The sequence below is a fragment of the Brachybacterium sp. SW0106-09 genome (genome assembly GCF_001293905.1).
Classification (GTDB): domain Bacteria; phylum Actinomycetota; class Actinomycetes; order Actinomycetales; family Dermabacteraceae; genus Brachybacterium; species Brachybacterium conglomeratum.
Genome location: NZ_BCAK01000006.1, coordinates 56,546 through 112,839, shown reverse-complemented (window position 1 = coordinate 112,839; position 56,294 = coordinate 56,546). Strand labels below are relative to the sequence as shown.

50 protein-coding genes and 1 pseudogene (2 of these 51 running past the window's edge) are annotated in these 56,294 nt (G+C 72.8%); 36 read left to right on the top strand and 15 right to left on the bottom strand.

The genetic code is table 11. From position 1 onward, the window contains the following. Positions 1–567, bottom strand: partial view of an NADPH-dependent 2,4-dienoyl-CoA reductase gene (locus Y09_RS04665; RefSeq protein WP_053916476.1) — the beginning only. Its footprint begins 1,491 nt before the window's first position; only the first 567 of its 2,058 coding nucleotides appear in the window; its start codon is at positions 565–567; the stop codon falls past the left edge of the window. 71 nt (positions 568–638) lie between these two features. Here Y09_RS04665 and Y09_RS04660 point away from each other — a divergent pair, with 71 nt between their 5' ends. Next, positions 639–1,259, top strand: a complete 621-nt coding sequence (locus Y09_RS04660; protein WP_053916475.1) for an isochorismatase family protein — start codon at positions 639–641, stop codon at positions 1,257–1,259. Here the strand turns inward: Y09_RS04660 and Y09_RS04655 are convergent. Continuing rightward, complete coding sequence (locus Y09_RS04655; protein WP_053916474.1) at positions 1,210–2,889, bottom strand: HNH endonuclease signature motif containing protein; 1,680 nt, start codon at positions 2,887–2,889, stop codon at positions 1,210–1,212. The two genes, Y09_RS04660 and Y09_RS04655, sit on opposite strands and share 50 nt — an antisense overlap. Positions 2,890–3,427: 538 nt before the next feature. Here Y09_RS04655 and Y09_RS04650 point away from each other — a divergent pair. From Y09_RS04650 to Y09_RS04630, 5 genes are all read left to right on the top strand, one after another. Continuing rightward, complete coding sequence (locus tag Y09_RS04650; RefSeq protein WP_053916473.1) at positions 3,428–4,600, top strand: ATP-binding protein; 1,173 nt, start codon at positions 3,428–3,430, stop codon at positions 4,598–4,600. A gap of 228 nt (positions 4,601–4,828) precedes the next feature. After that, positions 4,829–5,869 (top strand): GNAT family N-acetyltransferase, encoded by a 1,041-nt coding sequence (locus Y09_RS04645; protein ID WP_053916472.1) that lies wholly within the window; start codon positions 4,829–4,831, stop codon positions 5,867–5,869. 93 nt (positions 5,870–5,962) lie between these two features. After that, positions 5,963–7,183, top strand: a complete 1,221-nt coding sequence (locus Y09_RS04640; RefSeq protein WP_053916471.1) for a YncE family protein — start codon at positions 5,963–5,965, stop codon at positions 7,181–7,183. Continuing rightward, complete coding sequence (locus Y09_RS04635) at positions 7,180–7,632, top strand: SRPBCC family protein (protein WP_053916470.1); 453 nt, start codon at positions 7,180–7,182, stop codon at positions 7,630–7,632. The genes Y09_RS04640 and Y09_RS04635 overlap by 4 nt, the downstream gene beginning before the upstream one ends. A 44-nt stretch (positions 7,633–7,676) precedes the next feature. Continuing rightward, positions 7,677–8,150, top strand: coding sequence for a DUF1992 domain-containing protein (locus Y09_RS04630; RefSeq protein WP_053916469.1), 474 nt, complete (start codon positions 7,677–7,679; stop codon positions 8,148–8,150). Positions 8,151–8,154: 4 nt separating this feature from the next. Here the strand turns inward: Y09_RS04630 and Y09_RS17775 are convergent, their stop codons facing one another. Next, positions 8,155–8,544: an RIO1 family regulatory kinase/ATPase gene (locus tag Y09_RS17775; RefSeq protein ID WP_234695633.1), complete on the bottom strand. Its 390-nt coding sequence runs from the start codon at positions 8,542–8,544 to the stop codon at positions 8,155–8,157. Positions 8,545–9,235: 691 nt separating this feature from the next. Here Y09_RS17775 and Y09_RS04620 point away from each other — a divergent pair. From Y09_RS04620 to Y09_RS04605, 4 genes are read left to right on the top strand one after another with little or no spacing between them, the layout of a single operon-like run. Then, positions 9,236–11,446, top strand: a complete 2,211-nt coding sequence (locus Y09_RS04620) for a hypothetical protein (RefSeq protein WP_148639521.1) — start codon at positions 9,236–9,238, stop codon at positions 11,444–11,446. Positions 11,447–11,505: 59 nt separating this feature from the next. Further along, entirely contained in the window at positions 11,506–12,237 is a 732-nt protein-coding gene (locus Y09_RS04615) for a VOC family protein (RefSeq protein WP_053916467.1), read from the top strand. Next, positions 12,234–12,605 (top strand): MauE/DoxX family redox-associated membrane protein, encoded by a 372-nt coding sequence (locus Y09_RS04610; protein ID WP_053916466.1) that lies wholly within the window; start codon positions 12,234–12,236, stop codon positions 12,603–12,605. Before Y09_RS04615 ends, Y09_RS04610 begins: the two co-directional genes overlap by 4 nt. A 48-nt stretch (positions 12,606–12,653) precedes the next feature. Continuing rightward, on the top strand, positions 12,654–13,097 hold the full coding sequence (locus Y09_RS04605; RefSeq protein WP_082358634.1) for a carbohydrate ABC transporter permease: 444 nt from the start codon (positions 12,654–12,656) through the stop codon (positions 13,095–13,097). A 28-nt stretch (positions 13,098–13,125) separates the two neighbouring features. On the opposite strand, the gene Y09_RS04600 is transcribed toward Y09_RS04605, so the two are convergent. Then, positions 13,126–14,625, bottom strand: coding sequence for an amidohydrolase (locus tag Y09_RS04600; protein WP_053916517.1), 1,500 nt, complete (start codon positions 14,623–14,625; stop codon positions 13,126–13,128). Between the two features lie 97 nt (positions 14,626–14,722). Here Y09_RS04600 and Y09_RS04595 point away from each other — a divergent pair, with 97 nt between their 5' ends. From Y09_RS04595 to Y09_RS04570, 6 genes are all read left to right on the top strand, one after another. Further along, positions 14,723–15,646 carry an ABC transporter ATP-binding protein gene (locus Y09_RS04595; RefSeq protein WP_053916465.1) on the top strand — a complete coding sequence of 308 codons (924 nt, stop codon included), beginning with the start codon at positions 14,723–14,725 and terminating at the stop codon, positions 15,644–15,646. Positions 15,647–15,693: 47 nt separating this feature from the next. Then, entirely contained in the window at positions 15,694–16,500 is an 807-nt protein-coding gene (locus tag Y09_RS04590) for an ABC transporter permease (protein ID WP_053916464.1), read from the top strand. Between the two features lie 23 nt (positions 16,501–16,523). Then, the gene (locus Y09_RS04585; RefSeq protein WP_234695628.1) at positions 16,524–17,684 is read left to right on the top strand and encodes a sensor histidine kinase; all 1,161 of its coding nucleotides are present in this window, start codon (positions 16,524–16,526) and stop codon (positions 17,682–17,684) included. After that, positions 17,681–18,304: a response regulator transcription factor gene (locus tag Y09_RS04580; protein WP_053916462.1), complete on the top strand. Its 624-nt coding sequence runs from the start codon at positions 17,681–17,683 to the stop codon at positions 18,302–18,304. The genes Y09_RS04585 and Y09_RS04580 overlap by 4 nt, the downstream gene beginning before the upstream one ends. Positions 18,305–18,337: 33 nt before the next feature. Beyond that, positions 18,338–19,276, top strand: a complete 939-nt coding sequence (locus Y09_RS04575) for a Na+-dependent transporter (RefSeq protein ID WP_053916461.1) — start codon at positions 18,338–18,340, stop codon at positions 19,274–19,276. A gap of 96 nt (positions 19,277–19,372) precedes the next feature. After that, a complete protein-coding gene (locus Y09_RS04570) occupies positions 19,373–21,187 on the top strand; it encodes an ABC transporter ATP-binding protein (RefSeq protein ID WP_053916460.1) in 1,815 nt (604 codons plus the stop codon). On the opposite strand, the gene Y09_RS04565 is transcribed toward Y09_RS04570, so the two are convergent. Continuing rightward, positions 21,177–22,103 carry an arsenic resistance protein gene (locus Y09_RS04565; protein ID WP_053916459.1) on the bottom strand — a complete coding sequence of 309 codons (927 nt, stop codon included), beginning with the start codon at positions 22,101–22,103 and terminating at the stop codon, positions 21,177–21,179. The genes Y09_RS04570 and Y09_RS04565 overlap by 11 nt on opposite strands. A gap of 92 nt (positions 22,104–22,195) precedes the next feature. Between Y09_RS04565 and Y09_RS04560 the strand changes: the two genes are divergently transcribed. From Y09_RS04560 to Y09_RS04540, 5 genes are read left to right on the top strand one after another with little or no spacing between them, the layout of a single operon-like run. Further along, positions 22,196–23,416 carry an SPFH domain-containing protein gene (locus tag Y09_RS04560; protein WP_053916458.1) on the top strand — a complete coding sequence of 407 codons (1,221 nt, stop codon included), beginning with the start codon at positions 22,196–22,198 and terminating at the stop codon, positions 23,414–23,416. 31 nt (positions 23,417–23,447) lie between these two features. Continuing rightward, complete coding sequence (locus tag Y09_RS04555) at positions 23,448–24,800, top strand: TFIIB-type zinc ribbon-containing protein (protein ID WP_234695627.1); 1,353 nt, start codon at positions 23,448–23,450, stop codon at positions 24,798–24,800. Between the two features lie 42 nt (positions 24,801–24,842). Beyond that, positions 24,843–25,163 (top strand): hypothetical protein, encoded by a 321-nt coding sequence (locus tag Y09_RS04550; RefSeq protein ID WP_053916457.1) that lies wholly within the window; start codon positions 24,843–24,845, stop codon positions 25,161–25,163. 1 nt (position 25,164) lies between these two features. Continuing rightward, positions 25,165–26,826, top strand: coding sequence for an FAD-binding dehydrogenase (locus Y09_RS04545; protein ID WP_053916456.1), 1,662 nt, complete (start codon positions 25,165–25,167; stop codon positions 26,824–26,826). Next, the gene (locus Y09_RS04540) at positions 26,823–27,452 is read left to right on the top strand and encodes an AAA family ATPase (protein ID WP_053916455.1); all 630 of its coding nucleotides are present in this window, start codon (positions 26,823–26,825) and stop codon (positions 27,450–27,452) included. The genes Y09_RS04545 and Y09_RS04540 overlap by 4 nt, the downstream gene beginning before the upstream one ends. Here Y09_RS04540 and Y09_RS04535 read toward each other — a convergent pair. After that, the gene (locus Y09_RS04535) at positions 27,437–28,318 is read right to left on the bottom strand and encodes an NAD(P)-dependent oxidoreductase (RefSeq protein WP_053916454.1); all 882 of its coding nucleotides are present in this window, start codon (positions 28,316–28,318) and stop codon (positions 27,437–27,439) included. The two genes, Y09_RS04540 and Y09_RS04535, sit on opposite strands and share 16 nt — an antisense overlap. Before the next feature lie 71 nt (positions 28,319–28,389). On the opposite strand from Y09_RS04535, the gene Y09_RS04530 reads away from it, so the two are divergent. Both Y09_RS04530 and Y09_RS04525 read left to right on the top strand, forming a co-directional pair. Next, positions 28,390–29,610: an endonuclease/exonuclease/phosphatase family protein gene (locus Y09_RS04530; RefSeq protein ID WP_053916453.1), complete on the top strand. Its 1,221-nt coding sequence runs from the start codon at positions 28,390–28,392 to the stop codon at positions 29,608–29,610. After that, a complete protein-coding gene (locus Y09_RS04525; protein WP_053916452.1) occupies positions 29,607–30,467 on the top strand; it encodes a sulfurtransferase in 861 nt (286 codons plus the stop codon). The genes Y09_RS04530 and Y09_RS04525 overlap by 4 nt, the downstream gene beginning before the upstream one ends. A 12-nt stretch (positions 30,468–30,479) precedes the next feature. On the opposite strand, the gene Y09_RS04520 is transcribed toward Y09_RS04525, so the two are convergent. After that, positions 30,480–32,273 carry an alpha/beta-hydrolase family protein gene (locus tag Y09_RS04520; protein ID WP_053916451.1) on the bottom strand — a complete coding sequence of 598 codons (1,794 nt, stop codon included), beginning with the start codon at positions 32,271–32,273 and terminating at the stop codon, positions 30,480–30,482. Between the two features lie 61 nt (positions 32,274–32,334). Here Y09_RS04520 and Y09_RS04515 point away from each other — a divergent pair, with 61 nt between their 5' ends. Further along, entirely contained in the window at positions 32,335–33,276 is a 942-nt protein-coding gene (locus Y09_RS04515) for a phosphoglycerate dehydrogenase (protein ID WP_053916450.1), read from the top strand. Between the two features lie 17 nt (positions 33,277–33,293). Here the strand turns inward: Y09_RS04515 and mtnN are convergent, their stop codons facing one another. After that, positions 33,294–34,019 (bottom strand): 5'-methylthioadenosine/S-adenosylhomocysteine nucleosidase, encoded by a 726-nt coding sequence (mtnN, locus tag Y09_RS04510; protein WP_053916449.1) that lies wholly within the window; start codon positions 34,017–34,019, stop codon positions 33,294–33,296. Between the two features lie 124 nt (positions 34,020–34,143). Between mtnN and Y09_RS04505 the strand changes: the two genes are divergently transcribed. Next, on the top strand, positions 34,144–35,079 hold the full coding sequence (locus Y09_RS04505; RefSeq protein ID WP_053916448.1) for an alpha/beta hydrolase fold domain-containing protein: 936 nt from the start codon (positions 34,144–34,146) through the stop codon (positions 35,077–35,079). A 9-nt stretch (positions 35,080–35,088) separates the two neighbouring features. Here Y09_RS04505 and Y09_RS04500 read toward each other — a convergent pair whose 3' ends face one another. Both Y09_RS04500 and argS read right to left on the bottom strand, forming a co-directional pair. Continuing rightward, on the bottom strand, positions 35,089–35,796 hold the full coding sequence (locus Y09_RS04500) for a lysoplasmalogenase family protein (RefSeq protein ID WP_053916447.1): 708 nt from the start codon (positions 35,794–35,796) through the stop codon (positions 35,089–35,091). Positions 35,797–35,929: 133 nt separating this feature from the next. Beyond that, a complete protein-coding gene (gene argS, locus Y09_RS04495; RefSeq protein ID WP_053916446.1) occupies positions 35,930–37,687 on the bottom strand; it encodes an arginine--tRNA ligase in 1,758 nt (585 codons plus the stop codon). A gap of 81 nt (positions 37,688–37,768) precedes the next feature. Here argS and Y09_RS04490 point away from each other — a divergent pair, with 81 nt between their 5' ends. The 9 genes and pseudogenes from Y09_RS04490 to Y09_RS04450 all read left to right on the top strand — a co-directional run bounded on the left by Y09_RS04490 (position 37,769) and on the right by Y09_RS04450 (position 47,187). After that, positions 37,769–38,188 (top strand): YccF domain-containing protein, encoded by a 420-nt coding sequence (locus tag Y09_RS04490; protein WP_010549994.1) that lies wholly within the window; start codon positions 37,769–37,771, stop codon positions 38,186–38,188. Between the two features lie 2 nt (positions 38,189–38,190). Next, on the top strand, positions 38,191–38,688 hold the full coding sequence (locus Y09_RS04485) for a flavin reductase family protein (RefSeq protein ID WP_010549995.1): 498 nt from the start codon (positions 38,191–38,193) through the stop codon (positions 38,686–38,688). Further along, positions 38,685–39,620 (top strand): alpha/beta hydrolase, encoded by a 936-nt coding sequence (locus Y09_RS04480; protein ID WP_053916445.1) that lies wholly within the window; start codon positions 38,685–38,687, stop codon positions 39,618–39,620. Before Y09_RS04485 ends, Y09_RS04480 begins: the two co-directional genes overlap by 4 nt. Continuing rightward, entirely contained in the window at positions 39,617–41,068 is a 1,452-nt protein-coding gene (locus Y09_RS04475; protein ID WP_053916444.1) for a hypothetical protein, read from the top strand. The genes Y09_RS04480 and Y09_RS04475 overlap by 4 nt, the downstream gene beginning before the upstream one ends. Then, positions 41,065–41,730, top strand: coding sequence for a DUF6320 domain-containing protein (locus tag Y09_RS04470; protein WP_053916443.1), 666 nt, complete (start codon positions 41,065–41,067; stop codon positions 41,728–41,730). The genes Y09_RS04475 and Y09_RS04470 overlap by 4 nt, the downstream gene beginning before the upstream one ends. A 113-nt stretch (positions 41,731–41,843) precedes the next feature. After that, positions 41,844–43,541, top strand: coding sequence for a hypothetical protein (locus tag Y09_RS04465; RefSeq protein WP_053916442.1), 1,698 nt, complete (start codon positions 41,844–41,846; stop codon positions 43,539–43,541). Positions 43,542–43,581: 40 nt separating this feature from the next. After that, positions 43,582–44,895, top strand: coding sequence for a uracil-xanthine permease family protein (locus Y09_RS04460; protein WP_053916441.1), 1,314 nt, complete (start codon positions 43,582–43,584; stop codon positions 44,893–44,895). 15 nt (positions 44,896–44,910) lie between these two features. Next, positions 44,911–45,078, top strand: a pseudogene (locus Y09_RS04455) (iron chelate uptake ABC transporter family permease subunit); the annotation flags it as partial. Between the two features lie 195 nt (positions 45,079–45,273). Then, positions 45,274–47,187, top strand: a complete 1,914-nt coding sequence (locus tag Y09_RS04450) for a BCCT family transporter (RefSeq protein ID WP_053916440.1) — start codon at positions 45,274–45,276, stop codon at positions 47,185–47,187. Positions 47,188–47,224: 37 nt separating this feature from the next. Here the strand turns inward: Y09_RS04450 and Y09_RS04445 are convergent, their stop codons facing one another. The 4 genes from Y09_RS04445 to Y09_RS04430 all read right to left on the bottom strand — a co-directional run bounded on the left by Y09_RS04445 (position 47,225) and on the right by Y09_RS04430 (position 52,447). Further along, positions 47,225–48,253, bottom strand: coding sequence for an ornithine cyclodeaminase (locus Y09_RS04445; protein ID WP_053916439.1), 1,029 nt, complete (start codon positions 48,251–48,253; stop codon positions 47,225–47,227). 124 nt (positions 48,254–48,377) lie between these two features. Then, entirely contained in the window at positions 48,378–49,400 is a 1,023-nt protein-coding gene (gene adhP / locus Y09_RS04440; RefSeq protein ID WP_053916438.1) for an alcohol dehydrogenase AdhP, read from the bottom strand. A gap of 166 nt (positions 49,401–49,566) precedes the next feature. Next, positions 49,567–51,090, bottom strand: a complete 1,524-nt coding sequence (gene adh, locus Y09_RS04435; protein WP_053916437.1) for an aldehyde dehydrogenase — start codon at positions 51,088–51,090, stop codon at positions 49,567–49,569. 94 nt (positions 51,091–51,184) lie between these two features. After that, positions 51,185–52,447, bottom strand: coding sequence for a helix-turn-helix domain-containing protein (locus Y09_RS04430; RefSeq protein ID WP_053916436.1), 1,263 nt, complete (start codon positions 52,445–52,447; stop codon positions 51,185–51,187). 237 nt (positions 52,448–52,684) lie between these two features. Here Y09_RS04430 and Y09_RS04425 point away from each other — a divergent pair, with 237 nt between their 5' ends. Beyond that, the gene (locus Y09_RS04425) at positions 52,685–54,301 is read left to right on the top strand and encodes an NAD-dependent epimerase/dehydratase family protein (protein ID WP_053916435.1); all 1,617 of its coding nucleotides are present in this window, start codon (positions 52,685–52,687) and stop codon (positions 54,299–54,301) included. Positions 54,302–54,519: 218 nt separating this feature from the next. After that, complete coding sequence (locus Y09_RS17450) at positions 54,520–54,672, top strand: hypothetical protein (RefSeq protein ID WP_159419635.1); 153 nt, start codon at positions 54,520–54,522, stop codon at positions 54,670–54,672. Positions 54,673–54,682: 10 nt separating this feature from the next. Here the strand turns inward: Y09_RS17450 and pulA are convergent, their stop codons facing one another. After that, positions 54,683–56,294 carry the 3' end of a pullulanase-type alpha-1,6-glucosidase gene (pulA, locus tag Y09_RS04420; protein ID WP_053916434.1) on the bottom strand. 4,277 nt of this gene lie beyond the right edge of the window, so 1,612 of the gene's 5,889 nt are visible here — the last part of the coding sequence; the start codon falls outside the window, past its right edge; the stop codon is at positions 54,683–54,685.

Below are 56,294 nucleotides of genomic sequence, written 5' to 3'. Positions count from 1 at the left end.
GCGATGGTTCGTGCCCGGGGCGAGGAACTGGTTGAGCAGGTAGCCCTCGCTGCCCATGATCTCGACGCCGTCATAGCCGGCGTCGACGGCGCGACGGGCCGCCTCGGCGAAGTGGTCGATGGTGCGCTGCACCCCGCCGCGGGTCAGACGTCGGCTGCGGAACGGGGACAGCGGCGACTTCCCGCCGCTCGGCGAGGCGGCCAGGGGGTGGAACGAGTAGCGGCCGGCGTGGAGGAGCTGCAGGACGATCCGTCCGTCGGCCTCGTGGACCTCGCGGGTGATCAGCTCGTGGGCGCGCAGGGTGCGGGCATCGGCCTGGGAACCGCGCGGGGTGAGGCGGCCGCTGCGGTCGGGGGAGAAGCCGCCGGTGACGATCAGCCCCACGCCACCGCGGGCGCGCTCGCCGAGATAGGCGGCGAGCTTCTTCGCGTCCGACGGGTCGTCCTCGAGTCCCGTGTGCATCGACCCCATGACGATCCGGTTGCGGACCTCGAAGGGGCCGAGGTCGAGCGGGGAGAGCAGGGATCGGTACCGCGACGCTGCGGCGGAGTGCTGGGGAGAAGACATGCCCGCGATTCTGCCAGCTCGCCTGCGTACGCTGGAACGGACCGGTCCCACACTGCTGCGAGGAGCCCCCGATGACGACGCGCCTGCTGATCATCGTCGATGTCCAGAACGACTTCTGCGAGGGCGGTGCGCTCGGCGTCGACGGCGGCGGCGCGGTCGCGGAGCGGATCGCCGAGGTCGTGCGCGAGCACGGCGGGGACTACGACCGGATCCTCGCCAGCCAGGACTGGCACCGCGGGGACACCGACAACGGCGGGCACTTCGCGGTGCCGCCGGCCGCGCCGGACTTCGTGGACACCTGGCCCGTGCACTGCGTCGCGGACACGGAGGGCGCGGCGCTGCATCCGGCGATCGCAGCGGTGGAGGACCGGGTGGAGGTCGTGCACAAGGGGCACGGCGTCCCGTCGTACAGCGTGCTCGAGGGGATCGTGATCGGCACGGGCGAGTCGGTGCAGGCGCTGGTCCCCGGCTGCGAGATCGACGTGGTGGGCCTCGCCTACGACTTCTGCGTGCGCGCCACGGCCCTCGGCTCGCGCGAGGCCGGCGCATCGGTGCGGGTGCTGCGGGAGATGACGGCCGCTGTGCATCCCTCGGGCGTCGCGGAGCTCGAGGACGAGCTGGCCGCGGCGGGTGTCGAGGTGGTCAGAACGGCGGATCGCCGAGATCCGGCGGCGGGTTGCCGGGAGGGATGATCTTCCGGCCGGCGGCCTTCGCGAGAGCGGCCCGTCGGTCCTCGGCGACGCGTTCCGCGCGGGGCCGGGCCTGCTCCTCGGCGTGGAGGCTGCGGGCCTCGGCGGCGAGGCGCTCGTGCTCGGCGGCGGCATGCTCGAGGAGCCTGACCGTGTGCGGGGTGAGCAGGTCGGTGGCCTCCTCGGTGGTGGTGCGCAGGTCCTCGCCCAGGGTCCAGTGCGTGGTGAGCGGCCGGGCGGGCGCGCTGTCGTCGACCGGCTCGCGGGTCGGATCGATCAGGCCGGCGGTCTTCATCTGGTGGTGCTGCCAGCACAGCCGGTGCAGGTTCGCCAGGGAGGTGGGCCCGCCGCGCTCCGGGCGCTCGTGGTCGTACTCGAGGATGTGGTCGTCCTCCGCGTCGGTCGCGGTGGGGCGGGTGCATCCCGGCGCTGCGCAGACGGGGTGGCGCAATCGCAGCTGCATGCGTTGCTGCGCGTCGGGCCGGTAGGTGTCGATGCGGACGGGGAGGGGGGTCCCGCAGACCGGGTCCGTGAGGATCCGATACCAGACCGACGACCTCGCCGCGAGGTCCCGGGCGAGCTCGGCGGGGATCGGGGTGGTCCCCTCGAGCATGGCCGGTGCGTCGTCCCGTCCGAGCAGCGTCATCACCGGCACCGTCACCAGGAGCTTGTACGGCGAGGCCGTCTCCTGCACCGGGGCGGTGTCCAGCACGGTGTGGGCGAGGATCGCGTAGCGCAGGGTGCGCAGCGAGAGCGGTGCGCCGCGCTCGGCGAGGTTCTCGTCGATGTCGAAGGGGAGCGGCCCCTCGGTCCCGTCCGAGAGGGCGGCGCGCTGGGCTCGCTGCACGTCGCGGGCGGCGACGTCGAGCCGGTGGGCGAGCCCCTTGATCTCGAGGATCGGGCCGGTGACCAGCAGCGAGGCGGTGCCGGTGGTGGAGTCGACGTCGACGATCTCCACATCGCGGCCCTGCGAGGGCGGGGTCGGCAGGGCGCCGGCGGTCGCGAGCTCGATGGCGAGTCGGAGGCGCCGGGAGAAGGTGTCGAGGGAGACGGACGGCAGCTCGATCGTCGACATGTGGGCGTCGACCTGGGCGGCCTGCTCGTCGGTCAGTCGCCGCACCCGCCGCAGGAGCATCTGATGCATCGCCTCGGTGAGATCGCCGCGGCGCAGGTACTCGAAGGTGAGCGGCATGATCTCGACCGCCCGGTGCGCATCGAGCACCTGGCTCCAGGCCTGGTTGTAGGTGCAGCGAAGTCCGGCCGCGACCTTCAGCGCCGTCATGTCCGCGTCCTCGGGACGGCCCTGCACCTCCGGGTCCTCGCGGAAGAAGGTCTCCAGCAGTCGCAGATGGTGGGCGTACAGCCGGGCACGGGTCAGCGCGGTGCGGTGCAGCGCCATCACCCGCCCGGACTCGACAGTCCCCTCGCCGACCTCCTCGAGAATCCGCTCCGTGGTCAGCGGCCGACGGGCGCGGGCACGCCATGCGGGCAGCTCCGGGACCGTCGCGGGTGGGAGGAGGGCGCCGGACGATGGCGACGAGGCCGAGGCAGGGTGGACAGGGGCGGGATAGGACGCAGCGGACTGCTCGGACTGCTGTGCCGCGCTGTCGCCGGGCTGATCGAACTCGCCCATCGTGCCCCCTCCTTCCTCGGCCCGGGAGAATGCCGGATCGCTCCATCGTGTAACACCTCCAGAATATTCGCGAAGGTGCCACAGGGGAAGAGTTGGAGCGCAATCGGGATGAATCTGTGGATAACCTAGTTGTGTGGAGGGGAGGTCGGGGTGGCAGGGGTGGGTGTGTGGATGGGCGGGCTCGACTGTCGGGCCTGTGTGGTAGGGCGTGTCTGCTGGTGGTGCGGGTGCTCGGGTGCGCGTGGATCGGTGGGTGGGGCTGATGGGCTGGCGCACGGGCGGGCTGGTGGTGGCCTGGCGGGGGTGCGGTGGAAATGGATCGCAGGGCGTTGCCTTGAATGCTATTCGGGAATAGATGGAGTGACTATTGCGGAATGGCCATCCCTGTGAATGCGGGGAGCGGTCCGTCGGTCAGTCGTCGTACAGTTGTCGGCTCCCGTCGGCCGCCTCGTCGAGCCGGGCGCTGCCGAGCGGGTCCGCACTGCCTCGTCCCCGCGCCGCCCTGTACATACACCGACACACACGGCACGATGGCTCCATGACGAATCCCTTCACCCCGGGCTTCGGCCTGACGCCGATCATCCTCGCGGGCCGCGACATCGCGATCGACGAGTTCGCCGCGGCGCTCGCCGGCACCGTGCCCGAGGCGCGGGCGATCCTCATCTCCGGCCAGCGCGGCGCCGGCAAGACCGTGCTGCTCACCGAGTTCCGCGAGCTCGCCCTGGAGGCGGGCTGGATCGACCTCAGGATGCACACCTCCTCGACCTCGCTGCTCGAGGAGCTGCGCGGCCAGGCCATCTCCCGGCTGCGCGAGATCGATCCCGAGGCGGAGACCTCCCGCCTCACCTCCGCGCGCGTCATGAACGTCTCCGCCCAGCGCGACATCGTCCACCGCTACGAGGGGGAGGGGGAGCCGCTCACCGTCGTGCTCGACCGCCTCGCCGCGCTTGCCGAGGCCGAGGGCGGCGGGCTGCTGATCACCCTCGACGAGCTGCAGTCCGCCGACCGCGACCAGCTCCACGCCCTGACCCAGCACGTGCAGGACCTCATCGGCTCCGGGCATGCCGTCGCCTTCCTCGCCGCCGGGGTGCGCACCGGGGTCGATGCGCTACTGGACCATGAGCGCACCACCTTCCTGCGCCGCGCGCACCGCCTCGAGGTGGGCAGCGTCGACGTCGGCACCGCCGCCGAGGCGATCCGGATGACCGTCGCCGACACCGCGAAGTCGATCACCCCGGAGGCCGCGGTGCTCGCCGGAGAGATCTCCCGCGGCTACCCCTACCTGATCCAGCTCATCGGCTCCAAGGCCTGGCAGAACAGCGGCGACGCCGACGTGATCGAGGTCGAGGACGTCCGCGGGGCGCGGGACACCGTCGTCGCGGCGATGATCAAGAACGTCCACGGCCCGGCGCTGCGCGGCCTCAGCGCCCGCAAGCGCGAGTACCTGCTGGCGATGCTCGAGGTCGAGGGCCCGTCGGCCGTCGGAGACATCGCCCGACGCATGGGCATCGACCCGCGCAACCAGTCCACCTACCGCGAACGCCTCATCGAGGACGACCTGATCCGTCCTGCCGGGCGCGGCTTCGTCGAGTACTCGCTGCCCTATCTCGACGAGGCGCTGCGCCACGAGGAGCGCGAGGGGGTGGGCTCGGACATCGAACCCGATCGCGGGGTGCGGCGCTCGCACCGGGCCCGGACGAACGCTCGGTGACGGACACCATGAGCACGATTCCCAGCACGTCCCGGCGCCCCGCGCGCGGCCAGCTCCCCGATGCTCAGCAGGCTCTCGTCCATGCGTTCCTCCGTCGTGCCTCGCCCGGTCTCGGGCACCGGGTCCGTCCCGGCGCGGACCACGCTGGGCCCTGCCCCGAGGGAAGGGCCAAGCAGGCTCGAGGATATTCCGTCGACCGATGGTCCCGCGCCGTGGTGGACTGCGCGCATGCAGCTGACGATCCGTCCCCTGGACGCCTCCTCCGACCTGGAGCTCGAGCAGTACCGCGCCCTCGAGCAGGCGCTCGACGACCATGTCTACGGCGGTCATCAGGAGGAGAGCCTCGCGCAGCTGCGCGCCGGCCTCGAGGACACCCTGTACTGGACGGTGCGGCGCTGGATCGCCCTCGCCGAGACGCTCGAGGGCGGGGAGATGCTCGTCGGCCGCGCGATGACCTTCACACCGCAGAAGGAGAACCTCGAGTCGATCTCCGTCGGCGTCGCCGTGCATCCCGCGCACCGGGGTCAGGGCATCGCGACCGCGCTGGTCGAGGAGGCGCTGCTGCCCGCGATCGAGCAGTCCGGCCGCACGCTCGTCGAGGCGTACGGCGAGATCGAGACGGGCGTCGACCCTGAGGATCCCGCCCATCCCGTGCACCGGATCGCCGCCCGGCTCGGCGTGACCCGCAAGAACCTCGCCGTGTGCCGGGCGCTGCCGCTCCCGCTGGACCCCGCCCGGCTCGACGCGCTCGAGGCCGAGTCGGCCCAGAAGCGCGGCGAGTACCGGATCGAGCAGTGGGTCGGGGAGATCCCCGAGGAGCACCTGAGCGCCTACGGCCGCCTGCTCACCCAGCTCGAGATCGACGAGCCCGACGAGGAGGTCGAGCATGAGCCCGCCGAGTACACCCCCGAGCGGATCCGCGTGAGCGAGCGGCGGATGCGCGGGGCGGGCACGATCCGGATCGTCGCGGTGGCTGTCGCGCCGGACGGCGAGTTCGTCGGCAACTCCGAGGTGCACGTGCACGAGGCGCCCGGCAGCACCCTCGGCTATCAGGAGAACACCCTGGTCATGCCCGAGCATCGCGGGCACCGGCTGGGCCTCGGGCTCAAGGTCGCCACCCACCGCCAGCTCGCCGAGCGCGCCCCGCAGCTGCGCTCGCTGGTCACCTGGAACTCGCACGTGAACCCGTGGATGATCCAGGTCAACGAGAAGCTCGGGTATGAGCTGCTCTTCCACGAGGTCGTGATGCAGGGCAGGCGGACGGGCTGAGCGACACGCCTGCCGAGCGCGCCTGACCCCATCACCCTGCTCCGCCCCGTAGGTTCATGCCTGAGGAATCGGGCAGAGCGGTCAGGGGGAGCCATGGAGGCGAAGCATCGCAGGAAGCCGCCGAGCCGCGGCCGCAGCTCGCACCAGTTCACCGTGGCGATGGCGATCCTCTCGCTCGTGCTCGCCGGCGGTGCCGTCACGGGGCTCGGCACCTCGATGCTGCGTCCCGATGACGCCGCCTCTCCCGCCGAGGCGGCCGTGCACGATCCGATCGGCGACCCCTCGAACACGACCCGGCTCGTGCACCGCGACCGGATCACCGGGGACATCTCCCCGAAGTCCGTGGTCGCGAGCCCGGCCGGGGACGTCATCGCGAACAACATGATGTACAACCACACCTCGACGCTGTACGACGCGAGCAGCCTCGAGCTCGCCGCGACCGTCCCCGACACCGTGGACCTCGCCGAGTTCGGGTTCCCGGACAGGGCCGGGGAGACGACGGGCGCGCCGGTCGAGGCGGTGTTCTCGCCCGACGGGAGGTTCGCCTACGTCTCCCAGTACTCGCTCAAGGGACCCGGGGCGGGGGAGACCGCGACCGACGACTGCGCCGCCGGCGACGCGATCGGGAACAGCGCCGTCTACCGCCTCGACCTCGAGACGAAGGAATGGGACCAGGTCATCGAGGTGGGGCGGGTCCCGAAGTTCATCTCCCTCTCGTCCGACGGCTCCGTCGCGCTGGTCTCGAACTGGTGCGACTCGAGCGTCTCCGTCGTCGACCTCGACAAGGGCGAGGAGATCCGGCAGATCCCCGTCGACTCCGCGCCGCGCGGCTCCGTGGTGCTGCCCGACAACCGCACCGCCTATGTCACCGCGATGTACGCCGACGAGCTGTATCGCGTGGACCTCGAGACCGGCGAGAGCGAGCTCGTGCTCGAGACCGGCCGCAAGCCCCGCCACCTGGTGCTCTCCCCGGACGCGTCCCGCATGTACCTCACCGAGTCCGGGGACGATCGGCTGCTCGAGCTCGACACCGCCACCGGCGAGGTGCTGCGCGAGGTCGTCACCGGCCGGGAGCCGCGCACCATGGCGATCTCGCCCGACGGGCTCGCCCTGTACGTCGTGAACTACTACGCGAACACGGTGACGAAGTTCGATGCCGAGACGCTCGAGGAGATCCAGACCGTCGAGGTGGGCCAGAACCCGATCGGCATCACCTACGAGCCCACCTACGGCCGGGTGTGGGTCGCGAACTATGCCGGGTCGATCGACGTCTTCGACGACACCGCCCCGCGTGATGGCACGATGGAGCCATGAACGCCCACGCCGTCGTGACGGCCTCCCGCGAGATCGCCGCCCCCGCCGCCGCCCTCTTCGACCTCATCGCCGACCCGGCCGAGCAGCCGCGCTGGGACGGCAACGACAACCTCGCAGGCGCCGAGGCCGGCCAGCGGGTCCGCGCCGTCGGCGACGTGTTCGTCATGACCAACCGCAACGGCGGAGTGCGCGACAACCACGTCGTCGCCTTCGTCGAGGGTCGCGAGATCGCCTGGCGCCCCGCGCCCCACGGGGAGCGGCCGGCGGGCCACCAGTGGGGCTGGGTCCTCGAGCCGCTCGAGGACGGACGCACCCTGGTCACCCACGTCTACGACTTCTCCGACCTGCCCGCCTCGCAGGAGGCGCGTCTCGCGAAGGCGCGGCAGATGACGCCGGAGAAGCTCATGGCCTCGATCGACCGCCTCGCGGAGCTCGCCGAGGGCGCGTGAGCACGCCGTCGGAGCCGCCCGTCGACCCGAGGAGCCTCGGGCCGATGATGGACCCGGACGTGGCCCGCATCGAGTCGGCGATCGAGGCGGCCGCGCGGCGCGGCGACTTCGACGACCTGCCCGGCGCCGGGAAGCCCCTGGACCTGCCGGACACCCATGACCCCGACTGGTGGGTGAACCAGCGCATCGCCAGCGGAGACATCGACTCCGAGGCGCTGCTGCCCGTCGTGGTGCTGCTGCGCAAGGAGTACGAGCGCCGCGACGAGACCCTCGCCGCGCTGCCTGACGAGAAGGCCGTGCGAGAGTACGCCGCGGACTTCACCGAGCGCGTCCACGAGGACCGGCGCGCGAACCCCTTCCAGCGCATGCTGGCCCCCGCCTGGGACGGGGACGGCGCGGTCGCGCGCTGGCAGGAGGTGCGGGCAGCGGGTCCCGCCGTGCCGTCGGCCCCCTCCCCGCCGGATGCCGCGCCGCCGGCCCGGCGCCGGCGGTGGTGGCCCTTCGGCCGACGGGGGTGAGCTGTCAGCGCCACCCGCGCCAGGCCGCGGCGACCCACTCCTCGGGATCGGCGGCCGACGGCGGGGCGCCCTGCACGGCCAGCCAGGTGCACATGGTGCGGCAGTCGCGGCGCAGGAACTCGGTGCCGTGCGGGTTCGCGATCAGGTCGATGGTCTGCGGGACGTCGATGATCACCGGATCCGGCTCCGCCAGGCGCGAGTCGGCGAGCACGTTGTAGGGCGAGAGGTCTCCGTGGACGAGCCCGAGGGCGGCAAGGTCGATCACCGCCTCCCGCATCAGGCGGGCCCAGCGCTCGGCGGTCGCGGGATCGGGGTAGGTCTCCTGGAGACGGGGCGCGGCGACCTTCGGCGTAGGCGCTCGAGCGGTGGAAGGTGACCTGGTCGGGGTCGCGATAGCGCTTGGCGACCAGCAGCGCCGCCTCGCCGGGGGCGCCGGTGAGCTGCTCCTCGGGCAGGGCCCGATCGATCAGGAAGGCGTCGGCCTCCTTGCCGGTCTTGAGGATGCCGAGCTCGGTGTCGATCGCTCCGTCGTGCTGCACCACCCAGTCGGGGAAGGGCTGCGGGCCACGGTCGAGGGTGTGGGCGGTCTCGGGCCAGGTGGACCAGCGCTGGTCCGTATCGAGCTCGGCGAGGGAGAGGGAGTACATCGAGCGTGCGAAGAAGTCGTCCGGGTCGAAGGACGTGGTCATGTCAGGGGCTCCTGAGGGAGGGCGCCCGCTCTCAGCGGTGCGCGGGGGAGGGGAGGACGGCAGGGGTCAGCACGGTGACGCTCATCTGGTCCTCCTTCCCTCAGGGCCGGCCCGGGACGGGCGGCGACGGGGTGAGCCTATGCGGGGTGCGGGGCCGATGCCAGGGATTTTTCGGCCGACGACGACCGGGCTGTGACCTGCGGAGTGTGGATAACTCGAGGGGGTGCGTCGGCGATGTGGTCGGGTGTGCGCATGACTGCTGCGTGCCCCGTGCTCCGTCCGTCCCGTCGTTCGCTGCTGCTGTCCGGAGCGCTGCTCGGCACGCTCGGGCTGGCGGGGTGCGACGGGGTGTCGCTGCCGTGGAGCCCGCCCCGTGCCACGGTGACGCTGACACCGATGACCACCGCCGCGGAGCTGCAGCCCGAAATGCCTGTGTACCGCAATGACTGGGGGATCTCTCCCGGCTCGGAACGACCCATGGCGATGCTCGTGCATCGGGAGAGAGCGCTCGAGGCCGATCTGTGGGCGGTCACGTTCGAGGAGCCGGAGGGCCTCGCCGTTCCGATCGATCCGCTCACCACCGGCCTCGTCGTCGACGGGCACGGGGAGACGGTGCGGGTCTTTGCGAGCCGCGTCGTGGATGGCGCGCGGCGCACGGTCATGCACACATCGACGGACCTGGTGGAATGGGCGAGCGTGGACGTGGACGGGGGGATCAGCGCCGCCCTCGTCGCAGCGGGGGACGGACTCGTCGCGACCTCGCAGCGGGACGGCGAGCTGCAGGTCTGGGACGTCTCGGACGGTGGGGTGGCGACTGCCCTCAACCCGGTCCCGGTGGCCGACGGTGAGAAATGGTCCGTGCAGGCGGTCGGTCGTGCAGACGATGCGGTCCTCGTGGCCATCGATCGGAAGGGGACCTCGGAGGAAGCGGCCGTCGTCGTCTCCTCGTCCGACGGCGGTGCGACGTGGAGCGACCCGAGGTCGCTGCCCGGCGACGCGGACCAGAAGTCGGTGCATGCGATCTTCGCGCAGGACGGCGCGTTCGTGCTCGTCGGGTCGTGGCGCACGGCGGTCGACTGGGACGAGCACACCCGCACCTCTCGTGCGGCGGCGTGGACGGGTGCCGGTGCGGAGGGGCTGCATGCCGAAGAGGTTCCCTTGCCGCGGTGGGGGCTGGAGAACTTCCATCAGCACGACGGCCGTGGCGAACTCGACCCCGACACCCCCATCGACTTCACCGACCTCTCGGCAGGTCGCCCGGTGCGCTCGCCGGACGGATCGGAGATCAGCGTCCCGACCTGGTGGGGTGATGACATGCGGATGCTCCGCCGCGACGCCGACGGCACCTGGTCGGCTGGAGAGCCGAAGGAGTACGTCCCGGCCTATGTCCTCGAGGCGGTCGGGGATGCGACCGGGACGATCTTCCGGGAGAACGGCCGGGTGTACGTCCAGGAGGCGGGAAGCAGTGAGGAGGCAGGGCTGCGGGTCGATCCGGCGCGGGGACTCTCGGTCGCTTCGGCGGCGACCGGCACGGGGCTCGCCGGACGGATCACCTGGACCACCTCCACCATCGACCGAGGCGCTGAGCAGATCAACTGGCGGTCTCCGACCTACGGCACGGCCTTCGGAGCTGGCGAGGGCGACCAGCTCGTACGACGGAACGAGTCCCTGCTCGGGACCGCCAAGCCCCGGTCCGTGCACATCCATCGGCTCGACGGGGATCTGACGCTGTGCACGGGGGTCGTACCGGTGGGCGATCCCCTGGCTGAACCCGGGTTCGCCGTCGAGGCGAGCACCGATCACAGCACGTGGCAGAGCGTGACGGGACTCCCTCGGTCCGAGAACGACGTGGCGGTGGGCGAGGCGAGCACGGTCGACGGCGTGCACTACCTGCCGGTCGCTGAGTGGATCTTCCCTGAAGACGGGGGTCCCTCGGTGCTGACCCCGAGGCTGTACAGCTCGACCGACGGGATCGCCTGGGAGACCGTGCCGCCTCCCGTGCCGGACCATCCGGAGCCGGAGAAGGCCGCGCTCGGCGCCCATGTCGATGTGATGACCTCCATCGATGGTGTCCTGATCGGCCTGGGGTCCGTGATCGATGCCCTGGACGAGTGGAGCCCGGTGACCTTCGTGCAGGACGGGGAGATCTGGCGGACCGTGCCGCTCGACGGCGCCGTGCGCGGCGACTCGATCGCAGGGGTCGGCGAGGACGGGGTCCATGGCTCCGTGGCGGGACGTACGGGGCGCTGGAGCCTGACTGCGGACGGCACCCTCACGGAGACCTACCGCGCCGACGACCGCGGCAGGCGCGGCCCGGCGCTGGACCTGGGGGAGGGGGCGCTGCTCGCGGGAGGGTGGATCGACGTGCCCGCCGGCACCGAGGGGGATGATGGCGAGGTGGGGATCGGGGCCTGCCTGTGGGCGAGCCTCGACGGGGGCGAGAGCTGGCAGGCGACGATGCTGCCGGGGCAGGAGGGGCGCTTCCCTGATGTCCACGTGCGCGCGGATGGGGACGACGTGCTGGTCATCCTCGACGATCCCGACGTGCCGCACGGGTACTGGATCCGGGACGCACGGGCCGACGTCCTCGGCGAGGAGGGCGAGTGAGGGGCGACGCGACCTGACCGTCCTTCCCGCTTGAGCCGGGGCGGCCATAGGGTGGCGGGATGTTCCTCGAGAACCTCGGCATCGACGCCCTGGACCCGCAGCGCCTGGGCCGCTTCTGGGAGACGGCCCTCGGCACCACCACCCTCACCGATGCGCCCGACATCTTCGAGACCAGGCTGAGCATCGACGGCGACGCCTACCTCGACCTGTGCTTCGCCCACGTCCCGGCACGCAACGACGCCCCGCAGCGATTGCATCTCGACCTCCGCGGCGGCGCCGATCAGGAGGAGATCGCGCAGCGGCTGCGGGAGCTCGGCGCGAGCGACCTCGACATCGGGCAGGGCGAGGTGCCCTGGATCGTGCTCGCCGACCTCGAGGGCGGGGCGTTCTGCGTGATGGAGGAGCGTGAGGCCTACGTGGGTACAGGGCCGATCGCCGCCCTGCCGCTGGACTCCGCCGACCCTGCCCGCGATGCGGAGTTCTGGGCCTGGCTGAGCGGCTGGACGCCCGCGCCGGGCGTCGCGCCGCGCACCCTGCGCCACCCCTCGGGACGAGGACCCCTGCTCGAGCTGTGCCCGGAGCCGGCACCGAAGCAGCCCGGGTCCAAGAACCCGATCCACCTCGACGTGCGGCTCGAGCCGGAGGACGATCCGGACGCCGTCGCGGCCGGGATCGCCGCACGGGGCGGCGAGGAGTTCTTCCCGAACTGGGGCGAGCTGCCCTGGCGAGTGTTCCGCGACCCTTCCGGGAACGAGTTCTGCTTGCTGCCGGCCGTGGGAGCGGGCGCATGAGCCGCGGCCGCCGCACTGCCGGATTCCTCGGCGCCCTGCTCACCGGTGCGGGGACGCTGCACATGCTCCGACCCGAGCCCTTCGACACCATCGTCCCGCCCGCGCTGCCGGGACCCGCACGCGGATACACCTACGCCTCGGGCGTCGCCGAGCTCGCCGTGGCGGGGCTGCTGGCCGTGCCCCGGACCAGGCGCCTGGGAGGCGCTGCGGCGGCGGCGCTGTTCATCGCGGTGTTCCCTGCGAACGTGCAGATGGCGTACGACTGGCGCCGTGCCCGACCGCGGAAGCGTGCGATCGCCGTCGGCCGGCTCCCGCTGCAGGGCGTGCTCATCGCGCAGGCGCTGCACGTCGCACGGCACGGACCGTGAATGGGTTAACGTGGCCGTTCGTGTGATCGGACGGACAAAGGAGTTCACGTGACGTCCAGACGAACCTTCCTCGGACTGGCCGGGGCGGTAGGGGCGTCGGCCCTCGCCGGGTGCTCGTCGGAGCCCGAGATCGACGCCGCCCTCGGCCCGCCGGCGAGCTCCCTCGAGGAGGCGGCGCGGCTCGATGGCGCGAGCCCCTGGCAGACCTTCTGGCGGATCATGTTCCCGCTGTCCGGCCCGGCGCTGAGCGCGGTCGCGATCCTCACGGCGCTCGCCTCCTGGAACGATCTGATGTGGCCGCTGATCGTGGCGACCTACGACGACCGCACCACCCTCGCCGTCGGCCTGTCCACGCTGCAGGGCCAGTTCACCACCGACTACCCGGTGATGATGGCCGCGGCGTTCATGGCGATGCTGCCGCTGATGATCCTGTTCATCGTGCTGCAGCGCCGGGTGGTCGAGGGGCTCGCGCACTCGGGTATGAAGGGCTGAGGCATGAAGGGCTGAGCGCCGCCTCCGGCTACCGCTGCGACTCGAGGCGCCCGGCGACCACGGTCGCGAGCGGGTCGACGGCGCGCAGTCGCGCCGCCGCCTCGCGGGCCGCGGCCTCGTCCATGAGGCCGTCCGCGCCGACGGGGACGTCGGCGAAGAGCTCGTCCGCCTCCTCGAGGAGGACGATGTCCGCGCGGCCGCCGACGGCGAGGGTCCCGACCCCGTCGGTCGAGGCGGCCAGGGCCTCGCGCGGCTGGAGCTGCTGGGAGGGATGCCAGGCGGGGCGCTCGTCGGCGCTGCGGTGCACGGCCGCGGCCATCGCCAGCCACGGGTCCAGCGGAGCGACCGGCGCGTCGGAGCCGAGGGCGAGCTCCACGCCGGCCTCTCGCAGGTCGCGGAGGCGGAAGGCCTGCGTGCCGTGGCCGGGCCAGATCGCCTCGGTCGCGTCCCGGTCGTCCAGCAGGTGCGCGGGCTGCACGGAGGCGGCCACGCCGAGCGCGGCCATGGCGTCGATGTCGTCGTCGGTGAGCATCTGGGCGTGCTCGATCCTCGCCGCGATCCCCACCTCGGCGATCGCGGCGAGGGCCACCTGCGCGGCGGCGTCCCCGATCGCGTGGACGGCGGCGGTCAGGCCGCGCCGACGGGCTTCGGCGAGGGCGTCGCGCAGTGCGTCCGGACCGACGCTGAGCACGCCGTGACCGGCGTAGCCGTGCCCGTCGGTGTAGGCCTCGCGGGTGTAGGCCGAGTGGGAGCCGAGCGCCCCGTCGACGATCACCTTCAGCGGGCCCATCGTCACCAGGCCCGACTCGTCCAGTGCCGTGCCCGTCGGGCCCGGCGCCGCGGCGAGCTCCTCGGGGTAGACGGCGGTGCGGATCCGCATCCGCGGGCTGCGGTGCGGCCAGGACTCCCACGGCCGGCCCCACTCCATGTCCACCAGGCCCACGACCCCGCGCTGCAGGGCGTGGCGCTGCAGCATCGCCGCACCGGTCGCGACGGACTCGGCGACCCCCGGCAGCTCGGTCAGGCGCGGGGCGAGCGCGAACCATTCCTCCTCGGCGACGATCCCGTCCCGCGGCGGCAGGCCCAGGGCGCGCAGCGCGGCGGAGTTCAGCCAGGCGTGATGGGCGTCGCCGCCGATCAGCACCGTCGGCACCGAGCCGGTCGCCTCGTCGAGCGCCGGCACCGTCGGCGGGATCGCGAAGTCGACCAGGCGATGCCCGAAGCCGATCAGCGCCGCGCCGGGCGCCGCGGTCTCGCGCCGCGCGGCGAGCTCGGCGCGCACCCGCTCCAGGATCACGCCGACGCTGCCGGCGCCGGTGGTGTCGAGACGGGCATGGGCCTGGGCGAGCTGCCCGGTGTGCACGTGCTGGTCCCAGAGCCCCGGGATCGCGAGCGCACCGCCCGCGTCGAGGACCTTCTCGCCGGCGCGGCGCGGCAGCGACGCACCGAGCTCGACGATCACCCCGTCGTCGATCCGCAGGTCCGCGGGGACGGCGGCGTCGAGGGCGAGCACCTGTCTGATCAGCACCGATCCAGCGTAGCCCGCCGCGACCATGACGACTGTCATGGAGCGGACGTGATCGCGGGGGCTGGGGGCCGGGGGTGCGCGAGGGAAGGGTGGAGCCATGACCACCACCACCCTCACAGATGCACTCAGCCTCCGCGGCGTCACCCGCAGCTACGGCGAGGTCCGCGCCCTCGACGGACTCGACCTCGAGATCCGGCCCGGCGAGATCGTCGCGCTGCTCGGCCCGAACGGCGCCGGGAAGTCCACCGCCATGGAGATGATGCTGGGGCTCGCGACCCCGGAGCAGGGCAGCGTCCGCGTGCTCGGCACCGATCCCACCACCGCGACCCGCACCGGCCTGATCGGCACGATGCTGCAGGCCGGGGCGCTGCTGCCCGACCAGAGGGTCCGCACCATGCTGCGGATGCTCCACTCCCTGCAGGCGCATCCGATGCCGATGGCCGAGGTCGTCGACGGCGCCGACATCGCCGAGCTCATGCCGCGGCGGATCAGCGCCCTCTCCGGCGGCCAGTCCCAGCGGGTCCGCTTCGCGATCGCGCTGCTCGGCGACCCGCAGGTGCTGCTGCTGGACGAGCCGACCGTCGGCATGGACATCGGTGCTCGCCGCGCCTTCTGGCAGCAGATGCGCCGGGTCGCCGCGAGCGGCCGCACCGTCGTATTCGCCACCCACCACCTCGAGGAGGCCGAGCGGGAGGCGGGCCGAGTGGTCGTCATGGACCGCGGCCGCGTCGTCGCCGACGGGACCGGCGCCGAGATCGCCGCCGTCGTCGCCGGGCGGGTGATCACGCTGCGCGGGGTCGCCGCGGAGCGGGTCGCGGCGCTGCCCGGCGTGGACAGCGCCGAGGCCGACGAGACCGACGACCGACGGGTGAGGGCCGTGTGCACGGACTCCGATGCAGCGCTCGCGGCGCTGTTCACCGGACCGCTCGCCCGCGAGGTCCACGACGTGCTCGTCTCCGCGCCGGGCCTCGAGGAGGCGTTCCTGCGGATCACCGAGCACGAGGACGAGGCAGCGCGATGAGCGCCGCCGACCCCGCCGCCCGCCCCGCCCATGACAGGAGTCCAGCCATGACCGCCCCCTCCGACCTCACCGTCCTCAGCTCCGCCCCCGCGCCGCGCACCGACGCCGCGCCCTCGGCCGCGACCCGCACCCTGCGCTACGCCGCCCACACCACCGCCATGACGCTCACGAACGTCGCCTTCATGGTGTTCACCATCGCGCTGCCGGTGGGGATGTACCTGCTGTTCTCGATGATGTTCGGCGCCGAGGCCGAGGGACAGGCGCGCGGGCTGATCATGATCAACATGGCCGCCTACGGCGGGCTCGGCGCCGCGGTCACCGCCGGCACCCAGATCCAGGAGGACCAGCGGAACGGCTTCCTGCGCCAGCTGGTCGTCGCCGGGCTCTCGCCCCGCTCCTTCCTCGTCGGCTCCGTGATCGCCGCGAGCGCCGTGATCGTGCCCGCGCTCGCGGCCGTCGGCCTGGTGGGACTCGCCACCGGGGTCGAGGCCTCGCCCGGCCGGTTCCTGCTCACCCTCGTGGTGCTGTGGCTGGGCCTGCTGCCCACGATCCTCATCGGGCTCGTGCTCGGCATGGTGCTGAGGGGCGCCGCCGCGATGGCCGGCGGTGTGGTGACGATGATGGCGATGGCGATCTTCGGCGGGCTGTGGATGCCGCTGGAGATGTTCCCGCAGTGGATGCAGGAGCTCGGCCGGCTCCTGCCCACCTACTGGATCTCGAGCCTGGGGGAGTGGTCCCTGCAGGGGGCTGAGCTGCCGGTTGCGGGCCTGGTCGTGATCGGGGTGTGGACCCTCGTGCTCGGGGCGCTGTGCATGGTGAGCATGTCGCGGGCGGTGGGTCTGCAGCGGCGATGAGGGACGCTGGCACAATGACCGCCATGAGCACCCCCGACGCCCCGGACTGGGGGCGGTGGGCCCGCGACCCCGCCGAGCCGGGGGAGGAGGCCGCCGCCCGGCCCCTCACCCCGCGCGGCGTGCTCCGGGCCGCTCGGGAGTCGGGCGGGCTCTCCTTCTCCCTCCCGCCGGTGATGTTCGTGCTGGTCCCGATCGTGTTCGGCTGGATCCAGGCGCCCGGGCCCACGATGGTGCTCGCCACCGCGCTGCTGCTCCTGTACGGGGCGATGTTCGCCGCCACCACCGGGATCGCGCTGTACCCGCGGCGGGTGCGCCTGATCTGGTTCGCGCTGTGCACCGGGATCCTGCTCGTGCTGATCCCGGTGATCGGTCTGAACGTGCTCTACATGGTGATGTTCCAGGCCATGACGCATGTGCTGCTGCTGCCCTGGCGGTGGGCGGTGCCCTCGATGCTGCTGATGAGCCTCGCCGTCATGGCGATCGCGCTCGTGGCCGGTCAGCCGATCGCGGCGGGCTTCGCCGTGATGGGCACGATCATGTCCTGGGGCATCGGGCACGGCATCCGTCAGCAGGTGCTGCAGGAGCAGCTCGAGGCCGCCCACCGCCGCAATGCCGTGCTCGCCGTCGCCGCGGAGCGGGAGCGGATCGGTCGGGACCTCCACGACCTCGTCGGCCACTCCCTGACCTCGCTGACGATCTCCGCCCAGCTCGCGCGGCGCCTGCTGGAGAGCGACCCCGAGGCCGCCCGCGCCCAGCTCGAGCACATCGAGACCACGACCCGCCAGGCGCTCGCCGACGTGCGCGCCACCGCCTCCGGCATGCAGACCGTGCGCGCCGCGACCGAGATCGCCTCCGCCCGCACCGTGCTCGGCACCGTCGGGATCCAGGCCGAGGTCCCCACCGCCCTGCCGCCCCTGCACGAGGACCTCGCCGAGCTGTTCGGCTACGTGATCCGCGAAGGAGTCACCAACATCGTGCGCCACTCCCGCGCCACGCGCGCCCGGATCACCGTCGAGGAGGATGCGGTGACCGTCGCCGACGACGGCATCGGCATCCCCCACGGCGCCTCCCGCAGCGGCCTGCAGGGCCTCGAGGCCCGCGTCGTGCTCGCCGGGGGACGGCTCCGGGTCGAGACCTCCGAGACCGGCACCACCCTGAGGGCGACCATGGACCGGGCGGCATGATCCGCGTCGCCGTCGCCGACGACCAGGCCATCCTCCGCGGCGGCCTCGCCGCCCTGCTGCGCCTGGAGCCCGACCTCGAGGTGGTGGGGGAGGCCGCGACCTGCGCCGGGACGCTCGAGATGGTCCGGCAGGCAGAGCCCGACGTGCTGCTGCTGGACGTGCAGATGCCCGCCGGGGCCGACGGCGCACCGGCCGACGGGATCGGCGTCGCCGAGCGGCTGCAGGGCGCCGACGGCGCCCCGCGGATCATCGTGCTGACCACCTTCGGCCGGGCCGGCTACCTGCGGCGCACGATGGAGGCCGGGGCCGGCGGGTTCATGGTCAAGGACACCCCCGTCGAACGGCTCGTCGACGCGATCCGTCGCGTCCACCAGGGGCTGCGGGTCGTGGACCCCGAGCTCGCCGCGCAGTCCCTCGCCGTCGGCCCGAGCCCCCTGACCGCGAAGGAGACCGAGGTGCTGCAGGCCGCGGCCGTCGGCGGCACCACGGCTGCGATCGCCGGGCGGCTGTTCCTCTCCGAGGGGACGGTGCGCAACCACGTCTCCGCCGCGATCGGGAAGCTGGGGGTCGCGAACCGGGCAGAGGCCGTGAGGACCGCCTCGGACAACGGCTGGATCTGAGCCCCTGCCACGGGTGACGCGTAGTCTGCCGGGGTGGATGCGATCGAGGCCCTGCTCGGCGCGCTGATCGACATCAGCGTGCCCGCCTTCGCGATCGCCTCCATGCTCTCGATGGGGCTGCGCACCCCGCTGCGCGCCTTCCGCGACCAGCTGCGCGACCGACGCACCGTCCTCGCCGTGCTCGGTGCGAACTTCGTCGTCGTCCCGGCCGTCGGCACCCTGCTCATCTGGCTGCTCGCCGGACTGCTGCCGCACCACACGGGGGAGGGGTTCGTCATCGCGCTGTGCGCGGCCGGCGCCCCCTTCGTGCTGCAGCTCGGGGCGATGGCGCGCATCCCCTACGGCGAGACCGCCGGGCCGATGGCGGTGCTGCTGCTGGGCTCGATCGCCTTCATGCCGCTGGTGGTCCCCTTCCTCCTGCGGGACGTCGAGGTGCACGGCTGGTCCGTCGCCCAGCTGCTGCTGGGCACGATGCTCTCCCCGATGATCGCCGGCATCGTCATCGCCGCGGTCTGGCCGGGACGCGCCGATCTCTTCGCCCGGATCGCGGGCGGCGTCGCCGCGGTCTCGGCGGTGCTGATGTTCCTCTCCGGCTTCGGCGCGAACTCCGGCCTCGTGCTGGACCTGCTGCTCTCCCCGGTGCTCCTCGTCGCCGCGGGTCTCGTCGCCCTCGCCTTCGTGGCGGGCCGCTTCGCCGGCGACCTCGCCGGGGACACCCTCACCGTCCCCGACGGTCCCGCGATCCTCACCAGCCAGCGCAACATCGCCGCCGCGCTGCTGGTCGCGCGCACCGGGGCGGAGGGCAGTACGCAGACCGGCTCGATCGTCGTCGCGATCCTGCTGCTGAGCGCTGTCGGCTTCGTGATGCTCGTGCCCTACGCGCTCGCCACCGGCTACGTCCGTCGACGCCGGGCGGGGGAGCGGGCCACGCTCGGGGTGCTGCTGGGGATCGTCGGACCGAAGGACGAGTGAGCAGGCACGAGGGAGCAGGCCGGTTCGCTCAGGGCGTCGCGCCCGGGTGAGGCGGCTCATGGACCGCGCCGCGTCGCCTCCGTAAGGTGGTGGGACGTGGCATCCCTCCTGCGCATCGTCCGCTTCACCCGTGCTCTCGCCCCGCTGTACACCGCGATCATCGTCTGCTCGGTGCTCACCGCGGCGGCAGCGCTCGCCGTCCCCTTCCTGATCGGCCACGCGACCGACACGGTCGCCGGGGCCGTCGGCGGGCAGACCCCCACCTCCGCCGCGGTGCGCGCCGTGGTGCTGATCGCGGCCGCGGTGCTGGTCGCGGAGCTGTTCAACACGGTCGTGTCGAACATCGGCGGCTGGTTCGGCGACGTGATGAGCAACCGGATGCGCACGATCCTCTCGGTGCGCTACTACGACAAGCTCCTCCACCTGCCCCAGCGCTGGTTCGACGGGGAGATCACCGGCACGATCGTGGCGCGGCTGAACCGCTCGATCACCGAGATCACGAACTTCGCGAAGATGATGTCGAACTCCTTCGCATCGATGCTCATCACCACGGTCGCGGTGCTCGCGATCAGCGCGTGGTACGCCTGGCCGCTGACGGTGCTGCTGCTGATCGTGTTCCCGCTGTACGTGTGGCTGACCTCGCTCACCTCCGTGAAGTGGCAGCGGCTCGAGGGGGAGAAGAACGAGCAGGTCGACATCGCCTCCGGCCGCTTCGCCGAGGTCGTCGGCCAGATCCGGGTCGTGAAGTCCTTCGTGCGCGAGCGCTCGGAGCTCGAGGACTTCCGCCGCCGCTTCGGGTCCACCGACGCCACCACCCGCGCCCAGTCCACCCACTGGCACCGCATGGACGTGATCCGCCGCGCGGTGCTGAACCTCGTGTTCTTCGGGATCTACGTGATCATCTTCGTGCGCACCGTCCAGGGTGCCTTCACGCTCGGCGAGATGGTGCTGCTGGTGCAGCTGATGAGCATGGCCAAGGCCCCGGTGGAGTCGATGAGCTGGGTGATCGACTCCTCCCAGCGCGCCATCGCCGGGTCCAAGGACTACTTCCGCGTGATGGGGACCGAGGTCGACCCGCGCACCGCCGCGATGCTCGCCCGGGCCGAGGACGACGTGCCGCCGCCGGCGATCGAGCCGGTGCCCGGCGCCCCGGTGGTCCGCTTCCGGGACGTGTCCTTCGCCTACGAGGACGGCGAGGACGTGCTGCACGGGATCGACTTCTCCGTCGCCCGCGGGGAGAAGATCGCGCTGGTCGGCGAGTCCGGCGGCGGGAAGTCCACGATCGTGAACCTGCTGCTGGGCCTGTACGAGCCGCGCGCGGGCGAGATCGAGGTGGTGGGACGCACCAGCACCGAGCTGCCGCTGGACGAGCTGCGCTCCCGCATCGGCGTGGTCTTCCAGGACGCCTCCCTGTTCTCCGGCACCCTGCGGGAGAACATCGCCTACGGCCGGCCCGGCGCGAGCGACGAGGAGGTCGCGGGCGCCGCCCGCCGCGCGAACGCCGACGGCTTCGTGCGCCGCTTCCCCGGCGGCTACGAGCAGGTGATCGGCGAGCGGGGGCTGAAGCTCTCCGGCGGACAGCGCCAGCGCATCGCCGTGGCGCGCACGATCCTCAAGGACGCGCCCGTGCTCGTGCTCGACGAGGCGACCTCGGCCCTGGACACGAAGGCGGAGCGGCAGGTGCAGAAGGGCCTGGACGAGCTGATGGAGGGCCGCACCTCCCTGATCATCGCCCACCGCCTCTCGACCATCGCGAGCGTGGACCGGATCATCACGCTCGAGGACGGGCGGATCGACGAGATCGGCACCCCCGCCGAGCTCGCCGCCTCCGGCGGGATCTACGCCCAGCTGCTGGACCTGCAGAACAGCGGCGACCGCAAGCGCCTGGCGCGCTTCGACATCACCGGCTGAGCAGCCGCGGCAGCACCCGCACCAGCACCACCATCCCGATCAGCTCGACGAGGGTCTGGGCGACCACGGCCGCCGGGGCGAGCGGGGCCGGCATCGCGAGCGCCAGCGGCAGCACCACGAGCGAGTTGCGGGTCGCGCCGGAGAAGGTCACGGCGGTGGCGGTGGGGGCGTCCAGGCGCAGCAGGCGCGCGATCAGCAGCCCGGCCGCCGCGGCGAGCACGAGGAAGGCCGCGTAGACGGGCACGAGGGCGAGCAGCGCGCCGCCCGCGCCGAGCACCCGCGGGGTCTGCGAGGCGGCGACCGCGAGCAGCACCAGGACCATCAGCGGCACCATCGCCGGGGCGAGGTCGAGGCGGGGGGCCAGGCGCTGCAGCAGCGCGGCGGCCAGCAGCGGCAGGAGCACCAGCAGCACGAGCGCCCGCGCGAACGGGGCGGGGTCGATCGCGGACGTCGCCGCGCCGCCGACCAGCAGCGGCACCAGCACCGGCAGGGCGAGGATCTGCCCCAGCATCAGCAGGGGCGTGGCGGCCAGGAGCTTCTCGTGCGCGCCGCGGGCGAGCGCCGTGAACACCACGACGTAGTCGATGCACGGGGCGAGCAGCACCAGCAGCGCGCCGAGGAGCAGATCGGGCGAGCCGACGAGCGGGCGGGTCAGGGCCCAGACGATCACGGGCACCACCAGGAGGTTCACCGCCAGCAGCGCGAGCAGGAAGCGGGGGCCCGCGAGGGCGGCGCCCAGACGGGTGAGCGGGATGGCGTGGAAGGTCACCAGCAGCAGCGCGGCTATCGCCGGCTCGACGGCGGGCGCGAAGACCGGGGCGGTGCCCGGCGCCGCGGCACCGAGCAGGACGCCCGCCGCGATCGCGGCGAGATAGAGGGGGACCTGTCGGCGCTCGAGCAGCTGCAGCAGGTCCATGCGGGGAACTGTAGCCGGGCGCCCAGCGGGCGCCCGGGGACGGGCGGTAGCATGGCCGCGATCACAACTTCGGGGGCGACGAAGGAGCTCACATGGGATTCATCCAGGCATTCAAGGGCGCGGTCGGCGGCATGCTCGCCGATCAGTGGAAGGACTTCCTCACCGTCCCGAACGGGCTGCCGCAGACGGCGGCGCTGTTCCCGGCGGTCCCGCAGGGCACCAACGCCGGCCGCGGCTCGAACACCCGCGGCTCCGAGAACGTCATCACCAACGGCTCGAAGATCCTCGTGCCCCAGGGGTACGGCCTGATCACCGTGGTCGACGGCCGCGCGACGGGCCTGATCACCGAGGCCGGCGGCTACGAGTTCAACGACTCCTCCCCGGACGCCCGCTCCGTCTTCGCGGGCGACGACCTCCTCGCCTCGACCGTGGGCACCTCCTGGGAGCGCTTCAAGTACGGCGGCCGGCCCTCCTCGCAGCAGCTCGCCTTCTACGTGAGCCTCAAGGAGATCCCCGACAACCGCTTCGGCACCCAGTCGGAGATCTACTGGGACGACGCGTATCTGGGCGCGCAGGTCGGCGCGGTCACGCGCGGCTCCTACACGCTGCGGATCATCGATCCGCTGCTGTTCGTGCACAACTTCGTGCCCGCCTCGTTCATCTCCGCGAACGCGCCCGTGTTCGACTTCTCCGACCCCGACAACGCGGCCGGGAACCAGATGTTCCAGGAGGTCGTCGGCTCCCTCGCCCAGGCGTTCTCCCGCTACACGAACGATCCCGACAAGGGCAACCGCATCTCCCGCATCCAGGGCGACTCGGTCGGCTTCGCCCAGTCGCTCTCCGCCGCCGTCGAGGAGGGCTACCGCTGGTCCAGCGATCGCGGCCTCGCGATCGTGAAGACCGCGATCGTCTCGATCGAGTACGACCAGCGCACCCGCGAGCTGCTGGCCGACGTGCAGAAGGCCGACGCGCTCTCCGGCGCCCGCTCGCAGTCCTTCATGAACCAGGCCGCGGCGCGCGGCGTGCAGGCCGCGGGCGAGAACGGCGGCGGCGCGGGACTGGCGATGTTCGGGGCGGGCATGGGCGCCGCCGGCGGGATGGTCAACCCCGTCCAGCCGTGGGCGCCGCCCGGCCAGCAGGGCGGCCCGCAGCAGCAGGCCCCCGCCGAGGGTCAGCAGGCCCCGCAGCAGCAGGCCGCTCCCGCGCAGGAGGACCCCGTCGCGAAGCTCGCCCAGTACAAGCAGATGCTGGAGCAGGGGCTGATCAGCGAGGAGGACTACGAGGCGGCGAAGAAGGCCGCGCTCGGCCTCTGAGCCGCGCCCGCACTCCCGGAGCACTCTCTCGATGACCTCACCCCCTCCGCAGGATCCGCAGGGCCCGCCGTGGGCGCGCCCGCCGCAGCCGCCCCGGGCCCCGCAGCCCGGAGGCGCGGCGTCGTCGAGCACCGACGCCCCGATGCTCGGGGACGAGGCCGTCGCGCGCGCCGCCGAGGCCGCCGCCGGCCACAGCTCCGAGCGGATCATCGACACGAGCTCCGGCCGGGACGACGGGCTGAACAAGTGCCCGCGCTGCGGCAGCACCGAGATCCAGTACTCGCTGACCGCGAAGGCGCTGGTGTGCTCGTACTGCCGCTACAGCTGGAACGAGGACATCGCCGAGCAGCGCTTCGGGCTCGACTCCTCGATCGCGGAGCTGCGCGGCCACACCATGGCCTCCGGCACCGCGGACGTGCGCGAGGACCTCACCACCGTGACCCTGAAGTGCCAGGGCTGCGGCGCGGAGATCGTCCTCAACGTCGACCAGCAGATGCAGGCCCGCTGCCACTGGTGCCGCCAGACCCTCTCGATCAACTCGCAGATCCCCAACGGCGCGGTGCCGGACGCGGTGCTGCCCTTCCTGCTCACCCGAGAGGAGGCGGTCGAGCGGATCGACGCCTTCGCCGGGAAGCGCAAGACCTTCGCGCTGGGCCGCTTCACGCAGGAGTTCGTGCCCGAGAACGTGATGGGCGTGTACATCCCGTATCTCGTGGTCGACGGGAACATGCATGCCGTGCTGCGCGGCAACGGCGAGGTCACCACCCGCGAGTACACGGTGCGGCGCCGCGTGGGCAAGGACAACTACGTCACCGAGACCTACTACGACGCGGACGTCTACGCCGTCCAGCGCGCCTTCGACCTTCTGGTCGACGACCTCACCGTCGAGTCCGCGAGCCGGTTCGACGCGGACGAGAACGAGGAGGCGACCAACAACATCCTGAGCGCCGTCCAGCCCTACGACACCGAGAACGCGGTCACCTACAACTCGAACTACCTCAGGGGCTTCACCTCCGAGCGGCGCGACCTGAACGTCCGGGACGTCGACGCCGAGGTGGAGAACCGGTTCCTCGCGATCGCCCGGGCGAAGGCCGCCCCCACCATCTCCCGCTACGACCGCGGGGTGCGCTGGAAGGAGGAGGGCGTGGCCGTGCACGGCACGCGCTGGGTGTCGATCTACGTGCCGGTGTGGCTGTACAGCTACGCCGACTCCGCCAAGGGCGAGGGCGCGCTCACCCACTACATCGCGGTCAACGGCCGCACCGGCACCACGATGGGCTCCGTGCCCGTCTCCCATCCGAAGATCTTCGCCGCCTCCTGCGCCGCGGGCGCCGTCGCCGCCGTGGTCGGCGCGCTCGCCGGCCTCGCCTACATGTTCTTCTGATGAGCACGCCGACCACGACCGACCACCCCCGAGGAGGCCCGCATGCACCCGCTGCTCGCTGAGATCGCCGCGGACCCGACCGCCGCGATGCTGCTGGCCGACTCCGGGGACGGCGCCGCCGGGATCGCCTTCCCCTTCCTGCTCGGCCCGGCCGTGTTCCTGGGCACCTACCTCGGCATCTACCGCTATTACCGCAACCAGGACAAGCGGCACGAGTTCGAGAAGAAGACCGACGTCGCCGTCGGCAACCTCCGCACCGGCGACCGCCGCGTCGGGACCAACAACCGCCAGAAGAGCCGCAGCATGGCCGGTCGCAACAGCACCGACCACCTCGAGCGGGTGCGCCGGATCCGGGTGGACTGAGGTGGGCGCGGCCGAGGTGATCGTCATCGGCGCGGGGCTCTCGGGCCTCGTCGCAGCGACGGAGATCGCCGACTCCGGTCGCCGTGTGCTCCTGCTCGAGCGGGAGGGCGAGCAGGACCTGGGTGGGCAGGCCTGGTGGAGCTTCGGCGGGCTGTTCCTGGTGGACAGCCCCGAGCAGCGCCGACTCGGGATCCGCGACTCGCTCGAGCTCGCCCGACAGGACTGGCTCGGATCCGCCTCCTTCGAGGAGCCCGACGGCTCCGATGATCACTGGCCGCGCCGCTGGGCCGAGGCGTACCTGCAGTTCGCGGCGGGGGAGAAGCGCGAGTGGCTGCGTGCGATGGGGCACCGGATCTTCCCCGTGGTCGGCTGGGCCGAGCGGGGCGACGGCCGCGCCGAGGGGCACGGCAACTCCGTGCCCCGCTTCCACCTCACCTGGGGGACGGGACCGGGCCTCGTCGAGCCCTTCGCCCGACGTCTCGCCGCGCACCGCGAGGCGGGGCGGATCGCGCTGCGCACCCGGCACGCGGTGGAGGACCTCCTGGTGGAGGAGGGGCGCGTGGTCGGGGTGCGCGGCAGCGTGCTCGCGCCCGACGACTCCCCGCGCGGCGCCGGCTCCACCCGGGAGGTTGTCGGCGACTTCGAGGAGCGGGCCGCGGCGGTGCTGCTCGCGACCGGCGGGATCGGCGGGAACGAGGAGCTGGTGCGCTCGCTGTGGCCCGAGGAGCTCGGCACCATGCCGGAGGACTTCGTGCACGGGGTGCCCGCGAGCGTGGACGGCGCCGGGATGCTCGCCGCCGAGCGGGCCGGAGCGCGCTGGATCCACCGCCACCGCATGTGGCACTACACCGAGGGGATCTGCAACTGGGACCCCGTCTGGCGCGGCCACGGGATCCGGATCCTGCCAGGACCGTCCTCGCTGTGGGTCGACGCGCGCGGCCATCGCCTGCCCGCCCCCGCCTATCCCGGCTTCGACACCACGGGCACCCTGCGCCATCTGCGCACCACCGGCCACGACCACTCCTGGTTCGTGCTGACCCGGAAGATCATCGAGAAGGAGTTCGCGCTCTCCGGCAGCGAGCAGAACCCGGACCTGACCGGCAAGGACTGGAAGCAGGTGCTCGGACGGGTGCGGCCCGGCGCGCCCGGTCCGGTGCAGGCCTTCCTCGACCGCGGCGAGGACTTCCTCCAGGCCCGCGACGTGGAGGGGCTCGTCGACCAGATGAACGCGCTGGTGGGGGAGGACCTGATCGACGCCCGTGCGCTCGAGCGCACGATCCGTGCCCGGGACGCCGAGGTGGGCAACCGCTTCTCGAAGGACGCCCAGATCACCGCGCTGCGCGGCGCGCGCGGCTATCTCGGCGACCGCCTGATCCGCACCGCCTCCCCGCACCGGCTGCTCGATCCCTCGGCGGGTCCGCTGATCGCGGTGCGCCTGCACGTGCTGCTGCGCAAGACCCTCGGCGGTCTCGAGACCGACCTCGGCGGGCGGGTGCAGCGCCACGGCGGCGCATCGCTGCCGGGGCTCTATGCGGCGGGTGAGGCGAGCGGATTCGGGGGCGGCGGCGTGCACGGCCACAACGCGCTCGAGGGCACCTTCCTCGGCGGCTGCCTGTTCTCCGGCCGCCAGGCCGCCGCGGGCGTGCTCGAGGACCTGCGGTGAGCACGGCCCCGGGATGTCGGGCGCTGCTGCTCGTCGGCGCGGTGGGCGTGGGCAAGACGACGACTGCCGACGCGATCGGAGACGAGCTCGAGGGCCGGGGCGTCCCCGGGGCCGTGATCGACCTCGATGCGATTCGCCGGGGCTGGCCCGCGCCGCCCGGGGACCGCTTCAACAGCGCGATCGAGCTTGCGAACCTACGTGCCGTGGCGCAGAACTTTCGAGAGGCCGGTGCGGAGGTCCTGGTCGCGGCTGGAGTGATGGAGAAGAGGGCGGCCCGGGCCCGCTATGAAGAGGCGGTGGGCGTCCCGCTGACGGTTGTACGGCTCGTCGCGCCCCGTGACCTGGTGCGCTCGCGCCTCCACCGCCGCCACGAACTCGAACCGGAGTCGCTGACCTGGCACCTCGACCGCTTCGACGAGCTCACCGCGATCCTCGACGCCGCCGCAGTCGAGGACGTCACCGTCCCGGTCGCCGAGGACCCCCGCGCCACGGCCCGTGCCGTGCTTGATGCCGTGTGGCGAGGGGAGCTCGGTCGACGGATCGACGATGTCGTCGAGGACCGTGTCGAGCTGGGGACCTTCAAGACCACCGGGTCGGAGTTCGAGCGCCGTCACCCCTCCGTCTGAGCGGCGCCCGGCAGCAGGATCGTCGAGAAGTCGTCCTCGCCGTGGCCGGCGGCGATCTCCGCGTCGAGCGAGGCCAGTGCGCCGCGCAGCGCGGGCAGGTCGCTGCCGGGGCGAGACGAGCCGTCGGACGCAGCGCCGTCGACGGTGTCGATCATCAGCCGGGCGTCCTTCGCGATGGCGTCCGCAGTGAAGTCCCCTCCCACGGTCGAGCGCTCCCCGCGCACGAACGGCCCCTTCATCCCCGCGATGAACGCGAGCCCGGTGGCGCCGAGCATGTCCAGGGTCGCCTCCGCGGAGGTGCCGGTCGCCTCGCCGAAGGCGAGCGCCTCCCGCAGGCCCTGCGCGGAGACGGCCAGGGCCAGGTTCGCCAGCAGCTTCCCGACGGCGGCCTCCCGGCCGGAGCCGACGCCGCGCAGGCGCTCCGGGTCGGCCCAGGGGGCGACGACGTCGAGGACCTGCTCGCGCCGTGCGTCGTCGGGAGTGCCGACGTAGACGCCGAGGCTGCCGTTGCGGGCCGGGCCCAGGGTGCCGACCACGGGAGCGCCCACGTACGTGGGGACGGCGGCGGCGAACTCCTCGGCGTCGGCGGGGGAGACGGTGGTGGTGTCCACCCAGGTGACGCCGCCCGGGATCAGGGACGGGACGATCACGGTCTCCCGCACCGCGTCGGGGCCGAACAGCGAGGTGACGACCAGCTCGGCGTCCGCGACGGCCTCGTCGGCGGTGGAGGCGACTGCGGCGCCCGCCTCGGCGAGGCGCTGTGTGCGGGAGGCGGTGCGGTTCCAGACGGTGAGCTCGTGGTCGGGGAGCAGATGGAGAGCCAGCTCGGTGCCCATGCGGCCGGTGCCCAGGAACGCGATTCTCATGCCGCCAGTGTGCCACCGGGCCGTCCACAGCGGCCTGTCGTCCGGCCCCGGGAACGTGCACAATGGAAGTCATGACTCCTCGCCTCTCCCGTCGCCGGGCGCTCGTCGCCGCTGCCGCTGCCGGGCTCGGACTGCCCGCCGCCGCCACCGCCACCGCCGCGGAGCCCGCGCGTCGGGGCGGTCCGTTCCAGTCGCTGCGCGCCGCGACCTTCAACGCCTCCCTGAACCGCGGCCGTGAGGGGCAGCTGCTCGAGGACCTCGCCACCGGGAAGGACGCCCAGATCCGGGCGGTCGCCGAGGTCATCCAGATCAACAGCCCCGACATCCTGCTGCTCAACGAGTTCGACCACGACGACGAGGGACGCGGCGTGGACCTCTTCCGCGAGAAGTACCTCGAGGTGCCGCAGAACGGGCAGAGCCCCGCCTTCTACCCCTACGCCTTCACCGCCCCCGTGAACACGGGCGTGCCCTCCGGCCTGGACCTGAACCGCGACGGCGCCGTCGCGGGCCCGGATGACGCCTGGGGATTCGGCCAGTTCCCCGGCCAGTACGGGATGGTGGTCCTCTCCCGCTACCCGATCCTCACCGATCAGGTGCGCACCTTCCAGAACCTGCGCTGGGCGGACATGCCGCAGAACCTGCTGCCCACCGAGTTCTACGGGCCGGAGATCTCCCCGCAGCTGCGGCTGAGCTCGAAGTCGCACTGGGACGTGCCGGTGCAGATCGGCACGGACGTCCTCCACGTCCTCGCCGCACACCCCACCCCGCCGAGCTTCGACGGTCCCGAGAAGCGCAACCAGCGCCGTAACCACGACGAGATCCGGCTGTGGGTCGACTACCTCCAGCCGGGCCGTCGCTCGCAGTGGATCGTCGACGACGCCGGGGTGCGCGGCGGTCTGGATCCCAGCGCCCCCTTCGTGATCCTCGGCGACTTGAACTCCGACCCGGTCGATGGTGACTCCTGGCCCGGCGCGATCGAGCAGCTCCTGCGCCATCCCCGCGTCCAGGACCCCAAGCCCACCAGCGACGGCGCCGTCGAGGCGGCCGAGACGCAGGGAGGCGCGAACGCCGGGCACGGCGGCGAGGCGCGGTACGACACCGCCGACTTCGCCGAGCCCACCCCGGGGAACCTCCGCGTCGACTACGTGCTGCCCGCCCGCGAGCTGCAGATCGCCTCCTCGGCCGTGTACTGGCCGCGCCAGGGCGAGCCGGGCAGCGAGCTGACCGGCAGCCACCCCTTCCCCACCTCCGACCACCGCCTGGTGCGGGTGGACCTGCAGGTGAAGGCGTGAGCCCGGCCTCCGCCCCGCTCCTCGACGTCGCCGCGCTGCACGCGCTGATCGACGAGATCGGGCAGGAGGGTCGCCCCCTGGTCCTGCTCGACGTGCGCTGGGCGCTCGACGGCAGCAAGGGCGAGCACGACCACCTCGCCGGGCATCTCCCCGGCGCGGTCTACGTCGACCTCGGCACCGAGCTCGCGGCCCCGGCGCGCCCCGAGGCGGGCCGTCACCCGCTGCCCGACCCCGCGGACTTCGCCGCGACCCTGCGCCGTCTCGGCGTCACCGAGGACTCCCGCATCGTCGCCTACGACGACACCGACGGCGGCCCCGCCGCCCGCCTGGTGTGGATGCTGCGCGCCCTCGGCCACGAGGCCTCCGTGCTCAGCGGCGGCCTGCACGCCTGGAACGGACCGCTCGAGAGCGGGCCCGTCACCCCGGAGCCCGGGGACGTGCCGGTGCGGGACTGGCCCGCGGACCGGATCGCGAGCGCCGACGAGGTCGCGCAGCTCGCCGCCTCCGAGGGGGCCGTCGTGATCGACGCCCGCGCCCCCGAGCGCTATCGCGGCGAGGTCGAGCCGATCGACCCGCGCGCCGGCCACGTGCCCGGCGCCGTGAACCTGCCCTATGCCGGCAACCTCGATCCGGAGCGGCGCTTCCTTCCCCCCGAGGAGCTGCGGGAGCGCTTCGAGGCCGCCGGCGTCACGGCGGACGGCGAGGCGGTCGTGTACTGCGGCTCCGGCGTCACCGCCACCCACGACCTGCTCGCGCTCGAGGCCGCGGGCTTCCCGCGGGTGCGGCTCTTCCCCGGCTCCTGGTCGCAGTGGAGCGCGGACCCCGAACGGCCCGTCGCCGTCGGCCCGAACCCCTGAGCCCCCTCCCGCTCACGCTCCCGGGTTGATCTCCCGGATCGCCGCGATGATCTCGCGGTGCCGGCGTCGCTGCGCGGGACGCTGCTCCTCGGGCACGTCCTGGCCCAGCACCGCCGCCCAGATCGGGACCATCTCCTCGCGGTACGAGTGCCCGTGCCCGCCCGGCGCCGCGATCGACAGCGGCATGTCCGAGGCGATCTGCCAGAAGGTGATCCACGGGAACCAGCGCATCGCCGGGGTGACGTCGTGCCCCACCCGTTCCTGCAGCCAGGCCGGCTCCCGCCACAGCAGCGACGGATCGAACCACACCACCGGGTCCGAGGGATGCTGGGCGAAGACCACGCGCGGGCTCTCCCACGGCACGTACAGCCCGCCCCAGTAGTTGCGGTCCAGGTCCCGGGGACGGGTGACCACGCGGACGTGCCGGCCGTCGTCGATGATCGGCGCGACCGCGGGGGAGCCGGGCCGGGCACGGGAGGTCAGCTGCTCCCACAGCGGGGTGAAGCTCGGGGTGCCCGTCCACACCGCCCCGTCGACCGTGCGCAGCAGCTCGGGCAGGTCGCGGAACGCGGCGGTGCCGCCGAAGGCGCCCAGCGACTCGCCGGCCACGTACAGGCGCGGACGCCGCTCAGGCGGGAGCTGTGCCATCCGGCGCCGCACGCCCTGGACCAGCAGCGCGCCGGCGCGCTGCGGGGAGCGGCGGTCGGCGAGATAGGTGAGGGGGCTCGGGAAATAGGAGTACTGGAGGGAGGCGGTCGCGCAGTTCCCCGCGGTGAGGAACTCGATCGCGGACAGCGACCACTCCTGCAGCCAGCCGGTGCCGGTCCCGGTGAACAGCACCAGCACCTCCCGGTCCCAGGCGCCGGTGCGGTCCAGCTCCGCGATGACCGCGTCGACGGTGTCCTCGAGGGTGCGGGAGCCGGACTTCGCGGCGTACACGCGGATCGGCTCGGCCGCCTCTCGGCCGACGGTGCGGGAGATCGTGGCCGCCTCCGCGCCGGCGGAGACGATCTTGCGGCCCGGCGCGCCGAGGGACTGCCAGGTCTCCAGCGAACCCGGCCCGCCCGAGCGCAGCGCGGAGGTGGGGCGGGGCACGTCGGGGGAGATCAGCCGGTTCGCCGCGTCGGCCCGCTCGATCATGCCCTCGAGCACCCGCCCGCGGATCAGCCGGTCCACCGCCACCGCGACCGTCGCGGCGGTCAGCAGCAGCGAGGCGGCGCCGACCACGCGCGCCGGCAGGTAGGGACGCAGCAGTGAACGGTAGAAGTGCGCGGTCGCGACGGTGGACCGGGCGGCGACGAGCGCGGCGAGGGAGAACCCGGCCCCGGCCGCCGTGCCGACCAGGTGCGTGGCGAGGTTCTTGGGCTCCTGGTGGACCAGATGGCTGATCTCCCGCTGCCGCATCACCCCTCGCACCCACGAGTAGGCGGTGATGCCGACGAGGGCGCACGCCCCCGCCCAGCGGGCGCGGCGGCGATGGTCCGGGGCGATGTCCACCTCGAGGCCGATCGCGGCGCCGGCGCGGCGCACGGCACGGCCGGCGAGGGCGCCGGCGGCGTAGCCGTAGACCTCCGACAGCCCGATGTTCACCGCCCACATCCACCAGGTGCGGGGCAGCAGGCTCGGGGAGGTCGAGATCCATGCGGTCAGCGAGGCGCCGAGGAAGCCGCCGGTGTCCAGCGGGGCGGCGATCGCCGAGCGGCGCGCCCCGCGACGCGCCCGGCGGGTGGTGCGTCGCAGCGCTCGCGCGGCGCCGCCGGTGAGGCCGGTCAGGGAGGACAGGGCTGAGGCGGGGCCGAAGCGCATGGGGGAAGGCTATCGGAGGACGTCCGGCAGGCGCGATGCGCTTCCTCCGTACCCTGGGGGCATGAAGATCCTGCTTCCCGACACCATGCCCCTGGACCCGACGCTGCCGGAGGGCTGGGAGGCGGTCGTGGTCGACGCCCGCGCCGAGATCCCCGCCGCCCATCACGACGCCGCCGCCCTCGTGGTCTGGGGCTCCTCCCGCCGCCACCTCGCCTCCGCCGCCGCGGACCTGCCGCAGCTGCGGCTGGTCCAGTCCCTCGCCGCCGGGGTCGAGGGGATCCTCGCCGCCGGCTTCGCGGACGACGTCGTCGTCGCCACCGGCGCGGGCCTGCACTCGAGGACCGTCAGCGAGCATGCGCTCGCCCTGCTGCTCGCCCTCGTGCGGCGCCTGCCCGAGGCCCGCGAGGCGCAGGAGCGCCACGAGTGGAGCGACGAGCTCGGGGGCCTGCAGCCCCTGCACCCCGAGGGACGCCTCACCACGCTGCTCGGCGCGCGCGTGCTGATCTGGGGCTTCGGCAGCATCGGGCAGACCCTCGCCCCGATGCTGCAGGGCCTCGGCGCCCAGGTGCGCGGCGCCGCTCGCAGCGCCGGCACCCGCGCCGGCGTCGAGGTGATCGCCGAGGCCGATGTGCCCGCCGCCCTGCCGGGCACCGACGTGCTGGTGAACATCCTGCCCGCCACCGAGCGGACCGCCGGGATCGTGGGCCGCGAGGTGCTCGCCGCGCTGCCGGACCACGCGATCCTCGTCAACGTCGGCCGCGGCGCGACCGTCGACCAGGTCGCGCTGCGCGAGGCGCTCGAGGCGGGGACTCTCGGCGCGGCCGGCCTCGACGTCACCGAGCCCGAGCCGCTCCCGGAGGGCGACCCGCTGTGGGACGCGCCGCGCCTGCTGATCACCCCGCACGGTGCGGGAGGCCGGCCCGTCGGCGCCGACGAGCGGATCGCCGCGAACCTCCGCGCCCTGGTCGAGGGCGGCGAGGTGCTGCACCCGGCCGCGCGCTGACGCCGCGCCGGGGCGCCTCAGCCGGCGAGATCGGCGGCGAGGCGCTCGACGGCCCGGGCCGAGGTCTCCGCGACCACGTCGATCTCGAGGTGGAACTGCTGACCGGCGGCGGGACCGCACAGGTCCGAGACGGCGCGCAGCGCCACGAAGGGCACGCCGAGCGCCTCGGCGGTGCGGGCGGTGGCGGTGGTCTCCATGTCGGCGCTGAGCGCGCCGGGGAACCGCTCCCGCATCGGGTCCGCCAGCGGGGCGGTGACGAAGGCGTCGCCGGCGAGCATCAGCCCGCGCCGCACCGCGGCCGTCTGGTCGGCGCGGGCGGCGCGCTCGGCCCGGTCCGCCCAGGACGTCTCGGCCACGATCCGCTCGGGCCCGCCGGGCAGCTGCCCGGGGGCGTAGCCGAAGGCGGTCGCGTCCGCGATCGACCAGGCGAAGGTCTCGCCCACGATCACGGTGCCCACCTCGACATCCGCGGCGAGGCCGCCGCAGGAGCCGGCGGCGACCACGAGGGCGGGGGAGAGGGCGAGGACGCCCCAGGTCGCGGCCGCGGTCGCGGCGGCGACGCCGATGCCGGTGGTGACCACGACGGCCTCGGACCCGCCGAGGCGACCGCGGACGGCCGCGACCGGGGCGGGGAAGGGGACCTCGACGGGGGCGGGGCCCTCGAGGCGGGAGGTCAGCGGCGCGGCCTCCTCGGGCATCGCGACGAGGACCAGCAGGGGAGCGGGGGCGGAGGTCTCAGGCATGGTCGAAGCGTACCGGCGGGCCGGAGTCCGGCCGGTGCCGCTCCCGCACCGTCCAGGCGGGTTCGTTAGTCTGGGCGGACCGGCACAGAGGCGGCCCGAGCGGCCGCGGACAGGAGGGCAAGCGATGGGTCGCATCCGAGACGCCGTGGTGACGGGGGCTCGCGCCGCCGCGAGGATCCCGATCCCCTCCGCCCTCACCCATCAGGCGCTGCGCGAGGCCCGCAGCCCGCAGCCTCCCTCGCACGTGCTGAAGTCCCATGCGATCGAGCAGGAGATGATCGGCCGCACCCGCACCGTGTGGCTGGACCGCCACCACCGCGGCAACGGCCTGATCATCCACCTGCACGGCGGCGCCTACGTCTCGGGCCCCTTCACCAGCGACTGGGCCTGGCTCTCCCGCCAGGTCGAGGCGCAGGACTGCGCCGGGCTCATGGTCGACTACCGCAACGCCCCCGACCACCAGCACCCCGTCGGCCGGGACGACGTCGAGGCGGTCCTCGCCGCGCTCGCGGCCGACGGGCGGCTGGGCGAGGGCCCGTGGGTCCTCAGCGGCCAGCACTCCGGCGGCGGGCTCGCCGTGGTCGTCGCGCGGCGACTGGTCGAGCAGGAGTCCGAGGCGCTCGCGCCGGTGCCCGCCCCGGCCGCGATCGTGCTGATGTCGCCCTGGCTGGACCTGGAGCTGTCCGCTGCGTGGATGAGCGAGACGGACCAGTCCGATCCGGTGCACGAGCGGCGCCTGCTGCGCGATGCGGCCCGCCGCTACGCCGGGCGCACCCCGCTGGACGATCCGGACCTCTCCCCGATCAACCGGGGCCTGGAGGGCCTGCCGCCGCTGCACCTGAGCGTCGGCCAGAAGGACCTCTTCGCCTCCGACGCGCGGGTCGCTCGGCTCCAGCTCGAGGAGAACGGCGAGGAGGTCGCCTATCGGGAGATCGGCGGCCGCCTCGGTCTGCAGCTGATCCCGCGCAAGGGCGAGGACATCGAGCGGCTGCACCGCGAGCAGTCCGAGCTGATCGGCCGCGCCCTGGGCCGGAAGGACCGGGACGGCCGGGAGGGCTGAGCGGCCCCGTCAGCCCTCGACGATCACGAGCGAGGGGGCGGGGGCGGCGACGGTCCAGCGGTGCCGCGGCATCGCCTTCACCAGCCCCGCCACGAGCAGGGCGTGGCCCACCAGGTAGGTCAGCATCACCACCTCGGTGCTGAAAGCGATCGCGGCGCCGGGCAGGAACCAGTCCATCCCCAGCAGCGAGCTCGACAGCAGGAACAGGGTGCCTCCCGTCCAGGTCAGGCCGTTGCCGCCGGCGGAGAGGAAGGCCATCGTCGCCAGCGCCACCGCATAGGCGGCCACCATCGGCAGCAGGGAGCCGGCCCCGTCCGCGCAGGCGACGAACAGCCCGATCACCACGGCGCCGTAGGGGATCGCGAGCGCGATGCGCATCGGGTCGCGGGAACGGGTCCACAGCGGCACGAGCGCGGCCGAGTAGCAGATCAGCGCGCCCAGGAAGCCGACGACGGCGAGCATCCCGCTGCCCTCGACGGGGACCTGCCCCACGCTGTCGCCGATCCATGCGCAGACCAGGGCGCCGAGCATCAGCCCCGTCGTGCGGGAGCGGTACGGGGCTGCGGTGAGCACCACGGCGATGAGCACCGGGGCGAACATCGGCTGGGTGATCCGGCCGATCAGATCCGCGTCGGCCAGGAGCGCGCCGAGGTGGACCAGTGCGAGGAGCGCATAGGCCCCCCACAGGGCGCGATGGGCCGAGCGGATCGTGGACACCGTCCCAGCGTAGGAAGCAGATCCTGGCTCTGACCAGGGATCGACCGCCGGACTGGGGCACGTTTGGGTAACGGCGGACACGGTTCGGTCACGACGGGGGAGGGATGTCCGAAATGCCGCGCCGGGGGTGCCCTCACATCTGCTGCGGCGCCTCCACCCCGAGCGCGTCGAGGCCCTCGACGAGCACCCGCTCGGCGAGCTGTGCGAGGGCGAGACGGCCCGCGCGCACCTCCGCGTCGTCCTCCTTGAGGATCGGGGAGGCGTCGTAGAACGCGGTGAACGCCTGCGCGAGGGAGAAGAGATACGCACACAGGCGGTGCGGCTCGTACTCCGCGCCGACGGAGGCGAGGACCGGGCCGAACTCGAGCAGCTGCAGCGCGAGCGCCCGCTCCGCGTCGTTCACGACCAGGGGCGCCGCCGCGGCGGTGACGCCGGCCGTCTCGGCCCGTCGGCCGATCGAGCGGATCCGTGCCACCGCGTACTGGAGGTAGGGCGCGGTGTTGCCGGTCAGCGCCAGCATCCGGTCGAGGTCGAAGGTGTAGTCCGAGTCGTGCGCGGTGGAGAGGTCGGCGTACTTCACGCCGCCGATCCCGATCGCGTGCGCGATCTGCTCGCGCTCCTCGTCGGAGAGGTCGGGGCGCAGCTCGTCGATGACGGTGCGGGCCTTCGCCACCGCCTCCTCCAGCAGCGCCATCAGCCGCAGCGAGGCGCCGGAGCGGGTGCGCAGGATCTTGCCGTCCTCGCCGAGCACGGAGCCGATCTTCACATGGGTCGCCTCGACCGTCTCAGGCAGCCAGCCCGCCTCCCGTGCGGTGGCGAACACCATCCGGAAGTGGAGCTCCTGCGCGGTGCCGACGACATAGGCGATGCGGTCCGCCCTGAGGTCCCGCACGCGATGGCGGATCGCGGTGAGGTCCGTGGTGGCGTAGCCGTAGCCTCCGTCGGACTTGCGGATGATCAGCGGCAGCGGCTGCTCGTCGCGCCCGGTGAAGCCCTCCGGGAAGACGCACAGCGCCCCGTCGGAGATCCGGGCGATCCCGGCGGCCTCCAGATCGGTGCAGGTGGTCTCGAGCTGGTCGTTGTAGGTCGACTCGCCGGCGAGGTCCTCGTCGGTCAGCGTCACGTCCAGCATCTCGTAGATGCGGTGGAAGTACTCCTTGGACAGCCCCACCAGGTGCGTCCAGATGCGCAGCGACTCGGCGTCCCCGGACTGGAGGGTCGCCACGCGCCGACGCGCTCGCGCGGCGAAGCCGGACTCGCCGTCGGCGGCGGCCTCGGAGGCGTCGAACTTCCCGCGCGCCGCCTGGTAGAACGCGTTGGGGTCGGTGGTCAGCAGCTCCGCCTCGGCGCTGTCCTCGCCCACCTCGAGGAGGTGCTCGATGAGCATCCCGAAGGGGGTGCCCCAGTCGCCGATGTGGTTCTGGCGCACCACGGTGTGTCCGAGCTTCTCCAGGGTGCGCGCGATCGAGTCGCCGACCACGGTGGTGCGCAGGTGTCCGACGTGCATCTCCTTGGCCACGTTCGGCGCCGAGTAGTCGAGCACCACGGTCTCCGCCCGCTCGGGGGAGGGGACGCCGAGGCGGGCGTCGCCCGCGAGCTCGGCGGCCTGCGCGGCGACCCAGTCGGTGCGCAGGCGGATGTTCAGGAAGCCGGGTCCGGCGATCTCCGGGGTCTCCGCCATGTCCGAGAGGTCCACGGCCGCGAGGATGTCCGCGGCGATGTCGCGGGGCTTGCGGCCGAGGCGCTTGGCCAGTCCCATCGCGGCGTTGCACTGGAAGTCCGCGAACTGCGAGGGGCGGATGATCGGGTCGGCATCCGCGAACTCGGACCCGAAGGCGGCGGCGAAGGCGGACTGGAAGCGCTCGGTCAGCGCGATCTCGGGAGCTGGCATGCGTCCCAGAGTAGTGGCCCTCCCGCACGGTCGGGGGACAGCCCCCTGGCCGCGGACAGCAGCGGTGCCTACCCTGGCTCCATGCGTTCCCTCCTGAGCCTGGTCCTGAACATCATCTGGCTGCTGACCGCCGGCTGGTCGCTCTTCCTCGGCTACCTCCTCGCCGGGATCCTGGCCTGCCTCCTCGTCGTCACCATCCCGTTCGGACTCGCGTCCTTCCGCATCGCGGGCTTCGTGATCTGGCCCTTCGGCCGCGAGGTCGTCGACACCGGCCGCGGCGGCGCCGCCGGCACGATCGGCAACGTGATCTGGTTCGTGATCGCCGGCTGGTGGCTCGCGCTCGGCCACGTCGTCACCGCGCTCGCCCAGGCCGTCACGATCATCGGCATCCCGCTCGCGTGGGCGAACCTCAAGCTGATCCCCGTGACCTGCTTCCCCTTCGGCAAGGAGATCCTCGACGCGGACTCGGCCCGCGCCCGCATGCTCCCCACCGCGCGGTGAGCATGGCGCATCCCGGCGTCGACCAGGACGAGTACCGCCGCCTCAGCGACCTGCTCGCCGTGGGCCTGGCCGTGGTCAGCACCCGGCAGGGGCCCCACGACCTCCTCGTCACCGTCGACTCCTATCTCGACATCTCCTACGACCCGCCGACGATGGGCCTGGCCCTGTACGGGCTCTCCCGCGCCGCGGAGGCGGTGGAGGAGGCGGGCCACTGCTGCCTGAGCCTGCTCGCCGAGGACCAGCAGGCGCTCGCCGACCGCTTCGGCACCCCCGGCGCGCCGCTGCAGGGGATGCTCGCCGGGATCGAGGCGGGGCGCACCGCCGACGGGGACGCGATCCTCCCCGGCGCGCTCGCCCACTTCGCGCTGCGCATCGAGCAGGGCGTCGACGCCGCGACCCACCGCCTGCTGATCGGTCCCGTCGTCGGGATGGGGCAGGGCGGCGCCGAGGCGGGTCCCGCGATCCGCTTCGCGGGGGAGAAGCGGGAGCTGCGGCCGTGAGCGCCCTGCTGCGCCTGGCCCTGCGGGCGGTCGCCCGGGCCGGCCGCTTCGACGTGCGCGAGGACTACCAGCGCGTCCGCGCCCTCCAGCGACGTCTGGCCGCGCTGCCGACGGCCCTTTACCGCACCCCCACATGGGACACCTTCTCCGACGCCCCCGACGGGCATCGCGTGCCGGTGCGGGTGTTCGCGCCGACCGAGCGACGTCGCGAGGACCTGCTGCTGTTCTTCCACGGCGGCGGCTGGGTCACCGGCGACATCGAGAGCTACACCCCCGCCTGCGCCACCATGGCGGACCTCACCGGCTGCCACGTCGCCTCCGTCGACTACCGCCTCGCGCCCGAGCACCCCTTCCCCGCCGGGCTCGAGGACTGCTACGGCGTCGCGCGCGGCCTGCTGGAGGACCCGGGCCGGGCGGGGCTCACGGACCCGGACCGGATCGTCCTGGTCGGGGACTCCGCGGGAGGGAACCTCGCCGCCGCCGTCTCGCTGCTGCTGCGCGAGAGCGGCCACCGCGTCCCCTCGCGCCAGATCCTGCTCTACCCGGTCACCCACTACGACCACGACCCCGCCACCTCCCCCTTCGAGTCCGTGCGCCGGCTCGGCGACCGCTACCGGCTCACCAGCACGGAGGTCCAGGACTATCTCGACCTGTACGTCCCGTACCCCGCGCTGCGCCGCAGCCGCCTGGTCGCCCCGCTGATGGCCGAGGACCTCTCCGGACAGCCGGACACCCTCCTGCTCAGCGCGGGCCTGGACCTGCTGTGCGACGAGGGGGAGGCCTACGGACGCGCGCTCGCCGCGGCCGGGAACCGGGTGCGGATCCACCGCCTCGAGGAGGCGCTGCACGGGGTGATCACCCTGCCCCGCTTCGCGCGCCCCCTGAAGGAGGCGTACGAGGTGATCGACGAGTTCCTGGAGCAGGGGCCGTGAAGCTCTCCCTGCCGGTCCGGCGACGGCACTGGGTGCGCCTGGACAACGCCTCGAACATCTTCCTCGCCGCGCGCAGCGACGTGGACACCAAGGTCTTCCGCATGGCCGCCGAGCTGGACCACGAGGTCGACCCGGCGCTGCTGCAGGAGGCCCTGGACGCGACCTACGAGCGCTTCCCGCTCTACCACGCGGTGCTGCGCCGCGGCGTGTTCTGGTACTACCTCCAGGACAGCGACCTCCGCCCCGTCCTCGAGCCGGAGACCGAGCACACCTGCGCCCCGATCTACCAGGCGGACCGCCGCACCCTGCTGTTCCGCGTCGTCCACCACCGCCGCCGCGTGAGCCTCGAGGTGTTCCACGCCCTCTCCGACGGGACCGGGGCGCTGTGGTTCCTCACCGCCCTGCTGGAGGAGTACTGCCGCCGCCGCTTCGCCCCCGAGGACACGACGGACGTGGCGGGCTCGGTGGAGCCGGAGGTCCACGAGCTGGCCGCCGACTCCTTCGCCCACCACTTCCGTCGGCGCACACGGGCCGAGCGCGCCGCCCGGGCGCGGGAGGAGCAGGAGCGGGCCGCGCACGAGGAGGAGTTCAGCCGCGAGGCCGCCTCCGCGATGCTGCGCGCCGAGGAGGAGGAGCCCGCGGGCGAGGACCGCGAGACCTCCGGAGCCCCCGACCCCGCCCCGCCCGCGCCGCGACGGGTGCTGCGCCTGCGCGGCACCCGCACCCCCGACCACCGCACCCGCGTCCTCGAGCTGACGATGCCCGTGTCGCCCGTGCTCGCCCTCGCGAAGGGGGAGGGGGTGGCGATGTCGATGTTCCTCACCGCCGCGTTCTTCGAGGCGATCCGCCGCACCGGCGCGCTGGAGCGGGACGCCCGCGGCGCCCGCACCCTCGCCGCCTCGGTGCCGGTGAACCTGCGCCAGTTCTTCCCCTCCGACTCGGCCCGCAACTTCTTCGCCACGATCAACGTCTCCCACACCTACGGCGCCGGCGGCGACTCCCTCGGCGAGGTCGCGCGCCGGCTCCAGGAGGCCTTCGGCGCCGAGGCGAGGCCGGAGGCGCTCGAGGAGAGGCTGCGCCGCCTGATCCGGGTGGAGCGCGCTCCGCTGGCCCGGATCGTGCCCCGCCCGCTCAAGGACGTGCTGCTGGGGCTGGCCAACCGGGCGAACAACCGCTCGCTCACCGTCGCGATCTCGAACCTGGGCCGGGTGACGCTGCCCGAGGCCGCCGCCCCGCACGTCGGCCGGATGCTCTTCCACGTCTCCGCCGCACGGCCCCAGTTCTGCGCCATCTCCCACGCCGGCCTGCTCACGATCTCCTTCACCTCGCCCTTCGTCGAGACGGAGCACGTGCGGGAGTACGCGCGGATCCTCACCGAGGCCGGCATCGAGGTGTCCGTGGCCGCGTCCCGGACCACCGAGGCGGAGCTCGCGGAGGTCGGCCGATGAGGAGATGCCCCGACTGCGCGGTCGGCGTCGAGGGGGAGTGGACCCGCTGCCCCCTGTGCGCGGCGACGCTCGAGGGCACCGCCTCGCCGAGCCCCTATCCGGCGGTGCCGCTGCGCTTCCGGCGCCGCCGGGTGCTGCGCGTGCTCACGCTGACCTCGCTGGCGGTGATCGCGCTGTCCTTCCTCGCCCAGCTGCTGTTCCGTCCCGAGGAGCAGGGCCTGGGGGCGCTGCGCTCGGTGTGGCTGGGCGTGGGCGCGACCTGGCTGGTGGTGCTGGTCGCGGTGGGCAAGCGCCGCAACCTCGCGAAGTTCATCGTCTATCTTGTCGCGCTCGCCGGCGGCGTCTGCGTGTACTGGGACTACCTGACCGGCTGGGACGCCTGGTCCCTCACCTTCGTGGTGCCGATCCTGTGCGCCGCCTCCCTGATCGGGCTGGTGATCACGGTGCGGGTGGTGCGGATGCAGGTGGGCGACTACATCGTCTATTCCGGGCTGACGGTGCTGCTGGGGCTCACCCCGATCGTGTTCCTGGCGCTGGGCTGGGTGGGCACGGTGATCCCCTCGGCGATCTGCGGCGGCCTGAGCGTGCTCTCGATCGTGCTGCTGCTGACGGTGCGCGGCGGCGCGGTGCGGCAGGAGCTGGCCACGCGCCTGCACCTGTAGCGAAGATCCCACGGCGCGCCGACGGCCCCAGCGCCCCTGCGCTCCCTAGGATGCGAGGGGCAGGCTTGCGCCCGGGCGACCGTCCGGGCGACGAACAGCAGGAGAGAAGGTCGATGGACAGGGATCCGCGCTCGGAGGAGGACCAGGACGCCGACTGGATCTTCGCCATCGACGACCCCCACAGCCTCCCCACCGATCGCCTCCCCGGCCGCGAGGAGTTCGACCGCTACGCCCAGCCGCTGCTCGCTCGCCGCGGGCAGGGCCCGGCGCTGCCGGACCAGGACCGCTCCGGCGCCGAGCCCGACGCGGTCACCGGCGCGATCCCCGCCGTGGACGGCGAGGAGGACGGCTCCGACGGGACCGACGACGGCACCGTCGCCCCGCTCGCCCGCCCCCGCGTCGTCTCCTACGCCCGGTCGGGCACCACCCCGAACGCCGAGGACGACGAGATCCCGATCGCCGGCTTCCAGCTGCCGGAGCGCTTCAAGGACCTGGGCCTGTTCGACGCGCTGCGCGACGTGCTCGCCCTGATCTGCCTCACCTCCGCCCTCACCACGACGTTCACCGTCGCGGACAACCCGGTCCTGGACCTGCTGGGCCGGATCTCGATCGGCGTCGCGCTCGTCGCGCTGGTCGCCGTCCACGCCCTGCGCTGGATCCCCGCCGCGCCGCCGCTGCGCGCGATCCGGACGCTGCGCGTGGCGGGCATGGCCCCCGCCCTCGCCATCGCCCTGCTCGTGCTCGGCGCGGACCTCGTCCTCTCCCTCCCGGTGCTCTTCGCTCCCCTGCCCGACGGGCCTCCCGTCGGGATCGGCGTCGGCGTCTCCCTGCTGCTGCTCGGCGCGATCCTCGGCATCGAGCCGCGCGCCCACGAGGGCTATCTCCCGCAGGAGCGGGCCCGTCGTGCCGCTCGACGGCTGCTCCTCGGGGTCGGGATCGCCGCGGCGGCCGCGCTGCTGCTGGCGCTGGTGATGATCGTCGGCCGCCTGTTCACCACCGGCTGGGCGTTCTCGCTGATGACCTTCGCGAACACGCTGATCTCCGCGCTGCTGCTGGCCGTGGTGCTCGCCTCCGCGCTGCGCCGGGAGCGCTCCTGGTACGTCTTCTCCACCGCCGTCGTCGCCGGGCTCGCGATCGCGGCGCTGGCCGACAACACCCTCGGGCTGCAGTTCGCCGCCCCGATCAGCGTCGCTCGCGGCTTCGTCTACCTGCCCTTCCTCCTCGCCGCGCTGGGGCTGATGATCTCCCGCTCCTTCGTGCGCTCCATGCCGCTGTCGTTCCGCCGCACCGACTGGCTGGTGTACTCGGTGCGCGCCCTCGAGCTCAGCGCCCTGATGCACTCCGCCGCGGTGCTGTGGCACCTGATGGGCGCCCTCGCGGCGACCTCTGTGCCCCGCCCCGGCGGCCCCGTCCTCCACCTGGCCGACGCCGCGGTCTGCGCCTGCTTCGTGGTGGTCTCCGTCTTCGGCCGCACCGCGCTGCTCTCCCGCCCCGCGGTCAGCGCCCGGGCCAGCGGGGTCGTCGCCTCGCTCGTCCTGGTCGTCGTCGGCTTCCTCGACGTCATCGTCAGCTCGATCGCGACCGCGAGCGGCGCGGGCCTGGTCACCGGCGGCGTCGCCCTCGTGCTCGGCATCGCCACCGCGCTCATGCTCACGGTCCCCGCCCCCGTGCGGGACGAGTTCGGCGCCCCGGACATCACCCGCATGTTCGCCGACTTCCGCGCCCGCGACAACGGCCGCGTCTCCCTCCTCGACCTGGTCCCCGACGTCTCCGGCGCCACCGCCGAGCGGAAGATCTTCCCCGGCCGCTGACCGGCCCGCCGGCCCCGTCCCTCCCCACCCCTGGAGAACCATGTTCCGCTGGAGCCTGCACGGAGACGGCCGCACCGTCGCCCCCGACGCGATCGTCCTGCCCGAGGAGCGGCTCGCCTGGCCGCTGACGATCGGGATCGGCGCCCAGCACGTCATCGCGATGTTCGGCGCGACCTTCCTGGTCCCCGTCATCACAGGCTTCCCGCCCTCGACCACGCTGCTCTTCTCCGGCATCGGCACCCTGCTGTTCCTCACGATCACCAGGAACCGGGTGCCCAGCTATCTCGGCTCCTCCTTCGCGTTCATCGCCCCGATCACCGCCTCCACCCAGGCCGACTCGATGGGCGCCGCGCTCGGCGGGGTGCTGGTCACCGGCGTGCTGCTGGCCCTGCTGGGCCTGCTCGTGCAGCGGATCGGCACGGGCTGGATCGGCCGACTCATGCCGCCGGTGGTAATGGGCTCGATCGTCGCCCTGATCGGCCTGAACCTGGTGCCCACCACCTACCAGAACAACTTCTCGCAGGCCCCGGTCACCGCGACCCTCACCCTGATCGCGATCCTGCTGTGCACCGCCCTGTTCCGAGGGCTGCTGGGACGGATCAGCGTGCTGGTCGGCGTGGTCGTCGGCTACCTGATCGCGCTCGCCCGCGGCGAGGTCGACTTCACCCCGGTGCGGGAGGCGGCCTGGCTGGGCCTGCCCGAGTTCCACCACCCGACCTTCGACCTGGGCCTGCTGCCGATCTTCCTGCCCGTGATCGTGGTGCTGCTGGCGGAGAACGTCGGCCACGTGACCAGCGTCGGCACCATGACCGGGAAGAACCTCGACCACATGGTGGGCCGCACCCTCTTCGCCGACGGCGCCGCGACCGCGCTGTCGGCCACCTTCGGCGGCTCGCCGACGACCACCTACGGCGAGAACATCGGCGTCATGAGCGCCACGCGCGTCTACTCCACCGCCGCGTACTGGGTCGCGGGCCTCGCCGCGATCGGCCTGTCGCTCTCCCCGAAGGTCGGCGCGCTGATCAACACCATCCCCCCGGGCGTGCTCGGCGGCGTGACCTTCGTGCTCTACGGACTGATCGCGATCGTCGGCTTCCGCATGTGGATCGACGGGAAGGTCGACTTCGCCCGCCCCGTGAACCAGATGACCGCGGGCGTCGCCCTCGTCATCGCGATCGCGGACCTGCACTGGGAGGTCGGCGGCTTCGCCTTCACCGGCATCGCGCTGGGGACCGTGGCGGCGCTGGCCATCTTCCACGGCATGCGCGGCATCGGCCGCCTCACCGGGACCGAGCGCGGCCCGGCCGACGGGCGCGCCGACCAGGATCAGGAGTCTGCTCGACTCCGGCGATGAGGTGCGACGGGAGCGCACCCGCGTGCGCTCCCCGTCGCGATGCTGTCGGGAGGGGTGCTGGTCGCCCTCGCGGACGTGCTCGGGCGCACCCTGATCGCGCCCGCCCAAGTGCCCGCCGGGCTCATGGTCTCGCTGATCGGGGCGCCGTACCTGGTCTGGCTGCTCTGGCGCTCGCGAGTGTGATGAGCCACGTGCGCCGGGTCGGGCATGTGAGTTCCCCGACCGTCGCGCCGGACGGCGCAACAGCGCGTGGAAGCGTGCTGAACTGCGCAGATGCCGGTTGTCCGACCTTCGAACTCTGGATCGGCCTATTCTCGACATACCCTGGTCGTCCTGCACAGTTGGTGGGAATCCGATAGTCGACAAGAAGGGACCGCTATGAGCAGCTCAGGTCACGACCAGGGAGCGGAGGTGCCCGCGCAGGGCCCCGACATCTCCGCATGGCCCGAAGAGCTCCCCAGGACCGTTCATCTCCCCCGGTCCCAGCAGATCGCCACCGACGACTCCGACGACGAGATCACCGAGAAGCTGCGCCGACAGGGCGCGCGCATCAGCAAGGGCACGATCGCGCCGGCCGTGTTCTGGCCCGCGATGGCCGTGATCCTCGGCGTCGCACTGCTGTCGGTGCTGTTCCCCGAGAGCGCCGGCGACGTGATGGAGACCTCGCAGGGCTGGATCGTGGCGAACCTCGGCTGGTTCTACATGCTGGCCATCGGAGTCTTCGTCGCCTTCGCGATCATCGTCGCGCTGTCCTCCTGGGGTTCGATCCGCCTCGGCCGGGACGACGACGAGCCCGAATTCGGGCTGCTGTCCTGGTTCGCGATGCTGTTCTCCGCCGGCATGGGCGTGGGCCTGGTCTTCTACGGCGTCGCCGAGCCGCTGAGCTACACCACCACCGCGCCGAAGCCCGGCTGGGACGTCGAGGGCGTCGAGGCCTCGGGCCTCGCGATGGCGCAGACCTTCCTGCACTGGGGCCTGCACCCCTGGGCCGCCTACGCCGTGATCGGCCTGGCCATCGCCTACGCGATGCACCGCCGCGGCCGCCCCGTCTCCATCCGCTGGGCTCTCGAGCCGATCTTCGGCGACCGGGTGAAGGGCTGGGTCGGCGACGTGATCGACGTGCTCGCCATCTTCGGCACCGTCTTCGGCATCGCGACCTCGCTGGGCCTCGGTGCCCAGCAGATCGCTGCCGGCATGCAGGCCATCGGCCTGGTCGACGAGGTCTCCACGAACTTCCTGGTGATCCTGATCGTGGTGATCACCCTCTTCGCGACGCTCTCCGTGGTCAGCGGTGTCGGCGCCGGCATCAAGTGGCTCTCCAACGGCAACCTGACCCTCGCGGGCCTGCTCGCTGTCGCCGCGCTGCTGTTCGGCCCCACGGTGTTCATCTTCCAGAACTTCGTGGAGTCCCTCGGTATCTACCTCAGCGAGGTCTTCCACCTGACCCTCGACGTCGGCGCGTACACCCGCTCCGAGGAGGCGCAGAGCTGGTTCGCCGGAAACACCCTGTTCTACTGGGGCTGGTGGATCGCCTGGGCGCCCTTCGTCGGCGTCTTCATCGCCCGCATCTCCAAGGGCCGCACCGTGCGCCAGTTCGTGGCCGGCGTGCTGCTGGTCCCGACCGTGGTGGGAATGATCTGGTTCTCGATCTGGGGCGGCAACGGCCTGTTCCGCCAGTGGTTCGGCGCCGGCGACCTCGGTGACATCACCGCCGAGGAATCGATGTTCCGCATCTTCGAGCAGTTCCCTGCCACCCAGCTGCTGTCGGTGCTCGGCATCGTCCTGGTCGCGGTCTTCTTCGTGACCTCCTCCGACTCGGGCTCACTCGTCGTGGACATGCTCGCCTCGGGCGGACACCCGAACCCGCCGATGTGGTCGCGCGTGCTGTGGGCGCTGCTCGAGGGCCTGCTCGCCGCGGCGCTGCTGCTCTCGGGCGGCCTGACCTCCCTGCAGGCGGGCTCGCTGATCACCGCGCTGCCGTTCAGCGTGATCCTGCTGCTGATGTGCGTGGCGCTGGTGAAGGCGCTCAGCCTGGACCGGGCGGTGCTCTCCGAGCACGAGCGGCTCGCCCGCCTGGAGCGGGTCACCGCGCACATCACCGGCGAGGTGAGCCGCACCCACGCCTCGACCGACGAGATCGCCTCGCTGGTCGACGACCGCATCGACTACCGCCTCACCCGCACCCGCGGCGGCATCGGTCGCGGCGGACACCGGACGCGGGTCGGCGGGCGAGGCGCGGAGAGTGAACCCAGCGCCCCGAGCGCGCCGAGCGCGACCCCCGCGGAGGACTGACCCTCCCCGCTTCCCTCGCCGACGGCCGGCGCCCTGCTCAGGGCGCCGGCCGTCGGTCCGTCACGAGGGAGAAGAGGTCCTTCGGATCGTCGGGGTCGGCGATCATGTCGATCCAGCCCAGCAGGTCCGTGCCGGAGGTGGCGTCCAGCGCGCAGCGCAGCGCCGAGAAGTCCCCGAGCGCGAAGCCGACGGAGTCCAGCACCGTCACCTCCTGGTCGGAGGTGCGCCCGGGGGCGTCCCCGGCGAGGATCCGCCACAGCTCCGTGACCTCGAAGTCCTCCGGCAGCTGCTGGATCTCGCCCTCGATCCGGGTCTGCGGCGCGTACTCGACCACCACCCGCGCGTCCTCGAGGATCGCCGGGTCCAGCTCGGTCTTGCCGGGGCAGTCCCCGCCGATCGCGTTCAGGTGCATGCCGGGCCGGACCTGCTCGCGGTGCAGCACCGCGGCTCGGGCCTTGTCCGCCGTGCAGGTGGTGACGACGTCGGCGCCCTCGAGCGCCTCCTCGACCGTGGGGGCGGCATGGACGCGGAAGCCGAGCGGCTCGAGGTTGCGCCGCACCTTCTCCACGGCCGCGGCGTCGAGGTCCATCACGCGCAGCTGCTCGATCCCGAGCACGGTCCGCATCGCCAGCGCCTGGAACTCGGCCTGGGAGCCCGCCCCGATCAGGGCGTGGACGCGCGCGCCGGGACGGGCGAGCTCCCGCGCGGCCAGCGCCGACATCGCCGCGGTGCGCAGCGCGGTCAGCAGCGTCATCTCCGCGAAGAGGATCGGGTAGCCGTTGTCGACGTCGGCGAGCACGCCGAAGGCGGTGACCGTCTGGAGGCCCCGGGCGGGGTTGTGGGGATGGCCGTTGACGTACTTGAACGAGTACAGCTCCCGGTCGGTGATCGGCATCAGCTCGATCACGCCGTGCGGGGTGTGGCTGGCCAGACGCGGGACCTTCTCGAACTCCTCCCAGCGCAGCAGATCGGACTCGAGATAGCGCACGAGTCCGGCGAGGACGGTGTCGAGGCCGTCGCGGCGGATCCAGCGGACGGTGCCGGGGACGTCGAGCAGGTGAGGCATGGTTCTCATCTCCTGTCGGGGGGCGCGTCGTCGCGCGGGGGTCGAGGAGTGCTCCACCCCCAGCGTAGGCCGACGGGCGGGCCGACCGGCGCGGAACCGGTCGACCCGCCCGTCGGCGGCGTGCTCAGTACTCGATGACGACGCGGCCGTCGATCTTCCCCTCCCTCATCTCGCCGAAGATCTGGTTGATGTCCTCCAGCGAGCGGCGGGAATAGGTGGGGTGGATCTTCCCGGCCGCGTAGAACTCGATCGCCTCGGCGAGGTCCTGACGGGTGCCGACGATCGAGCCGCGGATCGTCAGGCCCTTCAGCACGATGTCGAAGATCGGGGCGGGGAAGTCCCCGGGGGGCAGGCCGTTGAACACGATCGTCCCGCCGCGGCGGGTCATGCCGATCGCCTGCCCGAACGCCTTGGGGTGCACGGCGGTGACGAGCACGCCGTGGCTGCCGCCGACCTGCTCCTGGATCGCCTCGACCGGGTCGACCCGGCTCGCGTCCACCACGATCTCCGCGCCGTGCTTGGTGGCGAGGTCGAGCTTCTCCTGGGCGATGTCCACCGCGATCACGCGCATCCCCATCGCCACCGCGTACTGCACCGCGATGTGGCCGAGCCCGCCGATCCCGGAGATCACGACCCACTGGCCGGGCCGCACCTCGGTGCGCTTGAGACCCTTGTACACCGTCACCCCGGCGCACAGCACGGGAGCGATCTCGTAGGGATCGGCGCCCTCGGGGATGCGGGCGGCGAACTTGGTCTCCACCAGCATGTACTGCCCGAAGGAGCCGTCGACGCTGTAGCCGCCGTTGTTCTGCTCCTCGCAGAGGGTCTCCCAGCCGGTGCGGCAGTACTGGCAGTCGCCGCAGACGCTCCACAGCCAGGCGTTTCCGATCAGGTCGCCGACCTTCACGTCGGTGACGCCCTCGCCGACCTTCTCGACCGTGCCCACGCCTTCGTGCCCGGGCACGAAGGGCGGGGACGGCTTGACGGGCCAGTCGCCCTCGGCGGCGTGCAGGTCGGTGTGGCACACGCCTGAGGAGATCAGCTTGACGAGAGCCTGGCCGGGGCCGGGCTCGGGCAGCGTGTACTCCTCGACGGACAGGTCCCGTCCGAACTCGTGGACGACGGCGGCGGTCATGGTGGTGGGCATGCGGGTCTCCTTGATCGGCCCGTCTCCGGGCTGGGATGGGAGAGGTCGCTCCGCGCGGCGCGCAGGGACCTCTGGGTCGTGAAGGGGTGGGGCCGGCGGGGGCGGGGCGTGGCGCACGCGGCGCGGCCTGACCGCCCCCGTCGGACGATCATGTCTCCCGGACGGCTCAGAAGAAGCCGAGCTTGTTCTCCGAGTAGCTCACCAGCAGGTTCTTGGTCTGCTGGTAGTGGTCGAGCATCATCAGGTGGTTCTCGCGGCCGATGCCGGAGGACTTGTAGCCGCCGAACGCGGAGTGCGCCGGGTAGGAGTGGTAGTTGTTCACCCATACGCGTCCGGCCTGGATGGCGCGGCCGGCGCGGTAGATGATGTTCTGCTGCCGGCTCCACACGCCTGAGCCCAGCCCGTACAGGGTGTCGTTCGCGATCGAGATCGCCTGCTCGTAGTCGCTGAACGAGGTCAGCGCCAGCACCGGCCCGAAGATCTCCTCCTGGAAGATCCGCATGGAGTTGTCGCCGCGGAACACGGTGGGGGTGACGTAGTAGCCGCCGGAGAGGTCGCCGCCGAGGTCGGCGCGCTCGCCGCCCGTGAGCAGCTCGGCGCCCTCCTGCTTGCCGATGTCGATGTAGGAGAGGATCTTCTCGAGCTGGTCGTTGCTGGCCTGCGCGCCGATCATGGTGTCGGTGTCCAGCGGGTCGCCCTGCTTCGTGGCCTCGACGCGCTTCAGCCCGTCGGCGACGAAGGAGTCGAAGATGCTCTCCTGCACCAGGGCGCGCGCGGGGCAGGTGCACACCTCGCCCTGGTTCAGGGAGAACATCGCGAAGCCTTCGAGCGCCTTGTCGTAGTAGGCGTCGTCCTGCGAGGCGACGTCCTCGAAGAAGATGTTCGGGCTCTTGCCGCCGAGCTCCAGCGTGACCGGGATGAGGTTCTGGCTCGCGTACTGCATGATGAGCCGGCCCGTGGTGGTCTCGCCGGTGAAGGCGATCTTGGCGATGCGCTTGTTGGAGGCGAGCGGCTTGCCTGCCTCGACGCCGAAGCCGTTGATGATGTTCAGCACGCCGTCGGGCAGCAGGTCGCCGATCAGCTCGGCGAGCACCAGGATCGAGGCGGGGGTCTGCTCGGCGGGCTTGAGCACGATGGCGTTGCCGGCGGCGAGGGCGGGGGCGAGCTTCCACACCGCCATCAGCAGCGGGAAGTTCCAGGGGATGATCTGCCCGACCACGCCGAGCGGCTCGTGGAAGTGGTACGCGACGGTGTCGTCGTCGATCTGGGAGAGCGCGCCCTCCTGGGCGCGGATCGCGCCGGCGAAGTAGCGGAAGTGGTCGACCGCCAGCGGCAGGTCAGCGTTCAGGCACTCGCGGATCGCCTTGCCGTTGTCCCATGTCTCGGCGACGGCGAGCATCTCGAGGTTCTCCTCGATGCGGTCGGCGATCTTGTTCAGGATCACCGCGCGCTCGGCGACCGACGTCTTCCCCCAGGCGGGGGCGGCGGCGTGGGCGGCGTCGAGGGCGAGCTCGACGTCCTCGGCGGTGGAGCGCGCGACCTCGGTGAAGATCTGGCCGGTGACGGGAGAGGGGTTCTCGAAGTACTCGCCCTTCACGGGCGGCACCCACTGCCCTCCGATGTAGTTCTCGTAGCGGGGCTTGAAGGTGACCTTCGCACCTTCTGTGCCGGGGCGTGCGTAGACAGTCATGGCATTCCCTTCTGCGGTCGACGTCGTCGTCGGTGCGTCGAGCGTAATCCACGTCACGTTGCATGCACGTTGCGCGGGCGCTGCGACCGCGACGTCAGGCCGTCTCGCCCCGCAGCTCCCGGGCCCGGCTCGCGGCGGCCGTCCGCTCGGGAGCGTCGGCCGGGGCGATCTGCAGGATCGTCATGAGCACCTCGAGGTCGTGCGCGGCTTCGGGCCGCTGCGCGTAGGCCCACAGCTGCGCGGCGCCGCCGCTCCCGAGCACGAGCTCTCGCAGATGGTCGTCCACCTGGGCGCTCAGACGACGGATCACGGGAGCGTCGGAGCCGGGCAGCAGCTCGCCGCTCCAGTGTGCGAGCGCCGTGTCCAGGTCGCCGCGCGCGAGGGCGGACCGTGTCTGCTGCAGGTCGCTGTCGACCTCGCCCTGAAGTCGGTAGGGGCGTGAGGCGATCGCGGGCCCGCCGTTCACCTCGAGCACGCGCCGCAGGCGCACCACCTCGGCGCGGACGGTGCTCTCGGCGGAGGCGCCGCCGTGGAGGTCCTCGGCGAGTTCGGCCCCGCGCACCCCGTCGGGGGCCAGGTGCAGGAGGGTCAGCAGCTCGGCGTGGCGACCGCTGAGCTCGACGGCGCCGTCGCCGAGGAGGAGCTGTGGGGTGCGCCGTCCGGTGAGCAGCAGGTGGGCGGGCGCGGCGGGGGCGCGTCCCGCGCCCTGTGCGCGCAGCTCCGCCTGGAGAGCGCGCGAGGTCGCGCGAAGCAGCGGCAGCACCAGGGGCGCGACCGCGTCCGCGCTGCCGGTGACGTCGAGCACCCCGATCGTCGACCCGGTGCGCGGGTCCAGCACCGGCACGGCGCTGCAGCTCCACGGATGCACCGCCTCGTGGAAGTGCTCCGCGCCCACCACCTGGGTGGGCGAGCCGGTGGTGAGGGCGAGCGCGGGGGCGGAGGTGCCCATCGCGGGCTCGGACCAGTCGGCGCCCGCGGCGAAGCCCATCGCATCGGCCCGGGAGGTCACGGAGGAGCGGCCCTCGACCCAGAGCAGCCGGCCCTCCGCGTCGCCGAGCGCGACCACGAGCCCCGCGTCGACGGCCGGCTCGATCAGTCGCGAGCGCAGCAGGGGAAGCATCGCGGAGAAGGGATGCGCGCGGCGAGCCCGGGCGAGCTCGTCGCCCTCGAGCACGGCGCGCGCGGTGCCCGCGCCGGCGGGCAGCGCGGCCAGCGAGCGCCGCCACGAGTCCAGCACCGGGGCGCGCACCGGCCATGGCGCCGCGTCCGGCGCGGTGCTCGCGCGCAGATCCTCATGCGCTCGCCGCAGCTGCGCCTGGTAGACGGAATCCGTCGGCGACCAGTCGGTGACGGTCATCCTGCCTCGCTCACGATCCACCTCGTCGTCGTTCGTGCCACAGGTGCGATGACGGTACCCCGGCGGGGGAGGGGTCGCAACGAGATCCGGCGCGGCCGGACACGGGTCGAGGAGGAGACCGAGCGGTCGGCGTCCGAGCCCCTCCCTTCTCTGTGCGGTCCCGGCGACCTAGGTTGGGATGAGCCCGCAGGTGCCATCACCCCACCGCGTACTCGGTGGGCAGAGGAGGAGCACGCCATGAGAGTCGCCGTCATCGGAGCCACGGGGAACGTCGGGACCGAGGTGCTCGCAGCCCTCGCCCGCCGGCCCGAGGTCACCTCGGTCCTCGGGATCGCGCGACGCCTCCCCGTGCGCACCGAGGAGCCGTACGCGAGCGCGCAGTGGGCCGCGATCGACATCGGGGGCGCGACGCCTGCGCAGGAGGCGATCGCCGAGCTCACCGAGGCGCTGCGTGGAGCGGACGCCGTCATCCATCTCGCCTGGCTGATCCAGCCCAACTCTCACCGGGACCTCCTGCGCCGGGTGAACGTCGAGGGGACGGCGCACGTGGGCCGGGCCGCCGCAAAGGCGGGGGTCGGCACGCTGGTGGTCGCCTCCTCGGTCGGTGCCTATTCTCCGTCCCCGGGACGGGAGGTCCGTGACGAGTCGTGGCCGACGGGCGGCGTGCGCACCTCCCACTACAGCGTGGACAAGGTCGCCCAGGAGCAGGTTCTCGACGAGATCGAGCGTAGGCACCCCGCGATGACGCTCACCCGCCTGCGCCCCGCGCTGATCTTCCACGGGGACGCCGGCTCCGAGATCCAGCGCTACTTCCTGGGCCGATGGATGCCCGTGCAGCTGCTGCGCGCCGGGCGGCCGCCGCTGCTCCCGCTGCCGCGCGGGCTGCGGATCCAGGCGGTGCACGCCCGCGACGTCGCCGAGGCGTACGCCGCCGCGGCCGTGGCAGAGGTGCCCGGCGCCTTCAACATCTGCGCGGACGATGTGCTCGACGTGCAGGACCTGGCCCGTCTCGTGGGGACGGGGCGAGCGATCAAGCTGCCCGTGCCCGCGGTGCGCGCCGCGCTCGCCGCGGGGCACCGCGCGGGACTGGTCGCCGCCGACCCCGGATGGGTGGACATGGGCATGAACGTGCCCGTGATGGACAACGGCCGTGCCGAGCGCGAGCTGGGCTGGCGGCCCCGTCACAGCGCCGCCGACGCCCTCTCCGAGCTCCTCGAGGGGATGGCCGACGGCCGCGGCACCGGCTCGGTGCCGATGCGTCCGCGCGACAGCCGACGGGCGCGCCTCCCGGTCGGCGGGATCGCCGCGGGCGAGGGAGGGGGCGGCGACGCCGGGCCCTCGCCGCGGATCGACGCCGGGCTCCTCGGCCTCTACCTCTCCGACCACCTCACCGGGGCCACCGCCGGCGCCGCGCGCATCGACCGGATGGCGGCCGACTACGTGGACACCCCGGTCCATACCGTGCTCTCCTCGATCGCCGAGCAGATCCGTGCCGAGCGGCGCTTCCTCCAGCAGGTCATCGACGACCTCGGGCTGCGGCGCCGACCCCACCGGCAGGCCGCGGCCTGGCTCGGCGAGCATGCGGGCCGTCTGAAGAGCAACGGGCGGCTCGTCGCGCGCTCCCCGACGACGATGGTGCTCGAGGCGGAGCTGATGCGCAGCGCGGTGATCGGCAAGCGGGGCAGCTGGCTCACCCTCGCCGACAACGCCCAGGATCTCGGACTGGACGAGGAGGGGTTCCGCGAGTTCGCCGAGCAGGCACTGCACCAGTTCGAGCAGCTCGAGGCGGTCCACGCCTACGCCCGCCGGCGCGCGTTCCGCACCGACCGCGGGACCTTCGCCCCGCCGGACTGATCGGGACGAGGCGCAGGGCGGTACGGTCGGTCCGTGACGAGCGCACGGACCTCCCTGTCCCTGTACCTCGACCGTCTCATTGCAGCGCTGTCCATGCCGACGGGCTCCGCCGCGCCGCATGACGCGATCCCGGACTCGGCATCCCGGAGGACGATCCGTCCTGGAGCGGACGCGCCGAGGCCGTCGACGAGGTCCTCGCCCCCCACGGCTTCGACGCCGTGGGCGACGCGGGCTGCCGCAGCGGCGCCCCCGCCTACGGCTTCGACACGACACGCCCCGACGGCGCACGCCTCCAGCTGTACTCCGTCCCCGGCCAGACGGTGATCCGCCTGTCCGGCGTGCCCGTCGACCCCTCGGCCTGCGACGGCTGAGCGCTCCCGCTCACCCCTCGCCCGCGGCGCGCCCCTTCGCCTTCCCGTTCGAGTGCGCGGGCGGGCCCTGCTCCCCAGCGTGCCCGGGCTTCCCCGTCTGCCCGGCGTGCGCCGGCGGGCCGGTGCGCTTGCCGTCCTCCTGCCCGGCGACGAACACGGCGACGGTGTGCGCGGGCACGCTCACGGTCCCGGTCTCCGCGTCCCAGCTCGCGCCCTTGACGACCTCGTCGGCGCCGTCCGCCTGCACCTCGTGCAGCGTGTAGCCGAGCCCGGCCATGTGCTCGATCTGCTCGGTGAGCGGCTCGTCGGAGGCGTTGAAGACGGTGACCACGCCGTCGAGGGCGGGGTCGACGTCGGGGCCGACGGTGTCGTCGATCCGCATCACCAGCAGGCCCGGGGTCGCCTCGGGACCGGCGTTCGGGAAGGTGACCTTCTGGCGGATCTGCTCCGCGTCGCCGAGGGTGAACAGCGGCGTGGAGGAGCGCAGGCGCAGCAGGTCCAGGGTGACCTCGCTGCTGGACGCGATGTCCTCGGGGGCGGGGTTCTTCGCCGGGTCCTCCAGCATCGGCACCATCAGGTCCCAGGCCTCGCCGTTCTTGCCCTCGGGCGGCAGGCCGTTCGCGTACCCGCTGTCCTGCTCGGTCCAGTCGATGGCGTTGAAGTGGTCGCCGGAGTCGTAGCTGTCGCGGTCCAGGGACTTCGAGCGCATCAGGTCGGTGCCGCCAGCCCAGAAGGAGGGTGACTGCCCCAGCGCCACGGTCGCGAGCGAGAGCGTGTTCATCCGCACGCGCACGTCCATGGGGGCGTCCTGCGGCAGCTTCCACACGTTCATGTCGTACAGCGCCTCGTTGTCGTGCGCATCGACGTAGTTCACCGTCTCCTCGGGCCGTGTCGCGTACCCGGCCGGGGCACCGTTGTAGTCCAGCTGGTCGCCGCGCACCACCTCGCCGGTGGAACCAAGTAGCTCGTAGTCGGCGAGGTTGCCCGCCATCCCGAGCCGGATCAGGTCGGTGCGGTGGCGCAGGTCGGTCAGCTGCTCGGCCTCGCCCACCTCGGCGTGGCCGTTGGGCATGGTGGCGAGCCCGTTGCCGAAGCCCTGGGAGGTGCGCTTGTCGGTGTCGAAGGGGCTGCCGCCGTGGACGGCGTCGCGCAGCCGGTCGTTGAAGGTGCCGATCGAGGTGCCGCCGAGCTGCCCCTGCGTGGCCTGGGTGAAGCGGGCGTTGCCGGCGACCTCGCCGAAGTCCCAGCCCTCGCCGTAGAGGTAGATGCCCTTGCCGTCCACGCCGTCGGACTCGAGGGTCAGCTCGTCCAGCGCCTCGCGCACGGCGAGCATGTTCTCGCGGCTGTGATGGCCCATGAGGTCGAAGCGGAAGCCGTCGACGCCGTAGTCCCGCGCCCAGGTCACGGTCGAGTCGACCATCAGCTTCTGCGCCATCGCGTGCTCGGTGGCGATGTTCGAGCAGCAGGTGGAGTTCTCGACGCCGCCGGCGAGGTCCAGGCGCTGGTAGTAGCCGGGGACGATGCGGTCGAGGACCGAGCGCTCGGACTGCCCGTGCGCGGCGGTGTGGTTGTACACCTGGTCGAGCACGACCTGCAGGCCCATGCCGTGCAGCTCGCCCACC

Excerpts from the sequence above, each read along its gene's own strand:
- Y09_RS04660 (WP_053916475.1), top strand. The coding sequence starts at position 639 with ATGACGACGCGCCTGCTGATCATCGTCGATGTCCAGAACGACTTCTGC.
- Y09_RS04655 (WP_053916474.1), bottom strand. The coding sequence starts at position 2,889 with ATGGGCGAGTTCGATCAGCCCGGCGACAGCGCGGCACAGCAGTCCGAG.
- Y09_RS04650 (WP_053916473.1), top strand. The coding sequence starts at position 3,428 with ATGACGAATCCCTTCACCCCGGGCTTCGGCCTGACGCCGATCATCCTC.
- Y09_RS04645 (WP_053916472.1), top strand. The coding sequence starts at position 4,829 with ATGCAGCTGACGATCCGTCCCCTGGACGCCTCCTCCGACCTGGAGCTC.
- Y09_RS04640 (WP_053916471.1), top strand. The coding sequence starts at position 5,963 with ATGGAGGCGAAGCATCGCAGGAAGCCGCCGAGCCGCGGCCGCAGCTCG.
- Y09_RS04635 (WP_053916470.1), top strand. The coding sequence starts at position 7,180 with ATGAACGCCCACGCCGTCGTGACGGCCTCCCGCGAGATCGCCGCCCCC.
- Y09_RS04630 (WP_053916469.1), top strand. The coding sequence starts at position 7,677 with ATGATGGACCCGGACGTGGCCCGCATCGAGTCGGCGATCGAGGCGGCC.
- Y09_RS04620 (WP_148639521.1), top strand. The coding sequence starts at position 9,236 with ATGACCACCGCCGCGGAGCTGCAGCCCGAAATGCCTGTGTACCGCAAT.
- Y09_RS04615 (WP_053916467.1), top strand. The coding sequence starts at position 11,506 with ATGTTCCTCGAGAACCTCGGCATCGACGCCCTGGACCCGCAGCGCCTG.
- Y09_RS04610 (WP_053916466.1), top strand. The coding sequence starts at position 12,234 with ATGAGCCGCGGCCGCCGCACTGCCGGATTCCTCGGCGCCCTGCTCACC.
- Y09_RS04595 (WP_053916465.1), top strand. The coding sequence starts at position 14,723 with ATGACCACCACCACCCTCACAGATGCACTCAGCCTCCGCGGCGTCACC.
- Y09_RS04590 (WP_053916464.1), top strand. The coding sequence starts at position 15,694 with ATGACCGCCCCCTCCGACCTCACCGTCCTCAGCTCCGCCCCCGCGCCG.
- Y09_RS04585 (WP_234695628.1), top strand. The coding sequence starts at position 16,524 with ATGAGCACCCCCGACGCCCCGGACTGGGGGCGGTGGGCCCGCGACCCC.
- Y09_RS04580 (WP_053916462.1), top strand. The coding sequence starts at position 17,681 with ATGATCCGCGTCGCCGTCGCCGACGACCAGGCCATCCTCCGCGGCGGC.
- Y09_RS04565 (WP_053916459.1), bottom strand. The coding sequence starts at position 22,103 with ATGGACCTGCTGCAGCTGCTCGAGCGCCGACAGGTCCCCCTCTATCTC.
- Y09_RS04560 (WP_053916458.1), top strand. The coding sequence starts at position 22,196 with ATGGGATTCATCCAGGCATTCAAGGGCGCGGTCGGCGGCATGCTCGCC.
- Y09_RS04555 (WP_234695627.1), top strand. The coding sequence starts at position 23,448 with ATGACCTCACCCCCTCCGCAGGATCCGCAGGGCCCGCCGTGGGCGCGC.
- Y09_RS04550 (WP_053916457.1), top strand. The coding sequence starts at position 24,843 with ATGCACCCGCTGCTCGCTGAGATCGCCGCGGACCCGACCGCCGCGATG.
- Y09_RS04535 (WP_053916454.1), bottom strand. The coding sequence starts at position 28,318 with ATGAGAATCGCGTTCCTGGGCACCGGCCGCATGGGCACCGAGCTGGCT.
- Y09_RS04530 (WP_053916453.1), top strand. The coding sequence starts at position 28,390 with ATGACTCCTCGCCTCTCCCGTCGCCGGGCGCTCGTCGCCGCTGCCGCT.
- Y09_RS04520 (WP_053916451.1), bottom strand. The coding sequence starts at position 32,273 with ATGCGCTTCGGCCCCGCCTCAGCCCTGTCCTCCCTGACCGGCCTCACC.
- Y09_RS04515 (WP_053916450.1), top strand. The coding sequence starts at position 32,335 with ATGAAGATCCTGCTTCCCGACACCATGCCCCTGGACCCGACGCTGCCG.
- mtnN (WP_053916449.1), bottom strand. The coding sequence starts at position 34,019 with ATGCCTGAGACCTCCGCCCCCGCTCCCCTGCTGGTCCTCGTCGCGATG.
- Y09_RS04505 (WP_053916448.1), top strand. The coding sequence starts at position 34,144 with ATGGGTCGCATCCGAGACGCCGTGGTGACGGGGGCTCGCGCCGCCGCG.
- argS (WP_053916446.1), bottom strand. The coding sequence starts at position 37,687 with ATGCCAGCTCCCGAGATCGCGCTGACCGAGCGCTTCCAGTCCGCCTTC.
- Y09_RS04490 (WP_010549994.1), top strand. The coding sequence starts at position 37,769 with ATGCGTTCCCTCCTGAGCCTGGTCCTGAACATCATCTGGCTGCTGACC.
- Y09_RS04485 (WP_010549995.1), top strand. The coding sequence starts at position 38,191 with ATGGCGCATCCCGGCGTCGACCAGGACGAGTACCGCCGCCTCAGCGAC.
- Y09_RS04470 (WP_053916443.1), top strand. The coding sequence starts at position 41,065 with ATGAGGAGATGCCCCGACTGCGCGGTCGGCGTCGAGGGGGAGTGGACC.
- Y09_RS04465 (WP_053916442.1), top strand. The coding sequence starts at position 41,844 with ATGGACAGGGATCCGCGCTCGGAGGAGGACCAGGACGCCGACTGGATC.
- Y09_RS04460 (WP_053916441.1), top strand. The coding sequence starts at position 43,582 with ATGTTCCGCTGGAGCCTGCACGGAGACGGCCGCACCGTCGCCCCCGAC.
- Y09_RS04450 (WP_053916440.1), top strand. The coding sequence starts at position 45,274 with ATGAGCAGCTCAGGTCACGACCAGGGAGCGGAGGTGCCCGCGCAGGGC.
- Y09_RS04445 (WP_053916439.1), bottom strand. The coding sequence starts at position 48,253 with ATGCCTCACCTGCTCGACGTCCCCGGCACCGTCCGCTGGATCCGCCGC.
- adhP (WP_053916438.1), bottom strand. The coding sequence starts at position 49,400 with ATGCCCACCACCATGACCGCCGCCGTCGTCCACGAGTTCGGACGGGAC.
- adh (WP_053916437.1), bottom strand. The coding sequence starts at position 51,090 with ATGACTGTCTACGCACGCCCCGGCACAGAAGGTGCGAAGGTCACCTTC.
- Y09_RS04430 (WP_053916436.1), bottom strand. The coding sequence starts at position 52,447 with ATGACCGTCACCGACTGGTCGCCGACGGATTCCGTCTACCAGGCGCAG.
- Y09_RS04425 (WP_053916435.1), top strand. The coding sequence starts at position 52,685 with ATGAGAGTCGCCGTCATCGGAGCCACGGGGAACGTCGGGACCGAGGTG.